This is a genomic window from Vibrio harveyi (assembly GCF_030060435.1).
Lineage (GTDB): Bacteria > Pseudomonadota > Gammaproteobacteria > Enterobacterales > Vibrionaceae > Vibrio > Vibrio harveyi.
Window position 1 is genome coordinate 346,029 of record NZ_CP125875.1, and the last position, 57,671, is coordinate 403,699.

The window sequence follows — 57,671 nt, forward strand, 5'->3', positions numbered from 1 at the left end:
CACAACTAATAAAATGGGTGCTGGCAAGCCTAAGCCGATCAAACACATCATTTCGACGCGGCTATACTCAAACAGTTTCTTCTCGATAGGAACCGGAGCAACAAACTTACCTTTGGCAGTTTTGAAGGTGTCTTTTTTACGACCTTGAATGGTGAGGTAACCATCCGCATCTATTGAACCGATGTCACCAGTATGAAGCCATCCTTCTGAGTCAAACGACTCTTGTGTCGCGATGTCATTTTTGTAGTAGCCAGAGAACAGCCCTTTGCCGCGAACCATGATCTCATCATCGTCAGCGATCTTAAGTTCAATACCTGGTCCGGCATTGCCCACAGAGCCAATCTTATCGGCGCGGAATGGGTAGTTTAGTGTGCTGTAGGCGAAAGACTCTGTCATCCCCCAAGCTTCAGTGATGTTTAGACCAACACTGCGGTACCACTCAAGCAGTGCTGGCGACACTGGGGCAGAACCACAACCAAGGACGCGGGCTTGATCTAAGCCGAGACCATCCGCCAATTTCTTCTTAATCAGTGAATTAACGAATGGGATCTTCAGCAGAATATTGAGCTTTTTCTGAGGAAGTTTGTCTTGAATACGTTGCTGGAACAGCGTCCACAATCGCGGTACAGAGATGAAGAGTGTCGGGCGATGCATTTTGACATCTTCAATGAAAGTATCGAGTGACTCAGGGAAAGCCGTCGTTACGCCACCCATAATCGATGAACCGAAGATGTAAACTCGTTCTGTGATATGAGCGAGTGGTAAATAAGAGAACAATCGATCGTTTTCTTGGATGCCAATGTGATTGATCAGTTGTTGAACGGACCAACTGAACGCGCCGTATGTCAGCATTGCCCCTTTCGGCAGCCCTGACGTACCTGAGGTGTACACGAGAGACATAAGCTTGTCATCATGGTGTTGTGGACGCTCTGCGCTTGGCTCTACGTCGGCAATAATCTCAGTAAACTGATATTGGCATTTCGGCGCAGTATCGTAAGGAAGTGCAATGCTAATTAAATCTGGCATTGAATCGATCACTTGTTGCGTTGCCGCTGGATCATCTAACTTACCGCCAATCAGTGCTTTACTTTCGCTGTGGGTAACACAGTACTCAATGGTGTCAGCGCCAGCTGTCGGGAAAATTGGCACACTCACGTAGTCGCCAAGCATCATGGCTAAATCGCAGATAAACCATTCGGCACAGTTCTTCGAAACCAATGCGACTTTTTCACCGGGTTGAACACCCAAGTTGCGCAGAGCGGTAACCAGTTTAAGCGCCTTATCGGCGACCTCGGCATAAGTAAATTCAACAAACTGTCGATTAATGATTTGTTTTAAGTAAACCTCATTTGGGCGTTCCTCTGCCCATTTAAGGATCATTTCATTTGGCGGCGGGAGAGCGCAACCAGCGGTCTGTTCTAGGTTAGGCTGATTCATTGTAGATGACTCCATGTCTTCTCTCGTTTGTATTTATAGTTGTTAAAACATTGTTAACTTTAGCATGTTAAATCATTATACGGGAATGCATTTTGATGAAATCTGTGGGAAAGGTTACGTTAGAGAAGGCAAAGTTGCCCAAGTCGTCATTCTTTAAAACTGTTGCCGATAGCTTGCGGGTGAAAGTCCGGTTTTCTTTTTGAAGATGCGAGAAAAATACGAGACGTCACGGTAGCCGCATTGATACGCAATATAGGCAATTTTCATTGAGTCTTCTTCTGTAAGCATTTTCTTGGCAAGAGAGATGCGCTTTTCCGTGATGTAATCGCGAAAGCACATTCCAACTTTTCGGTGAAAGAGTTTAGAAAAGTAATTCGGGGAATAATGGCAAAGTGCTGCGGCTTCTTCCTCTCTTAGATCTTTGTGTACATTGTTCGCGATATAGTGGACAACATCGACAAAATTAGACTTACCGTTTTTAGTTAAAGCGCTCTCCGACGAAAGAAATTGTTCATCGAAATTTTCAGGAGAAAAGTATTTGAGTTTGATTTGAGATATCCACTCGTACGTCGAGTCCATTTCTACGTGATGATATTCAGCCACAATATGCTCTGGTGGCAAATTGCTTTCCTGCTGACCTTGATGGATCACGATAAGCTTTTTATCAAGGTTCTTGCAAAGAGTAAGGAGGCTTTTCTGAGGTCTATGGTGTTCTGATGATTGGCAGTAAAAGAAATAAGTGAATGCTCTGTCACTCAATACCGAGACGTCATCACCACTCTTAATCAGGGTGAAGGTACTCTCTAATACTGAGCGAAAGGTGTTGGGCAGGGATTGAGGAGCGTCTCCAATCCAGTAGGCCTTTATAAGTTCTGTCATGTTGCTTCCATTTATTTTGAACTTTGCCGAAGGTCGATCGTAAAAGGCTTCAACTAACCTCGATCCGTGAGGCTAAAAACTAAACCTTTCGTTTATTAAGCTTAGGCTTATATAGATATCCTGCAAGTGTGAAAGGTGTCACATATCGATGTAGTGAGTGTCTCACATTTGCTACAAATGCATTTTGTTGCCCTCTCTAGCAAGAAAGTGCTAGTGCTTGGCAAGAAAGTCCTAACTCCCCAATTTTTCGATGACTAAGGTTTAGACATGATTTAGGCGCACATGTAAGCCGAGTCATCAACGAGCGAGAATCATTAAAAAGGGGATATCTTATGGAAAACTTTCGCAACCTAATCAAGGACTTCATGGAAGATGAAGAAGGTCTAACTCTACTTGAGTACATCCTAGGTGCTGCACTTATTGTGACTGCATTTTTGACATCAGGCTTCTGGACTACGCTGTCTGGTAAGTTCACATCAGTGGCATCTCAAATCAACAATTCGTAATGACGCTAGAGATTGTCATTTGGTCATTACTTTTTGCGATAGGCGTGTCTGATGCGCAAAAGCATCGGATACCAAACAAAGCCGTTTTATTGCTGTTAATCGTTGTTGCTGCAAGCGCATTACTCAGTCCTAGTACTAATGGTCTAGATCATTTCTATGGCGGGTTGGTTGCGTTTGCAGTCTGCTTTGTTCTTTATCTGTTTAAAGTAATGGCTGGAGGAGATGTTAAGTTACTCGCCGTATTAGGGGCTTGGATAGGGTTGAGTAATTTAGGGGACGCATCTATCGGAATCATTCTTGCTGGAGGAGTGGTGAGCTTATTTTACTTAGCTCTCCATGTTTCATCCTCCTACGTGAAGTTTTCAGATCAAGTGAAGGGATATTGCTTATACAAAGTGACTCCCGGATTGAAATCGGCACAACCGCTGGTTATTCCTTTCGCACCTGTAATCGTTATTGGATTAGCGTATTTCTCCTACACACATTAAAACAACAAAAATTACAAAGACTGGCGTTAGATATTCAGTTGACTAGGCAACGTACAGAGGGGAATTGTAATGGGGTCTGTGTATTGGGAAAAACTTGTGCCGCAAATAACGCCGCCGAAAGTCCCATCAAATATTGAAGGGCTTGGCATACCAGTTTCGGTTGTCGAAAATTTAGTGTTAAAACACTTGTCTGCATATCCTAAAATCGATTTAGTCGAGTTGACTCAACGGTTGGGAGTGGTCTCCACGATTGTAGATTTAGCGCTAGCACAACTGAGAAAGCGCAGTTGGGTTGAGGTCTATCAACCGACCAGTGACAAGCTCAGCAACACCTACACAAACGTTCGATACAGCCTGACAGAGCTTGGTCTGGCGGAAGCCGATATTGCGTTTAGAAAAGATGCCTATGTTGGTCCGATACCCGTTTCCTTGGAAGAATATTGGGAGGTGGTAGAAGGGCAAGATCTTCGCAAGCATCCCATTACTCGTGTCGATGTTGAGCGCGCACTTTCAGATGTTTTTGGCTCTGAGCGTCTAATCCCCATTCTAGGTCCTGCCATCAATTCAGGTCGAGCAATGTTGTTATATGGGCATGCTGGTACGGGCAAAAGTTTTGTCGCTGCGAGAGTTCTCAATGCAATGAGTACATCCGTGTTCATCCCTTATGCAGTTTATGCAGACGGCAACATCATTAAAGTCTTCTCTGAGCAACACCATCGCCGACTGGATAACTCTCATTCCAAAGTGTTTGTAAAGCTTGAAACCCATTACGACAAGCGTTGGGTTTTATGTGAGCGACCAAATATTCAAGTTGGTGGCGAGCTCACCATGGACATGCTGGAAGTTAACCATAGTGAGCATAATCGGGTCTGGAATGCCCCTCTGCAGATGATGGCTAACAACGGAATTCTCGTCATTGATGATTTAGGTCGCCAAGCGATGCCAGTTGACGCGTTGTTAAACCGTTGGATTGTTCCGATGGAATATTTATTCGACCACCTAGCACTTCCCAATGGTCAACAAGTCACTGTTCCTTTCATGCTGACATTAGCCTTCTCTTCTAACTTTGCACCGAGCCAGTTGGCCGATCCAGCCTTCTTGCGTCGACTCGGTTACAAAATAGAGTTTAAGCCTTTGAGCCCTGAAGACTACAAAGCTCTGTGGTTGTCTTTATCTGGCGACCTCAAGATGGCACTTGGTCCTGATTTTTTTGACACATTACATCAATTACACCGCGACAATCATGTTCCTTTCTTCCCTTGTTTACCGAAAGATTTGTTGGGAATCAGTCGCGATATTTTAGTGTTTGAAGATAAAAAGAAGCTTGTCTCTCCAGACACGTTAACCCGAGCTTGGGCGCTGTATTTTACAGTGGATGAATAGGGAGATTTAGTTATGAGTAAGACTCAAGTTGTCATGTTATTGCTGCTCTCCATTGTGTTTGGTCTTGCCGCTGTTTTGATTGCAAAACAATGGATTGATGGTCAAAACCAACCAACAGTAGAACTCGAAGAAGTCGAAAGACATCCGGTACTGGTGGCTGCGATGGAACTAGAGCCTGGCACTGTTTTAGAAGCAAAGCATCTAACCACCAAATTGATGGAAGTGGATTGGATTAAAGAAGAAACATTAAAAGTACCGGAGCAAGCGGTTGGTCGCATTGTTGCAAACACCATCTATTCAGGAGAAATGGTGAATCCAAATCGACTTGCTCAGCCGGGAGAAGGGGCGACGCTCGCTGCATTAATCCCAGAGAACAAACGTGCGATTACTATTCGAGTTAATGACGTTATTGGGGTTGCCGGCTTCCTTTTGCCTGGGAATAAAGTCGATATTCTCAATACCATCAGTTCTGGTAAAGGCAAAAACGCCTCCACCAAAACAGTCTTAAAAAACATCAAAGTTCTAGCCGTAGACCAAACCGCGAAAACCAATGATAACAAACCTGTAATCGTGCGTGCTGTGACGTTAGAAGTGACACCGAAAGAGGCGGAAAAGCTGCTATCCGAAAACAGCAAAGGCACGATTCAGCTTGCTTTACGCAACCCTCATGAAGTCGATAAACCACCCGTTGCACGAAAATACACACCGCGACCTAGTGTGACCATTATTAAGGGATCTCAGGCATCCAATGTCCGAGTCAGTAATTAGGTGATTTATGAAAAGAATAATATTACTCATTAGCCAGTTACTTTTTGTCAGCTTGTCTGTGAATGCAGCACCGGCGCAGTCAGGGAAAGTGGTGAGTGTTGCTCATCACCAGTCAACCCAGTTAATTATTTCTGGTAAGGCGAAAAAGGTGACATTAGGGGACCCTGAGGTATTAGACATTATTGTTTTGCGTTCCAACGAGCTATTTTTAGTCGGTAAAAAGCTTGGCACCACGAACGTTTCAGTTTGGGATAGCAGAGGACGTTTAATTGAGCAGTTTAATGTCGAAGTGACCCATGATCTCAACACGCTGAAATCGAAACTCTACCAATTCCTCCCAGACGAAAGTATTGAAGTCCACAGTGCGCAGGAAAAAGTGGTACTAAGGGGCTTAGTCAGCAATCAGCAAAATATGGATATCGCCGTCAAGATTGCAGAAACGTTTGCAGCAGGTGATGCCGCGGATGAAAAAGAAGATGAGGATGATACAAGAGATGACAGTATGGTGATCAATCTCTTGAGCATTGGTGGCGCACAGCAAGTGACGCTTGAAGTGACGGTAGCTGAAGTTCAACGCACACTGGTTCGTCGTTTTGACTCAAACTTTCATTTCTTTCAAAAGAGTGGCGACTTTACATGGGGAGCAACCACTGCTGGTGGCGGTATCGATAATATCGGTCCGATTTTGAACGTGCCAACAGTGGAAGATTTTGGTTTCCTTGGTTCATTCATCGATAGCAATACACTGTTTACGTTTGCATTAGACGTTGCCAGACAAAATGGTGTTGCAAAAGTCCTTGCCGAGCCAAGCCTTACTGCTTTGAGTGGAACACAAGCCGAGTTTGTTGCTGGTGGTGAATTTCCTATCCCAGTACCAAATGAAGATGGCATCACGATTGACTACAAAGAGTACGGTGTTCAACTCGATTTCGTGCCGTACATCCTTAGCGATAAGCGCATTAACTTGAAGATGAATGTCAACGTCAGTGAAATCTCCAACTCTGGTGTATTGACCTTCAACCCGAATGAAGTCAATGCGACTTTCTTTATCCCGCCAATTACTAAACGAAGCGCAGGTACAACAATTGAGCTTGCTGATGGGCAAACCATTGGTATTGCAGGCTTATTGAGTGAAAACGCGCGTAATGTTGCTGATGGTATCCCTGGGGCGAGTGATCTTCCTGTTCTAGGTCGACTGTTCAAGAGTGAAGAGTTTACATCCGGTGAAACCGAGCTTGTTATTTTAGTGACACCAAGGCTCGCGACCCCAATTGACCGCCGTCGAATCACCTTACCGACGGATGGTTTTGTTAGCCCTAACGATGTGGAGTTTTATCTGTTGGGTAAAGGTGCCGAGTTGGATTTTGATCGATACCAACTCAATGAAATTAGAGAAGAAGAAACAAGTAATAGTTTTGATCAATACGGTTCGTCAGAAGGTGGCTCTGAGGGCAAATTTGGGCACAGCCTATAAGTGGAGGATAAGATGAAAAACATAATGATAATGACCATTTGTTTTACTTCATTCGGCTTGTTTGGCTGTGCGAATGACCCTGAGCTTGGTATCTCTGTTAGTCAGCTACGTGCAGAACAAACACTGAATCCGGAAGCATGGTACGAGAATCTTGGGTATCTGCCAGAAGGGAGCGGGCAACGCACACAGACCACTCTAGAGGTATACGATAACAATGGGGTAGCCAAAGATGATTAAGTGATTTTATCACTTAGGAGGGGCTATGCGACGGAAAATGCAAAGGGCAACAAGGCGAACCCAGAAAGGGATTACCTTGGTGTTGATCAGCATGGTATTGCTGATTTTATTGGGCGTGGCGGCATTTGGTATTGACCTTAACCACCAAGTCTTAAATAAAACGCGTTTACAAAACGCGGTAGATGCTGCTGCTCTCGCTGGTGCAGTCGCCGCAGATGAAAACGGGGATGTCGTTGCCGCGGCAGCGGTTGCTACTGCAACGTTGAATAATATCTCTGCGTCTGATGGGAACTCAGAACTGACGTTCGACAACAGCAATACGTCTGTGACGTTCTCACTTGATAGAGCAACGTTTGTTGATGCGGCGAGTTTTACTGCTCCTACAGGTGCGTACGATGTTTATGTTCGTGTTGCAGTTACAGATATTGGTTTAACTCAGTTTCTAAGCGGTTTGTTTGGAATAAATAAAAACATTTCAGCCAGTGCACTTGCTGGTCGAAGTGCTGGATTTGTCCAATCGTGTAACTTGACACCCATTGCCATGTGTGGGGAACCGACGGGCAGTGCAGAAGACGCATGGGGATATAAGCCAGCAAACTACGACCCTAATGTGGATACCGATCCTTCTCTGATACATGAGTTGAAAGTTGGAGACCAAAACAATACGGACATGGGACCGGGTAATTTTCAGTTATTGGATTTTGGTCAGGGGGGCGGTAACAGCGGTGCTGCACTTGTCAGAGATGCATTATCTGGAGCATATAACGGTTGTGCCGCAATTGGTGACACAGTGACAACTAAACCAGGTAATAGTGCAGGTCCTGTAGCTCAAGGATTAAATGTAAGGCTCAACGACTTTTCTGGTCCTATCAAAAATGATGGCACAGTATTACCTGATAAGTATGTGCGAGAACCTGACGTGTTAGCGCAAACAGATGAAACCTACGCAGGGAATTTGTATTACGCAAATTACCTGCAAGAGTTGAGTGCTTGCCAAAGTGGTGGTGCATCTTGTGATTCATCCAGTTATACAGGTAACTCGGGTTTAAATGGGCGTCGTATTTTAAGAATCCCAATCGTGAACTGTGAAGAGTCGACAGGTAAGACAGACTTTGATGTCTTAGGTTTTGGCTGCTTCTTTTTGCTACAGAGAGTGAGCAATTCTGGTCAATCTTCTGTATTTGGACAGTTTTTGTATGACTGCTTAATCAACAACGGCTCTACGGGCGTTGATCCGACAGATAAAGGTTTCTATCGCATTCAACTCTACAAAGATCCATTTAGTGGAGCGTCGTAATATGTTGAATATAAAAAACAAAGGCAAAGAGCAATCGGGTCTTGCCATCATCGAATTTATTATCGCCTTGCCAGTGCTGCTTATGTTAACGGTACTCGTGATTGATGTTTGCCGAGCATTTATCCAATACACCGAAGTGAACAAGGCGCTACAAAATGGGGCTCGGTATGCTGTCGTTGATACATACGGAACGTTGACGTTCGACTCGATTGCCGATGAGACAAGCATTAAAAATGTTGTCGTCTATGGTAGTCCTACAGCTGGCACGACTCCCATCATTGATCATATTGCTGTTGGTGACATCACCATCACCCAACCAACTCAGGCAAATAAAGAAGTCACGTTGTCGGCAACTTATAACTATGTGCCCATCTTTTCGACCATGCCGTTCTCTAGTCAAACGTTGCAATTTAGCATCGCCGCAACGACAACCATGAGGACAGGACCATGATTCGAAGACGATTGAGACAAAAAGGTGTAACGCAAGTTGAGTTCTCGGTTATTGCACTCGCTGTTATTTTGGTGCTGTTTTTAATCATGGAATTTGCCGTGTATTTCTTCTCGGTGCAAATGGTGAATGAAGTGACTCGAAGAGCGGCACGTTTGGCGACAGTTTGCTATATCGCTGATCGGGATGATATCCCTAATTTACCAGCGGTGTCGGATTTGTATCCGTCAGGTTTTACAGCGAGTAACTTGGAGATTGCTTACCTCGATGCTTCGGGCGCAAACGTCGATGTGTCTGGTTTTTTATCGACCCCTCCAGCGGATGATGCCACGCTCGGAGCGCAGCTTTCACAGATAAAATATGTTCGAGCACGAGCGGTTAATTATACTTTTCAGTTTTTTGTTTTGGCTGCTTTAATTAATGCTGTAGGAACAACACCTGCTTTTGAAACAATATTACCAGCTGAAAGTCTGGGGGTTTTAAGACCTGAGGGAATTGGAACTAATGACATAGAAGATTGCTGATGGAGTAGCAATATGCTGAAGCCAGTGAAAATGAATGAAGACACTTATAAAAACTTAAAGACTAACTTGATAGTTTGGGTTGTATATTCTACGTCCAATTTCAAAGTGCATTTAACGAATGAGTTGTCCCAATGTGTCAATGTTAATATTGAATGGATTGAACTCAGTTTATTTAACCTTGATTTGGTTAAGAATAAGCAAATTCCAGATCTTATTTACATTGAAACTGGCGAAAGTTGGGCTCAGAAGGTCGCTCATGTTTATTCTAGCGATAGTAATTTGCAGCACAACCATACTGCATTGATCGTCTTTGGTGATGAATCGGACACCGCCTCTTTAAAGATGGCGCTGCGATTAGGGGCGACAGATTACTTCTCACGCACGGTTGATTTAGGTGAGCTTTACCCGCTGCTCAAATCCACTGCAGAAGAAAAAGTCTATAACAAGAAAATGGGTGACCTAACCTTATTTATCAATACCAAAGGCGGTTCAGGTGCAACAACACTAGCGCTCAATACAGCGATCGAGCTATCCAGTTATGCGAAGAGTAACGTGTTGCTGGTTGATCTCGATATGCAGTTCAGTGACGCTGCTGATTACCTAAACTGCAAGCCAAAATATAATATCAATGATGTTATCGATTCCGTTAATGACTTGGACGAACTCTCATTAGAGGGGCTCGTCCATAAGCACCCTTCAGGGTTAAATTATTTATGCTTCGAGCAGGGTAATTTACAGAATAATCATAGATATGCCAGTGATGTGAGTAAATTACTACCGATTCTTAGACAGTTCTATTCACATATTATTGTTGATATGTCTCATGGTGTTGAGCATGTTTTTCAACAGATTGTCTCTCCGGCGACCCATATATTCTTGGTCATGCAACAGAACGTCACGTCGGTAAAACACGCAGTAAATTACATTAGAACCTTAGAACTGGACTATGGTTTAAATAATCATCAGGTCGAACTTATCGTTAATCGATTCGAAAAAAAATCGACCATTTCATTGAAAGATATTGAAAATGCTGTTGGTGGGCACTCAATACACTTAGTTCCAAATAATTTCGCTATCGCGATTGAGAGTGCAAATTTAGGTAACCCAATTGTTCAATCTAAGAAAAACAGTGCGATAAAAGCATCGTTAGCTGAAATCTCACATTTATTGGAAAGCCCAACCAAGGAAAATCAAAGTTGGATTAAGAAATTATTTTCTTAATAAGGGGGAGTCATGTTTTTCAAAAGAAAAAGCGTCGGAAGTGCGTTTGGTCAGGTCGATGCCGAAAAAGAGTCACAAACAAAAGATAAAGACGTTGAACGTGTCGAAAGTGAAGAATCGAGCGCAGAGAAAGCATCGATGTCTCCGGTTGAAGCTAAGCTAAAAGCGATTGAAGAGCAGAAAAAACTGCTGGAACAAGATCTTGCCATCAAACATTACTATCATAAAAAGTTACTCGATACTTTGGATCTAGGTCTACTTTCCCACCTGCAAGAAGACCGAGCAAAAGAAGAGCTTAGGGAAGCCGTAGTTCAATTAATTGCGGAAGACCAAACTCACCCCCTAAGCTCGGAAGCGCGTAACCGCGTGATTCACCAAATTGAGGATGAAGTATTTGGTCTTGGTCCACTTGAGCCGCTTTTAGATGACCCAACCATTTCCGATATTTTAGTCAATGGTCCGAAAAACATTTATGTTGAACGCTTCGGTAAGCTGGAGAAAACGCCGCACACCTTTTTAGATGAGCGCCACCTGCGCAATATTATTGACCGTATTGTAAGTCAAGTAGGTCGACGTATTGATGAAGCGTCACCTATGGTGGATGCACGCTTGAAGGATGGCTCTCGTTTCAATGCCATCATCCCTCCTTTAGCTATTGATGGACCTTCCGTTTCTATTCGTCGTTTTGCCGTAGAAAGGCTCAACATGGATAACTTGCTTGAACTGAACTCGCTATCGCCAGAAATGGGTAAGTTTCTCAATGCCGCTGTTGTTGGGGAAATGAACATCTTGATCTCTGGCGGTACAGGTTCAGGTAAGACGACGACATTGAACATTCTTTCTGGGTTTATCCCAAGTGATCAGCGTATCGTGACGATTGAGGATTCAGCGGAGCTTCAATTGCAACAACCACATATCATTCGCCTTGAGACGCGCCCTTCGAATATCGAAGGAAAAGGGGAAATCTCTCAGCGTGATCTCGTTAAAAACTCATTGCGTATGCGCCCTGATCGTATCGTTATTGGTGAGGTTCGTGGTGCTGAGGCGGTGGATATGCTTTCGGCGATGAATACGGGTCACGATGGTTCTCTTGCGACGATCCACGCTAACACCCCTCGTGATGCATTGAGTCGAATTGAAAACATGTTTTCCATGGCAGGGTGGAACGTATCAACGAAAAACTTAAGAGCGCAGATAGCTTCAGCAATCAACATCGTTGTCCAGATGGAGCGACAAGAAGATGGTAAGCGCCGTATGGTCAGTTTGCAGGAAATTAATGGTATGGAAGGAGAAGTGATCACCATGTCAGAAATCTTCACCTTCCGTCGAAAAGGGGTAGACAAAGAAGGCAACGTTCTTGGGGACTATGAAGCCACAGGGATTGTCCCTAGCTGTCACGATCATCTTGTTAAACGAGGCTTAGACGTACCATTCGAAATCTTTAACGAAAAAGCCCGTTAGGAGAGTGCGCTATGGAAAGCCAATTCCCACTTTTTCTTGTGCTGTTATTTTTGTCTGTTTTCTTTATTAGCCAAGCGTTAATACTTCCGTCTGCAGGTAAAAAAGTAAAACATAAACAACTAATTAAACGGATTCACGATAGCCACAAGCACATTGATGAAGAAAGTATCTCGTTACTTAGAGAGAACTCGCTGAAGCACCTTTCTCCGTTAGAGCGTTGGTTAGTGAATTTTAGTCTCTTCGATGGTTTGAAGAAAAAGCTCGAACTAGCGGGCATTTCGATGGGCTTTACACGCTTCTTATTTTTGTCTTTTCTTGCAGGTGTCGCCGTTGGTCTGGTTATCTTCTTGTTTGGTCAGGTCTGGTACATGTGTGTTGGCGTCACCATTGCGTGCTGGGTTGCTATCTACTTTTATCTTCAAAAAATGATTGCCGATAGGTTGATGAAATTTGAGGAACAACTGCCAGAGGCACTGGATATCATCAAACGTGTATTGCAGGCGGGTCAACCCATTACCCAAGCGTTTGGTGAGGTAGGGAGAGAAATGAGTGCACCGCTTGGACCTGAGTTCCTTAATACGTTCAACCTCTTAAACTATGGCTATGACTTGAGGCTAGCCATAATGCAAATGTCAGAGCGTACCCCCACTGTATCAATGTTGGCGTTCTCGAGTGCGGTGCTATTGCAAAAAGAAACCGGCGGTAATTTGGTTGAGAACATTGAGAAGCTTTCTCAAATCTTACGTGCTCGTTTCAAACTGGCGCGAAAAATCAAAACCATTTCTGCGGAATCTCGAATGTCTGCCTGGGTGCTTGTACTCGCGCCATTTGGGCTCTACGTCATCATTTCACTTGTACGTCCTGAATACATTGAATTGCTTCATACCACGCCTATGGGAGTCAAGATGGTCGTGGGGGGCATGGTGTCTTTGTTTGTTGGTACCTTGTGGATTCGAAAAATCGTCAACATTGAGGTGTAACTATGGATATAGAAAATATTCAAGGATGGTTGAGTGACCTCGCTGTAAATCAAGAGACTCTGTTATTTGCATTGATCTTGATTACGACGGTATTGGTGGTGATGACTGTTGGCTCGATTGTTATTGGTGTCAATTCGCCGATCAAGAGAAAACTTGCTGAGCTGTCTGGTGATAAGAGAGAGGCTACCCCCACAAACAGCAAAGTAGCAGACACGCTTGAGTCATTGGCTCCACTGACTTCTCCAACCAGCGAAAAAGAACGTCAAACAACACGTAATAAACTGATGCATGCGGGTTTTCACCAAAGTAATTCGCTGTCGATGTTCTACGCCATTAAGTCAGTGACCACCATCTTTGGAGTGATGGTCGCAGTGCTCGTTTACTTAACCATTCCAGAATCTAAATATCTCTACACCTTGATGGCATTGGCGGTGTTTGTCGGACTTGTCATTCCAGACTTTATTCTTCGCCGCATGATCAATAGTCGCCAAAAAGCCATTCGTGCTGGGGTGCCAGATATGTTGGATTTGCTGGTGGTGTGTACAGAGTCTGGTCTCGGCTTTAATGCCGCGTTACGCCGTGTTGCAGATGAGCTGGTCATTTCTCACCCTGAGTTGGCTGACGAGGTAGATACTGTATGTAACAAAATTCAGGCCGGTAAGCCAATGCCTGAAGCACTTCGTGAACTGGTTTATAGAACAGGGTTAGATGAGTTGATGGGGCTGGTGAGTATGCTCAGTCACGCATCAAGAATTGGGGGGAGCCTAGTCAACTCCTTACGCGAATACACCGAAGATTATAGGGATAAGCGCCAACAAGCAGCGGAAGAGGTAGCTGCCAAAATCCCAGTGAAAATGATGTTTCCAATGGTGCTGTTTATTTGGCCATGTTTTTTTATTGTGGCGATAGGTCCGGCGCTGATTTCACTGGCTGAAGCATTTAAATAAGAGCAGAAAAGGGATTTGTTATGTGGATTAAGAGATTTGCCATTATTTCGTTGTTATTGCTTACAGCATGTTCAACAACCGATACATCATCGGATTTTGACTCGGAACTCTACTCCGGTAAGCCAGTTGAATCGCTGACCAATGATGAGCCACCGAAAACAGAAGAAGAAGCGATTTCCCGCGGTGATATCGCTTTGAGTAATAAAAATGCGGACCTAGCGCTGTACGAGTACATTCGCTCTTTGTCCTTCCCCAATGCGCAACACAAAGACAAAACATTGTACACCGTTGGGCGTATCCACCTCGCACGTAATAACTTAGAGCTTGCGGATAAATCGTTCCGTGCTTCGCTTGCTGAAAACCCAGACAACGTAGGCTCGCTACAAGAGCTTGGCGCGATGTACACCAAACGTGGTGATCGAGAGGCAGGTAAAAGCTATTACTTAAGAGCGCTCAATGCTGATCAAATCCGTTTAGGTGGTGATCCAAACATCACCAAAGACAACATTTCTAAAGAGAGCATTGCCACCTACCGTTATGATGATAAATCACCCGTTGGTGCTTATTCCGGGCTGGGTGTCTTGTACGATATTCGAGGGGACCACGATTTAGCTCAGACTCTATTTCGAAAAGCGTTGGATGTTGATTCACGAAACGTCAATGCATTGGTGAGTTTAGGTTACTCCTATTACATGGAAAAAGAGTATTCAAAAGCGACACACTTTACGAAAGCCGCTTTGGGGCTGCAATCAAGTAATGAAAAAGCGATAAACAACCTAGGGTTAATTGCGATTGCAAAAGATCAACCACGACAGGCACTCAACATCTTTAGTCGTCATATGACTGAACCTGAAGCGTTAAATAACGTTGGTTATTTCCTAATCCTCAATGGTAAGCCGGATGAAGCCATCCCTTACTTACAACAAGCCATTGATAAAAACCCTGCTTATTATGATTTAGCCAATAAAAACTTAGAGCGTGCACTTTCTATGGTCAGAGAGCAAAAAGACACCTCTACGGCATTCCTTCAATAAAGCAATAGTTCGGTAAAGCCACGCCCTAGTAAGCGTGGCTTTTTTATGTCGACAGGCTTATCAAGCGAACAGTCGAGGAAAGCGATGGATAAACGCTCCTACGGCTTTCCAAAGCAATATAGTAAGGATTGTGGCAAGGTATCCATCAATCGCATAATGCCAAGCCAAATGAACGGAACCTATTTGAATTAACAGCGCAAATACGTAAGCCACGTAACCTGCCACTTTATTGATTTGATAGATGCTCAGAGCCAGCAATACTGCAATGGATACGTGCATACTCGGCATTGCTGAAATGCCTGAGCCAATGCCATTTGATTGTTCAATATAGTCATTCCATAGGTGATCTTGCGTGGCAAGCGCCCACAACTGACCCACTTGGATGTCTTGTAGATATTGGCTTTGTTCCTGTAGCGTCCGCATCAATGGCGAAAAGTAGGTGTTGTCCGTTAAAGGTTCAACGTAGCAGGGACCTGCTGAGGACAACAACGTGGCAAGCACGAAGCCAATCACCATCCATGACAACACAAATGTCAGAAAAAACTGCTGCCGAAGTAGCGGTTGCTTTTTGTAGATCAGAAAGAAGATCAACATTCCCCACATAAAGAAAAACCATGCGTTGTAAGCCGTGTTGATAACCAGCGACGCCCACGGACCCGGCAATATTGTGTGGGTGATAACCCAAGGATCGATGCCAAAGTGCAGGAAGCGATCAATATCGATAAATGCGCTGTCGAGGGAGAACGGGTGAAGTATCGGGATCAGTGACTTTAAGAACGTGTGGTTAGAAAACACAATGGTAAGAACCAATAACAGTGCGATGACAGACAGCGTTCTGGTAAGAGGAAAAAACATCCGTCTAAGTTTATTGAGAAATTGTTTAGCAGGATGAGGCTCTTTACGAAAAATGAGAGAGAAGTAGTAATAAGTGCACCATGCTAAGAAGGTGACATAGCTTGCTAGCCCAATGGTTTCGAAATAAGTGGTGAGTGAATAACGAATCGGTGAATCAAGATACAGAGAGCACGAAAAGATGAGGAATGTTGTTGAAGCACAATAGAAGTAGAGAATTTTGTCTTTGAGCAAGTTTGCTTTCAGTTCGCTAAGCCAAAGAGAAACTTTCTGTTGCCAGTTAAGTTGCAGGTCATAGTTATTGTTTTGCGCCATAGATGGTCCATCATCCTGATTTTTCCCACATTCTATAAGCGTAGTTGAGAAAACGAACACTCGTGTTTGAGTGCCCGTTGTTTATTGCTTGATTAAGTCTGTGCCACTCTCTACATCATGCCGGTCACAATGCCTGCTGCGACAAAGAATACGATCATCCAAAGTACAGATAGATTGAGCTTTTTATGTAGGTAGAAACCGGCAATGACTAATGCGATATCAATTGGAGCAATCACAGCACTAGTGAATACTGGTTGGTAAAGTGCCGCTAAGAGTAAACCAACTACTGAGGCATTCACGCCATTAATTGCGCCAGATACCGCAGGTTTGCCAGCTAGAGCTTGCCAGTTTTTCAGCACGCCAAGTAACAGCAAAAAGCCCGGAAGAAAGACACCCAGTGTTGCAACTAGCGCCCCTAGAATTGGTGTATCCGATAGCTCATAGCCAATGTAAGTTGCGAAGGTAAACATCGGTCCAGGTACAGCTTGCGCTGCTGCGTAGCCCGTTAGGAACGCATCTTGGCTGAGCTGATCGCCAACAATATTTTGCAGCAATGGAAGAACCACGTGACCACCACCAAACACTAAACTGCCGGCTTGGAAGAAGTCGCTAAATAACCCCAGCATCGGTAGAGCGTGAGCCACCAAAGGCAAGCCAACAAGAAGTACGGCAAACAGAGCGAGTGGAGCGATAGTTGGTTTGAACGGCTCTGCTGGTGTGGTCGATTCTTTCTTTAGGTATTGAGTACCAATCAAACCTGCCACTACTAAGACCAACATTTGTGTCATGATGCTAGGTGCAACTAATAGCGCTATTGCGGTTGCTACACACAATCCCGCTGTTAGTTTGCTTTGGCAGAAATTTTTGTACATTCCCCATGTCGCATCAGCGACCACCACAACAGCCAGTAACTTCAAGCCGTGTACGATGTTTTGGAACAGTGCCGTATCCGTGATTTGGCTGCTCACCATTGCAAGTGCCAACATGATGATCACCGAAGGCAGCGTGAATCCAAGAAACGCCATACAAGCGCCGCCCAGACCTCCGCGTTTGTAACCTAATGCAAAGCCAACTTGGCTTGACCCCGGTCCCGGTAAAAATTGGCTCAACGCCACGATTTGTGCGTATTCGCTATCATCAATCCACTTGAGTTTTTCTACGAATGTTTGGCGGAAGTAACCGATGTGTGCTGCAGGACCACCGAAACTGATCCAACCAAGCCAAAAAAAGGTTTTAAAAATGGTAAACATATTGAGCCTGTTAAATCTCCAATAACACTCCAGTTACTGTATGAAATGTACTAAGATGACTCAAATTAATAGTTTTAATTTCATCTATGAATGAAATGGGATTGGGTGATTTGTGAAAGATGATATTCAGTGGCGTAACATCGATTTGAATCTGTTGGTGACTTTCTCTTATCTGTATCGCTATCGCAGTGTGAGTTTGGCTGCCGAGAAGAGTTTTGTCAGTCAGTCCGCCATGAGCCACAGCTTATCGCGTTTACGTGTGCTGTTTGATGACCCTCTGTTTGAGCGTAAAGGACATAAAATGGATCCGACTGAGCACGCGCATCATATCGCGCCAACAGTGCATCATTTATTGGATTCCATTGCCAAAGACTTGCTGACGAAGTCCGAGTTTCAGCCAGAAAACTACACTGGCGTGTGTCGCATTGGTCTTACCGATTACGCTGAGTTCATCTTCGCCCCTCTGCTTTATGATGAAATTCGCAAGCGCGCGCCAGAAGCGCAAATCAGCTTTATCAATGTTAACCGTAGCAACTATGTCGCCATTACTGAACACGACAAGCTCGATGTCATTCTTGGTAGCATGCCCGTACTCGATGACAACTTTGATAGCCAATATCTCTACACTGAAAAGCATGTGTGCCTATGCGATAAGCAGGTTTTAAACGGTGAGACTGAATTATCGATTGAAGCATTTGCCAATATTGAACAAGCCTTGGTGAGCCCGGATGGCAGTTTAAGTACACAGGTAGACAAAAAACTCGCGGAACATGGTTTAAGCCGCAAGGTAACAGTAGCCTCACGTAACTTCTTGACGATCCGTAATCTGCTTAAACAACGTAATTTGATTGCCATTGTGCCGGAAAAAATGGCATCAGCAGAAGGCTTTTCAGATGACTTAGTGTCTGTGCTGCCGCCGATTGCGGTTGCCGATTTTGATATTGCTATGCTGTGGCACACCAGTCGTAACAATGAAGACAAAGGGATGTGGCTACGTCAGCTGGTGGCAGATATCGTTACTTCAACGCACTCTCGCTGAATCTAGCATCTCGAGGTTACTTGGGTATAAAAAAGGGCACCGATGGGTGCCCTTGGTCTGACGAATGTGGTCAGGTGCTATCAAGCGTTATGTGTAAGGCTTACATTGCTTGAGTTGCTGGCGCTGCTTCTTTTGCGCGCTCTTCTTGGTCGAGTGATTTTTCGTATTGGCTGTACTTCCACCAAGCAAAGCCAAGGAAAATCACAATGCCACCAACGTTGTAGAAAATAATCGTCATGATGTCTGCGCCAGTTGGGAAGGTTGACGCTAGGAAGCCCACAGTAAAGATAACGATAAGTACAGAAACCGCAGCGATACCTGTCATACGAGAGCCCATTTTGAAATCACGTTCTAGATGGTCCAGTTTTAGGCGTAGGTTTAGGTAAGCCAACATGATAAACAGTGGTGGCAACATTGAAGCCGCAGCTGTCATGTTGATGACCGTGTTCATCAGATCTTGCGCTGTGTTCGAGCCCAAAGTCGGGATGATCATCAGTGGAATAACGATAAGGAATTGGTACCAAGCAGCACGAGCAGGCACGCCGTTTTCGTTTAGCTCTACGGTTTTCTTACCAAAGATACCTTCTGGAATTTCAGAGAAGAAGATTTTCACTGGTGTCGCTGTCCACATTAGCAGAGAGCCGAACATTGCAGTAAACGACACTAAGCCTACAAAGCGGTTCATCAATATTTCAGGCAAGCCGAAGTGCGCCGCTAAACCTTCAAATACTTGTACAGAACCACCCGTGTATTTAAGTGTTTCGCTAGGTACGAACACGTTAATCAGCACTGAAGCGACACAATAAAGTACGCCGATGAAGATACCTGCAACGATGATCACTTTAACAAAAGATTTTGAGCCGCCTTTCACGTCGTTTACGTAAACCGCTACCGATTCAGCACCGCCTGCTGCCATAAAGATCCAAGTGGTAATGCCTAGGAATGCCCAGCTAAAGTCTGGCACCATGGCTTCTACTGTGATTGGGTCAGCAGGTTGAACGCCACCGACTAATGCAGCGCCAGCAAGCAGGATGTACGACATAGTCAGTAGCAGCATCAAAGAAGAAGTGACTGAGGTAATTGGACCCAACATCTTCGCGCCGTTAGTTGATACGTAAGTTGCGAACGCAAATAGAATCATACTCAGTGCTGTTGTGGTGAGTGGGGTCAGAATGTATTCATAGCCAAGGAACGCGTATGACGCATAAGCAATAACGCGTGGCAGCAATGACGTGAAGAAAAATAGGTTAACAAACCAGTAGGTGTAGGCAGAGATAAACGCCCAACGTCCGCCAAGTGAGCTTTTTACCCATGCATATACACCGGCTTCCGAGTCTTTGTTTAACGATACAAACTCTGCGATGATCAAACAGAAAGGAATAAAGTAAAAAATGGTTGCCAAGAAGAACATTGGCGCTGAAGCAAGACCGATCTCAATGTTGTTATTAATTACGTTGTTGAAGCTAAAGACCGCGGCAAAGGTAAGGGACAACAACCCGAATTTGCCTATCGTATTACGTTTGGATTCAGACATTTTCTATCTCCGATGAATCACGTTGGAATTGTAGGGAGGAAGGGCTTGCATTGCTGTGAGCGCAGCCCTTCTCTTGTTCTTTGCTTTTGTTATTTATTTAAGAAGTAGCCATCTTCGATAGTGACTTTCAGCACGACCTTTCTAACGCGGTTATCACCGTGGAAGCGGTAGGCTTTAGTGTTATCGAAAATTGCTACTTGGCCCTCACAAAGCTCACGAGTATCCCCTTGACCGGAAAGGAACTCGCGGTCCGTTTCATCTTGGTAAGCTTGCTCAGGTTGTAGGTTTTTCTTGTCTGCGAACTCCACCGTTTCGCGGCCTTCAAGGTAGTAATGCACGTCGAAGTAGCGGCGGTTGCCTTCAAACATTTCAGTTTGTTTTGTGCCGTCTTGAATCATGTAAACCAAGGAGTCTCCGATGGAATACATCACGCCATCCTTAAGGTTTACGGTGTTCTCAATTGCCTCGACACAGCGCTGCCATTTACGCCCATTGCGGTACACGACTTTGAATTGGTCTAAGTTGTCTAACACGATCATGGATTACGCCTCGTTTGCTGTTTGAGTATTGGATTGAGTGAAGAACGCATTGTCGAAATCATGGTTTGCCATGGCTTGTGCACTGCAATCGCCAACTTGAAGCGGTATCAGCGTTAAGCCATAACGGAATTCATCCATGTACACGCGGTATGAGTCGAGCACTTCGCTTCCCCACGAGTTTGAGCCCAGTCCCATCACTTGATGGTCAAGGTTGAGCGTGATGTAGCCGCTCTTTTCTAGCTCAATGGTGTGTTGCGCTTCGTGCAGGTTTTGGTTGGTGTAGAACCACGCGCTGAAGTTGATTTCTTGTTGTGGTTTCACCAACAACCCCGTCCCGTGACGATTCGTTAGTGATGCCCAACGAACGTGTTGGCGGTTGCCGTTGTTTTGTGGGAACGGGTAGTTCTCAAACATGTCGGCTACCGTGCTGTGGTAAACATCAATCAAGTTGGCTTGGCGGCTGTCTTGGTAGTTTTCTTCAGGACCGCGACCGTAGTAACTGACTTGGTCAAAGCTGCCGTTGATGCCCAAATCCAAACCAATCACAGGGATAACATGCGAGTAATCGCCGTAGCGCTCGCCACTCAGTTCCACATTTAAATGCCCTTGTGCGTTGATTTGGTAGCGGTAGGTACAGCGCATGCCAAAATCGAACACCGGCGGTGCAATGATGCTGGTGGTCGTGATCGAAACCGAATCATCGGTTGCTTCGACTTGCAGCGTGCGGAAGTGCTCTTGCATGATTTGCAAGTGTGCTGGGTGCCACAAACCTTCGTACTCTTGTTTGTGGTTATCAATCATTGGCTTGAAGAAGTTCAGTCTAGGCTCAGATTGAATCAGCTCTTCACCATTGACGAGCCAAGAGGTCAGCTTGCCGTTGACTTTAGAGAAAATCAGCGTGAAGTTGTGGCCTTCAATCACGTGTTCCAAGCGGCTTTCTGTCGTTACTAACGCTTGCGCATTGTGGTTAACAAACTCGGCTTCACTTGCTGTGTTTTCTTTTAGCTGGAACTGGTAGCTCGCGATGTCGTGGTTTGCTTCGCTGTACAGAGTTCGACTGTCTTTACGCACGGTGAAGTTAATAAAGGCTTCACGCTCGTCCAGTTCAGGCAAATTAATCGTGATTTCACGTGCGCTGTTCGCTGCAAGCTCTTCGACCTTAAACTGCACGCTGCGCAGCGTTTCACCTTCCGCTCGGATATCTGCAGTGATGGTGTAATCATTCAGGTTGGTGAACCACAATTTGTTTTCTATGGTAAAGCGGTCTTTTGTGCCTTCCACCGCGTGAATTTTCACTGGTGCGATAACTTGTTTGTATTCTTTTAAGCCTGGTCCCGGCGTTTGATCTGGGTAAATCAAACCATCCATACAGAAGTTGTAGTTGTTTGGATAATCGCCGTAGTCGCCGCCGTACTTGTAGAACTCTTGACCATTTTCATCGCGCGCTAATACGCCATGGTCACACCATTCCCAAACGTAGTGACCTTGAATGTGGTCATGCTTGTAGAACACGTTTTGGTATTCCGTCAGACCGCCAGGTCCGTTACCCATCGCGTGTGCGTATTCGCAGATGATGCGAGGTTTGTCGTGCGGGTGTTCACCAAAGTGGTTCATGAGCTGAGCACGTGAGTACATGGTTGAAATGACGTCAACCACTTCTGCATCGCGGTCCTCTTCGTAGTGCACTAAGCGAGTGTCATCAATCGCCTTAGTTGCGCTGTACATCGCGCGGATATTGCAGCCGTAACCAGACTCATTACCCAGTGACCACATGATGATCGAAGGATGGTTCTTTTGAGCATGAACATGACGCTCTGCGCGATCGACAAACACACTTTCCCATGCTGCATCGTTGGTGATGCGGCTGAGATCGCCAACGTTAGCGAAGCCGTGGGTTTCTACGTCGGTTTCTGCCATTACGAACAAGCCGTAAATGTCACACAGCTCGTAGAAGCGTGGGTCGTTAGGGTAGTGCGCGGTGCGAACTGAGTTGATGTTGTGTTGTTTCATCAAGATCAGGTCTTTTTCGATGCGATCCATGCCAACAGCGCGACCTTTTAGGTGGTCATTATCATGACGGTTTACACCGTGCAGCATCACGTATTGGTTGTTGATGTAGAACAGACCGTCACGCACTTTAATGTCTCGGAAGCCAACACGTTGCGGAATCACTTCGACAACATTGCCTTGTGCGTCTTTTAGCGTAATGAACAGTTGGTAAAGGTATGGATTTTCCGCTGTCCAATGGGTTGGGTTCACCACATCAACGGCAAAGCTTGCTTGGCTGTTGCCTTGGATAGTCAGTGAATCACATTGACCGATTGCAACCACAGTGCTTTTATCTTGAAGGGCATATTCCAGCGTGTAACCAGACGCAACCGTAGTCGATAGGTTTTCTAGTTCAACTTGGCAGCTTAAGGTGGCACTTTGGTAATCGTCGGCGAAATCAGTACGAACAGTCAGATCTTGGACGTGAACGTGCTCTTTTCCGACAAGGTACACATCGCGGAATATACCCGCCGTCCACCACATGTCTTGGTCTTCAATGTAAGTCGAATCTGCCCACTGCATCACACGTACAGACAGTAAATTTTCACCTTGTTGTACATAAGAAGAGGTGTCGAACTCTGCGGTCAATCGACTGCCTTTGCTAAAGCCAACGTAATGACCATTTACGTAAACTTCGAAGTAGGTTTCAACGCCATCAAATTTGATGATGGTTTGTTTGTCGTTCCAGTTTTCACCCAGAGTGAACGTGCGTTGGTAAGCACCTGTCGGGTTATCTGTCGGAACAAAAGGCACATCGATAGGGAATGGGAAGCCTTCATCTGTGTATTGAAGGTCGCCATGACCTTCCATTTGCCACATGTTTGGAACGGTAATTTGTCCCCATTCTTCCATTTTTTGCGAGTAAAACTCTTCTGGCACCAAGAGAGGATTGGTGAAGTAGTTGAATGTCCATTGACCACTTAGCAGTTTGAAACGGCTGCTCAGTTCTCGTTGGAATGTTTGTGCGTTTTTAATTGAATCGTAAGAGAAGAAGTAAGCACGTGGTGCCATACGATTCTCATGCAGGTGAAGGAAGTTTTCCCAATTGTTCACGTTTGTTCTCCCCTCGGCTTAGCTTGGTAGCAGGCAAAGGAGGAGTCCAATGCTTGAAGCTATCCAAAAGAAATGCAGCCGATGTCATTTGAAAAAGAGTGATGAATTATCTAGGAAAAGATATTAGTAAAAGTTTTACTAAAATAAATTAGTGAAAACGTTTAACTTTAACTTGGTCACGTTTTATTGGACGATCATTGAACAAGATGTGATCAGGATAAAGGAATGGCATCCCAAGCCGATTTCTTAGGTAAAGTGGATAAAAAATAGCTAGATTTAAAGAGGGGATAATAAAAAAGCACTGAATATTCAGTGCTTTATAAATTTGATAATGTGAAGGGAATTACTGAGTGGTGCCGCGGAGTTTTAATTTGCTCGGCACATGCACTTGTAGAGGCAGTGCGCGACCGTCGCGGTATTTTTCTACTAATAAATTTACCCCTTGAATACCCATCATCTCAGAATGAATGCGCACAGTTGAGAGTGGTGGGAAGGTAAATCGGGCGGTTGGAATGTCATTGACGCTGATTAGGGCAATGTCTTGTGGAATGTTCAAACCGAATTCATGAATCGCGCGTAAAACACCAATTGCAATTGAATCTGAAGCGATAAAGAGCGCTTTAGGAAAATCGCCTTTTGCTAACATGGCTTTTGCTAAATCGTAACCAGATAAGCTAGAGAAGTCGCCGCGATAAATATCGTCTTCTGACACCACGCCTTTCAAGCTGCCGTATTCTACAAATGCATTTTCACGAATGTCTGCAGTGTTTGGTTCATCTTGACCACCAATAAAACCAATCCGTTCGTAGCCTTGTTCAACAAAGAAGTCGACCACTTGTTTACTGATTCGCGCAAGATCGATATCAACACAGTCGTATGTGCTATCGCTGTCAGAGAAGTCGATGTAGCAAATGCTGTCAGTAAGACGTTTAGGCAATTTACGAATCACGGCGCTGTCAGTTTTACCGACCAGAAGGATACCGGTGATCTTTTGCGTTTCTACATCGATGATGCTGTCGTAGCAATTGGTTAGCGTAATGCCCAATTTGTCACACTGGGTTTCAATCCCGTGACGAATCGACAAGTAATAAGGGTCATTCACCTCGGCTTCTTGCTTGTAGTTATACAAGGCTAAGAAGTGGTGTTTTTGTCTTGCCTCTTTGGTGGATTTTTTGGAACTGCTGGTGCGGTATTCCAGCTTTTCTGCGATTTCTAAGATGCGGTGTTTGGTTTCTTCTTTTACGCTCAAAGTCGGATCATCATTTAACACGCGCGATACGGTCGCGAGTGAGACGCCAGCTTCAGTAGCGATATCTTTTAGTGTTGCCATGTGCACTTCCCGTAGGCAAAGCTCACTGTCCCAGTGAGAAAAGCAATAATCCCACCATTGTAAACAGCTACTTATGGATGCACAAACTTTTAGTAAAACTGTGCGATCGGGGAAGTGAAGTTATCTGTCGGAAGAATACGTTAAGCACTCGTTGCTCTATCGTATTTGATGGTATTAAGGTCTGAGAAAAAGCGAACAAAGGCACCATAACAGTGCCTTTTCTTTGGTTACTGGTTATTTATTCGCGTTGATGACTAAAGTTTGTAGTGGCTGCAGGGTTATAACTACTGGGTCGGTGTAGTGAGATGGAATTGTGTTGTTTTCACCGTAAGCCATTTTTAGCTTGAACTGCCCATTTGCGCCTGTAGGCAATTCAAAATCACGATTGAGATCCAAGTAATATTTTTGTGGTTTATCCGATGGGTTACGCAACGAAATTACGGCTTTGTTTTCATTCCATGACGCAAAACCATACACCGCTAAGTTAGTTGGATTGCCACCAATCCAATGTGAATCCACTAAAACATCGGCGTTCTCTCTTGCCCATTTAGCTGCTTTTGCAAGAGTGTCCCATTTAGTTGAATTGAGCATATCTGGCGTAATATACATTTCTTGTAGTTGTGTGCCAGTTGCAAAATATGACCATACTTGATCGGCAAAATCTTGATCGGATTGTACTTTCTCAAGTCCATAATAAGCGTTTTTGGCGCTGACAATACCGTGAAGCATTATCGAACTCATCGGGAATAATGGACCTTTACGGACAATCGAACGATATGTTTCAGCGTCTCGGTAAGTGACCCACTGTTGTGTTGGAGAGCCATCACCATAAAGGTTGATATCATCACCTTGGCGCCAAATTGAGTCAGCGAAGAATAACCATGATGGGCTTGCGTTGGTCCCGGTCGTTAGGTTGATAAATACCTTATCGTTGGCCTTGTGCATGTTCTCGATCAACTGAACTGACGCATCAAAATCGGAAGCAAATTGACTGCCTTTTAAGTGAGATGTTGCGTTGCCCATTCCATCAAGTTTAAACGACGAAATATGCTCGTTTTTAATCAGATTGGTGATTTTGTCATTGAAGTTTTTGAAGTACACCGGACCTGAGAGAGCAAACTTACCATCCACCGTTTCGAAACCATTTTCCTTTGCATGTGAAACGCGAATGTCACGTGGCTTGTTATAGCCTCCCCAAGGGGAAAGCCACAAACCCACACTAGTATTCATTGAATCGGCTAGCTCTTTTACGCTCCCAAACCCATCAGCAAATGCTGAGCCAAAATCCCAGTTTCCTGTTAAGTCATCCCAGCCGTCATCAAGTAAGAACCCATCAAGAACTACGCCGCGTTTTTCCACCAACTCATGATAAATCTCTTTCATTCGTCCTTTAATGTCACTTTCTGTATAAGGAGTGAAAAAGCCAATATCCATCCATGAATTGTAATGTAAATATGGTTTGTAGGGACGTGGTCGCATCGCTTCAATGAACTTGTTGAAGTCGCGTCTTAATTGACTGACTTCGCTAAACGTACCGATATAAGTTGTATATTTTAATGGGGCGTTTGTGCTTATTGGAGTGACAATATCAATATTGAGGTTGGTTTTCGTTTCGTAAGCATAGGTATTTACAATCGGTTTACGCGGCAGCATGAAGAACGTATCCGCGATAATTGGTGAGCTGTTAATGCTACCGTCAACATAAGGCGCTTGCGTTTGTTTTTTGGTTGGTAAGAAAGTGATTTTTTTGATCTTGCGATCGTTACCAACAGCTTTGATTTTGTAATCAACACTCACATATCGTTGTTTGATTACGTTCAAAGTGACATCCACTTCAAAATCATTGCGAACAAAAGTGAGATTGATGCTGTCACCATCTTTCTTGTACTTTTCCAACTTAAAATCTTTGGTATGAAGTGTTGTTTCATTCGGTAGAGTAATGAAGAAAAGTTCAGTTGGGGTGATTTGTTCATCCGTATTATTGTTGATCAATGACACGACACCTGAGTTATTATCAAATGTTATTGCCATTGCATCATTGGCTATTTCCATTGAGTACGCATTCCCTATGTAAGCTGCCGAGACTATAACCGCCAACCCACTAGCTTTCAAAGTCTTGTAGTTCATCGATTTTCCCTTACTGATTATTTATTGCTCTTACATTTGAAATCACCATCCCTGTTTTCGTTGAGCTTGCTGTCACAAATCTTCTGCTTTTCCAATTTGCGCAAATTGTCTTTCGGTTTAAAAAGAGTGAAATCCAAAAACTTTATTTTCTTAGTGACGAGGGGTGAACTATTGATGATTTCGTTTTAGCAAACGAAAGGGTGGTTATTGATAGTGATGTTCTTCTCGTTGTTATTCGCTTCTGATTTATCTCACATTTTTTGTATTTTATAGAATTTGGGTGGGTGGGGTTGTGCTGGAAAACAAACAAAAGCCCAAGTGGCTAGGACATCCACTCAGGCTTTGTTTATTGGGTGTTGTTCTGGCGTATTTAAGACTTCACCTTATTGCTGTCGTCTTTGTCGTGATGGACAAGCAAGTGATCAAACACATTTCGAATGAACGGCGCGCCCACTTTAGAGCCACCATTACCGTGCTCGATAACCACGGTCGCCACGTATTTGGGTTTATCGTATGGTGCAAACGCGGTAAACAATGCGTGGTCGAGTAGGTGGTTTGCGAGTTTTTTGGAGTTGTAGACTTCGTCTTTGCGCAGGCCAAATACCTGCGCAGTCCCTGACTTACCGCCACTGCTGTACTCTGCGCCTCTAAATGCACGGCGACCAGAACCATGAGCCCCATTATTTACCAAACGCATGGCGTTGATTGGAATATCCCAGAACTTCTCTGGTACTCCTTCGATAGAAGGCAGCACTTTTGGTTTAACATCGACTTGGTTTTCGAAGTCTTCCCCATGTTCAATCACGGCTTTGAGAAGGTGTGGCGCTTTCATTTCGCCATGATTAATGAGGAATGATGTTGCTTTGGCTATCTGCATTGGTGTTGCTGTCCAATAACCTTGCCCAATACCGATAGGCACCGTATCACCTTGATACCAAGGGGTGCGATGACGTGCGATTTTCCATTCTCGTGTCGGCATGTTTGCGCTGCTTTCTTCGTAAATATCGATGCCCGTTGGCAAGCCAAAGCCAAATTTATTCATCCATTTCGAAATGCGGTCAATCCCAAGGTCAAATGCGGTCTGATAAAAGAAGGAATCAACTGATTCCTCAATTGCCTTGGTGACATCCACGTTGCCGTGACCCCAACGTTTCCAATCTCGCCATGCTTTTGAATTTGGTTTAGAGCCAGGAATACGCCAGATACCGTGATCGTTGCGCACGGTACTTGGTGTGATGACGTGTTCTTCAAGCCCAGCGACAGCCATAAAAGGTTTTACCGTAGAAGCAGGAGGGTAAACGCCAAGCGTTGTACGGTTCACAAGTGGGTGTGCTGGATCATTGAGTAAGGCACGGTAGGCTTTGCTAGAGATGCCGTTAACAAAAGGGTTTGGGTCATAACTCGGACTTGATGCCATAGCTAATACGCTATTGTCGCGTGGATCGAGCACGACTGCGCTGCCTTGGCGATGGTTGAGTTGTTTGTAGACATACTCTTGTAGCTCAATATCCAGATTCAATACGATGTCTTTTCCGGGAACTGGCGGCACATATTTGATCGTACGAATCACGCGACCGCGACTGTTTACCTCTACTTCCTCGTAGCCTTTGGTGCCGTGGAGGATGTCTTCGTAATAACGTTCAACACCTAACTTGCCGATGTTTTGCGTTGCCTGATAATTCTGTGCTTTGCCTTCTTCATCCAATCGACGCAAGTCTCGATCGTTGATGTGAGAAACGTAACCCAAAACATGGGTCAGTTCTTCGCCGTAAGGGTAGTAACGTTTGAGATCTGCGGTAACAAAGACGCCGTTAAACTCGTGCTGATGAACAGAAAAGCGCGCCACTTGCTTGTCATTCAGTTCGTTCATGATCGTGACAGAACGAAAGCGGCGAGTGTGCTTGTAACGCTTTTTAAAGGATTCAACTTGATCTGGGGTGATATCAATATAGTGACGCAGTTTTTCAATTAATGCATCTGGATCGCCCGCCTGTTCTGGGATCATATCTAAGTTATAAACAGGACGGTTCTCAGCCAACAAAACGCCATTTCGGTCATATATAAGACCACGGGTAGGGGCTATTGGCAGGATCTTGATTCGGTTGTCGTTCGAGCGAGTTTGGTAATCTTTGAAGTGATTAACCTGCAAGTTATAAAGGTTAGCAACCAGTCCTCCCAACAAAATAACCATGCCGATAAAAGCAACGATGGCGCGGTTTTTAAACAATCTTACTTCCTGATTGTGGTCTCGGAATTCGTTTCGCTTGCGTAGCATGGATGCCCTTTAGGTTTGGTCTTTGTGCTCAATGTGCCCCAATAAAAGAAAAGACATGGATTTTAGTCTTGTTACAAATGGTTACATTTGGGGCGGGGCTACTGTAACGAGCTTTGCTCCTTGTTTTGTAAGAGCAATGTCAGGGATCTAAAGCGAAGCCTGATCTTTCTTGCGTTGCGCGTCACCTTTTAATGTTGCTGTGAAGATGTAAACGTTTATACATCTTGTCTAGTATTTTTTCGTTTTGATTCCTTAAATGAATAAATTTTCTTTAATCTTATTAAGTTTTATGTGTTGTGTAATTTTGTGGAAACGTTTACACAAGTTTGAATTTGATCACGGATCTAGATCGGTTTTGGTTGGTAGACTTTTAACCAGTTAAGCGATCTGCGAATTTGCTTGGTTAATAGGCTCAAATCGTTACCAAGCATGAGCAGCAACAATGGGGAAGCAAAAGTGAAAGTTCTTATCACAGGCGGTATGGGGTACATCGGTAGCCACACATGCGTACAGATGATTGAAGTAGGTATGGAGCCAATCATTGTCGATAACTTGTGTAACGCCAAAGTAGAAGTGCTTAGTCGTATTGAAGCGCTGACAGGTAAACAACCCGTCTTCCATCAAGGTGATATTCGTGATGAAGCCTTTTTAGACTCGGTTTTTGCTGAGCATGATATCCAAGCCGTGATTCACTTCGCTGGTCTAAAAGCCGTTGGAGAATCCGTTGCGAAGCCGTTGGAGTACTACGATAACAACGTGAATGGTTCGCTCGTTTTGGCACGCAGTATGCGCAAAGCTGGGGTGAAAAGCATTGTCTTCAGTTCATCCGCGACGGTGTACGGCGACCCTGACATCGTACCTATTACTGAAGACTCGCCAACGGGCGCAACCACCAACCCATACGGTCGTAGCAAGTACATGGTGGAAGAGTGCTTAAGTGATCTGTTCAACGCAGAAAACGATTGGAGCATTACTTTACTGCGCTATTTCAACCCAGTGGGTGCACATCCATCCGGCACCATGGGTGAGGACCCTCAAGGTATTCCAAACAACCTAATGCCGTTCATTGCACAAGTCGCAGTCGGTCGCCGTGAAAAACTGTCGGTATTCGGCAATGACTACCCAACACCAGACGGCACGGGCGTTCGTGATTACATCCACGTGATGGACTTAGCGGACGGTCATATCGCAGCGCTGAAATCGGTCGGTGATAAAGCCGGTTTGCACATTTACAACTTAGGTACGGGAAAAGGCTCTAGCGTGCTTGATATGGTGGAAGCGTTCGCGTTGGCTTGCGGTAAGCCAGTGCCTTACGAGCTGTGTCCTCGCCGTCCTGGTGACATTGCAGAATGTTGGGCAAGTACCGAAAAAGCAGAGCGAGATCTTGGCTGGAAAGCGACTCGCAGCGTTACTGAAATGACGGCGGACACGTGGAAATGGCAGTCAAATAACCCGCAAGGCTATTCCCCTGCGTAATTGATGCTGCAGCGTTGTCGCCTGCACTTTCCAATTCCAATCACATAGAAAACCTATGCTCATGGATATTGGAAAGCTTACCGCCTAGCAGCAACTCCAATTTCATTGGGGAATGCAGATGAAAGAAATTTTAAAAGTTGAGTAAGTAAGATGTCGAATGTTGAATTTAACCCAGTGGATCACCCACATCGTCGCTACAACCCACTAACGGGTCAGTGGATTTTAGTGTCACCGCATCGTGCAAAACGCCCTTGGAGTGGTGCCGATGAGAAACCGTCTATCGATCAACTGCCTAGTTACGATGAGCAGTGTTTCCTATGTCCTACGAACGAGCGCATTTCTGGAGATGTAAACCCAGATTACCAAGGCACCTACGTGTTTAAGAATGACTTTGCTGCGTTGATGGTGGATTCTCCAGATGCACCTGAGTCAGACAGCCCTTTGTTCAAGACTCAAGGCGTACGCGGGTTGAGCCGAGTGATTTGCTTCTCTCCCGATCACAGCAAAACGCTACCGGAACTACCAGTCGACAAAATTCGTGGCGTGATTGACACCTGGAATGAGCAAATCGAAGAGCTTGGCAAAGACTACGTGTGGGTGCAAGCATTTGAGAACAAAGGCGAAGCGATGGGATGTTCTCAACCTCATCCGCACGGTCAAATCTGGGCGAATAGCTTCTTACCAAATGAAATTGAGCGTAAAGAGCACAACTTAAAAGCGTACTACCAAGAACATGGCAGTAACTTGCTGGTGGATTACGTGCAAGCTGAACTCAAAGATGGCTCACGTACTGTGGTTGAGACTGAGCACTGGATTGCTGTTGTCCCTTACTGGGCTGCGTGGCCATTCGAAACCATGCTACTTCCTAAAACGCACATTCGTCGAATGAGTGAGCTAACCGATGAGCAACGTGATGACCTTGCGGTTGCAATCAAAAAACTGACAAGCCGTTACGACAACCTATTCCAATGCTCTTTCCCTTACTCAATGGGTTGGCATTACGCGCCATTCTTTGAAGAAGGTACTGATATCGATCATTGGCAACTGCATGCCTTGTTCTACCCGCCGCTACTGCGTAGCGCAACAGTGCGTAAGTTCATGGTGGGTTATGAAATGTTGGCAGAAAACCAACGCGACTTAACCGCAGAGCAAGCAGCACAGCGCCTACGTGACCTAAGCGATGTGCATTACAAAGAACAGTAACTAGGGTCTGTTGATCTTTCGCGGTTAAATTTTGTTCGAAAGGTCAACAGACCTTAAAGATAAATACGAAAGATGTCATTCCGTACAGCGAGGAACGAGCGTGATACGGAATCTACCATCAGAGTGCGCTGAACGTAGATTCCGGATGCTCGCTAGGGCTCGCCCGGAATGACAAATGTTAGACAATCAAATATGTCGTTTCTGATTGCGAGATATGAAAGCTGTCGAGAATTCACACAAAAATTTTATGCTGAGATTTTACTATGTCTGATTTAATCCAAAACGTTAAAACCTCTTTTGAACAAGTGCTGGGTTACGCTCCAAGCCACATTATTCAAGCACCTGGTCGTGTCAACCTGATTGGTGAACACACTGATTACAACGATGGTTTTGTATTGCCATGTGCGATCAACTACCAAACGGTTGTGGCAGCAGCAAAACGTGAAGACAACCTAGTGCGCGTGGTATCTGTGGACTACGGCAACGCAGTTGATGAGTTCGATATCACTCAAGAGATTACTTTCCAACAAGACAAAATGTGGGCCAACTACATTCGCGGTGTGGTGAAGTATCTTCTCGCACGCGGTTACCAATTTTCTGGTGCGGATATCTCAGTGAGCGGCAATGTGCCTCAAGGTGCGGGCTTGAGCTCATCGGCAGCATTGGAAGTGGTGATTGGTCAAACGTTTAAAGTGCTGTTCAATTTAGAAATCAGCCAAGCGGAAATTGCACTGAACGGTCAGCAAGCAGAGAACGAATTTGTCGGCTGTAACTGCGGCATCATGGACCAAATGATTTCGGCAGAAGGTCGTGAAAATCACGCGATGTTATTGGACTGCCGTAGCCTAGAAACCGAAGCAGTATCGATGCCAGAAGACATGGCAGTGGTGATCATCAACTCGAACAAAAAACGTGGCTTGGTAGATAGCGAATACAACACTCGTCGTGAGCAATGTGAAGAAGCGGCGCGCATCTTCGGCGTAAAAGCACTCCGTGATGTGAGCATTGAGCAGTTTAACCAGAAAGTGTCTGATCTGGATGAAATGGTGGCAAAACGTGCTCGCCACGTGATCACAGAAAACGATCGCACGGTCGAAGCCGCACAAGCTCTTCGCGCACACGACATGAAGCGCATGGGTGAGTTGATGGCAGAGTCTCATGCTTCAATGCGTGATGATTTCGAAATCACAGTAAAAGAAATCGATACTTTGGTTGAGATGGTGAAAGAGGTCATCGGTGAGCAAGGCGGTGTGCGCATGACTGGCGGCGGCTTTGGCGGTTGTATGGTCGCTCTTGTACCGCCTGCATTAGTGGATGACGTGAAAGCAACCGTTGAAGCTAAATACCAAGCAGCAACGGGGTTGAAAGAATCTATCTACGTGTGCCAAGCGAAAAATGGCGCTAGCTTAGTCGAAGTGCTTTAAGCGCACCGCAGCTTTAGTAGGAGCGAGAGATGACCGAGCTATTAACCATCACGATGACACAGCAGGCTGCTTTTGATGGCGTGCCTGCCAAAGTGGTCGAACTGAAAAATAACACAGGCATGAGCGTTTCCTTTATGGATATTGGCGCGACATGGCTGAGTTGTCGTTTACCTTTGGCGAATGGGGAGTTGCGCGAAGTGCTTCTCGGAGTGGGGACGATGGGGAGTTTCATGCATCAACAGTGTTACATGGGTGTCACTGTTGGTCGCTACGCAAACCGCATCGCCAATGGGCTTTTTGAGGTTAATGGCGAAGCATTTCAAGTCTCCACTAACCAAGCGGGAAACTGCTTACACGGTGGTGAGGAAGGGTTTGATAAGCGCCGCTGGAACATTGAGTCTCAGTCCGAACAGCAAGTGACGTTTTCTTTGTTGTCTGAAGATGGTGATCAAGGTTTCCCGGGGAACCTCGAAGTCCATGTGACGTATACCCTGACTGATGACAACCAAGTGAGCATTGCGTATTTCGCAAAGACAGACAAAGCAACACCAGTGAACTTAACCAACCACGCTTACTTTAATTTGCTTGGTGCGGAAGCCGATTTGGATTGCCGTTCTCACCGTTTAACCATCGCAGCAGATCAATATCTACCAACTAATGACGTCGGTATTCCTTTGGGCGCATTGCAAGATGTGAAAGGAACAGGCTTTGATTTTAGAAATGAAAAGCCAGTATCGGAGCATTTCTTACAAGATGAGCAGCAGATTGCAGCGAAAGGTTATGATCACAGCTATCTATTTGATGCTCATCGCGACGTTTCAAAACCCGTTGCGTGGGTGGTTTCTCCGGATGGAAAAGTGCATATGTCTGTCGTGACCAATAAGCCTGCCATGCAATTGTATACGGGTAACTGGTTAGCGGGTGCACCAAACCGTCGCGGTGGGGAATACCAAGACTACGCGGGCTTGGCGTTAGAAACTCAGTTTTTGCCAGATTCACCGAACCATGCTGAGTGGGGGCAACCAAGTTGTATTCTTGAACCTGAGCAAGCGTATCGATTCAGTACCACGTTTCAGTTTGCTTTTTAGTTAAGGTATTGATTTTTAGCCTTTTGGATTGCCATGAGCTTTTTGCCTACAGTAGGTCAAAAGCTTGATTGAACTAAAAACAAAAAAGCTCTGGTACTTCTGTAGCAGAGTTTTTTTATTTCGTATTTTAGATTGGGTGCAGAGTTAGAGGCGGTCAACCGAGTTGCGACGAACTAAGGTTGGGCTGAAGATGATCGTGTCTTCTTCCACTTGTTCATCTCGTGATAATGCCAACGCTAGTCGAGCAGCGCGTTCTGCCATCATTTCAATTGGGTAACGAATTGTCGTCAAACTTGGATTGACGAAGCGAGCAATTAAACCATCGTCAAAACCGACCATAGAGACTTTCTCTGGTACGCTGATTCCGTTTTGATCTAATACGGCAAGTGCCCCGGCTGCCATGTAATCGTTGTAAGCCACGACACCGGTGATTTCGAGTGATTTAGTCAGTAAGTTGGTCATTGCTATTTCACCACCATCACTGTTTGGTTCACCATATTCAACGTAACTTTTCGACAGTTCAATCTTGTGGTCTTTCAGCGCCGCTTGGTAACCTTGCAAGCGCTCATCGGTATCTTCAATGTCATGTGAAGAAGCGATACAAGCTATCTTGGTATGCCCATGACGAAGTAAATATTCTGTTGCGAGGTACGCACCTTTACGGTTATCGAGAGAGATACAACGCTCTGCTAACTCAGGAATGTGGCGGTTGATCAATACCATCCCTTTTACTTCTTTGGCATAGCCAATCAATTCTTCATCTGATAAGCCTTTAGAGTGGATCACAATCGCCTCACAGCGGCTATTAATCAGCAGCTCTAACGCTTGTCGTTCATCTTCTGGATTGTGATAACCATTGCCAATTAGAATGTGTTTACCATTTTCTCTTGCGACGTTATCAACCGATTTGACCATGGTGCCAAAGAAGGGGTCTGAGACATCACTCACCAGCACGCCCATCGTATTGGTACTTTGACTGACGAGTGCTCGTGCTGCCGCGTTAGGGCGATAGCCAAGTTTGCTCATCGCTTTAGTCACTGCATCGATAGAAGTTTGGCTTGCCTTGGGTGATTTGTTGATCACACGAGAAACGGTAGCGACTGATACACCCGCTTCTTTCGCGACATCCTTGATTGTTGCCATGAGGAACCTTTCGTTGGCTAAAAACGTTAACCGGAGTATTAAACACCCATTGTGTAATAAGTGCAATTTTAACAGGTGGTTGCTTTCTAAAGTGCGATCTTTACCTCTTGTAATTATTAATCTTACTGATAGTGTAAACGTTATCTTTTTAGTAAAATTTACTTGGATTTTAATTAATGGAAACGATCGCTTACTCAGACTTTGCAAAGTTAGAAATTCGCACTGGAAAAATTATTGAGGTGGCGCGCCACGAGAATGCAGACAAGCTATACATTGTGCAGATCGATGTCGGTGAGAAAACCCTGCAAACGGTAACGAGCCTTGTACCGTACTACACAGAAGAAGAGTTAATGGGTAAACAGGTGGTAGTGCTGTGTAATCTAGCAAAAGCTAAGATGCGTGGTGAAACCTCTGAGTGTATGCTGCTGTGCGCTGAAACTGACGATGAGTCGGAAAGCGTATTACTGACACCGGAACGCGCAATGTCATCAGGCGTGCGAATTGTTTAAGCTGTAAGTTAAATTTATTTATATAACAAATGCTTATGGTTCGTGTCTCATTTTATAAATGAGTGAGTTGATTCATATTCACCTTTATTTATAATTTTCTTGATTTAAAACTGTTTAACAGTATGAAAATATAGGAAATTATAATGAAAAAGGTTTTGCCTTTATTGGCTTTAGGTGCAGTGGTTGCTTCAGCGTCGGTTCAAGCAAATAGTGGTTGGTATATTGGTGCGGATATTCATAACACTGAGATCGATACAGAGTTGAACATTGATTCATCGTCTTCAACAGGCTTTGGTATCGCTGTTGGTAAAGAGATGGCGCTCTCTCAGCAGTTTGTATTAGCTTTTGAGGGTGAGTTTATTCACTTTGGCAGCTTTAAAGAGAACGGATACTTCATCGATCAGTTTGGCACTGCGCACAATGCGAGCATTGAAGTTGAGGGTTACGCTGCGAATCTTAATGCGAAACCTAAATACTACTTCACAGGCACAGGTTTCTACTTAGGCGCTGTGGCTGGCTTGGGCGTGATGGGTGTTGACCTGAAGTTGGATGTTCCAACTGCATCTTCTAGCTCAATATCAACAGATGGTAGCGATATTGGTTTCAACTACGGTGCTGAAGCAGGTTATGAATTTGCTTCTGGTCTGATTGTTTCTGGTGGTTACCGTGCGTCTTCGGTCACGATTGATGTTGAAAATGGCGGCGATTTAGATTTTGATTTTGATGGCTTTTACGTAGGTCTAGACTACAAATTCTAATCAGATATTTGTCGAATATGAATAATGGAAGGGAGCCACTAGGCTCCCTTTTTGATCAGGTTATCTATTAATTCATAATGATGATCTTGCACACCCGCAAGGTTGCCATACTTGGGCTGGTGGCGGTCATTCTCTTTGGCGTGTTGCCAACCTATAGTATGGCGAACAAAGTGTTCAGCAAACGCGTGAGAGACTTCCAAGCATCCTGCTAAAACAGTATCTACATAACTTTGCATGATTGGGCTGAGCGTGCAGGGTGGAAGGGGATCGCTTTTCACGTAAACCCAAATCTCATGATCTGGATTAAAGCTGATGTCAGTTTCGATTTGTTCAGGACGAATTTGAATACGATGATAGCCACGTTCGCGGCGGTCAAATTCAGTCAGCGCTTGGTGGTCTACTTCGAGCAGCACACCGTTCACTTGCCCTTCGCCTTCATTCACAACCAGCGGTGACAAGATATAGCTGTCGTCGACTTTGCCCCAATAGCGCACTAACCCATGGGCAATAACGGGAATTGCTTCACCCGTTTGCCCTGTAAGCTCACGTGAGGCCGAATTGATTAAGCTGCCGTAGCCAAATATATACATCGTGATTGTTCCCTTTTACTTCGACGAATTCCGTTCTATCCGTTATACCTAAATATGATATCTAAGTCATTCTTACTGAGCCCAGCATTTTTACGTTCTTGGGAGGAAATGCCTCCACGGCATCAGGCGCAATGTTTTTACCTCTAAAGGATAGTCCGATCTTATAACATGTATTTTTTATGCATGTTTGTGTTAAGATCGCTGACGTTAAGTTTTTCGACAGTACGAATTGGTACGTAAGGGCATCACAATGCTGAATATCACCGATAAAAAAGTGGAAGAAAAAATCCCCGCATGGCTGCGACTTGGGTTTAGACCGTTTTTCCTGTTTGGTTCTATTTACGCCATCATCGCGATTGCGTTGTGGGTATGGATGTTTCAAGCAGGGCAGCCTAGCGCGTTGAGTGTTCCGGCTTTGTGGTGGCATGTACATGAAATGCTGTTTGGTTTCTCTATGGCGATTGTGGTGGGGTTCGTTCTGACTGCGGTACAAAACTGGACGGGGATTAATGGGACGAAGCACTACACCTTGCTAGCCTTGTTTTTGTTATGGCTTGCTCCTCGAGTTCTACTTTGGACGCCTGCACCACTTTGGTTAACCAGCAGTGTTGAAGCGCTGTTTTTACTATTTGTAGCGTATGAGGTCGGCATAAGAGTTTATCGTGCTAAAGGGTGGCGTAACCTATTTTTTGTTCCGTTATTCTTACTTGCAATCTTTGCGAACTTTGCCAGTTATGCCACGGTGAAAGGTATGCCTCCATTTACCTCTTCTGCTGTGTGGCAAGCAATGCTGTGGTGGTTCACTTTACTGCTTTCTGTCATGGGGGGGCGAGTAATCCCTTTCTTTACTGCACGTCGTTTCAACTTTGAAAAAGCTCAACCGCTGATGTGGCTAGATTGGCTCGCCAACCTACCTTTGGTCATGTTGTTTGTACTGAGTTTCTTCCCTGTGACGTTTGCTCAACTTGGGAAGCCGCTGATGTTGTTTGCTGGTATCGCCCAATTGGTTCGATTCTTACGCTGGAAACCTTGGTTGACTCTGAGCGAGCCACTTGTTTGGTCTTTACATGCGGCTTATTTGTGTCTGCCTTTAAGTCTTATCCTACGTGGCTGCTGGGATAACGCGTTTGCCAACCACAACTTGATTCATTTGTTTGCGATTGGTGCGCTAGGTGGCTTAATCCTAGCAATGATTACTCGTGTCACCATGGGGCACACTGGACGTATGATTTACAAAGGTCCGAACATGAGTATCGCGTTTGCGGCGGTGATTGCTGCGGCGTTAGCGAGAAGCTTAGGTGTGATATTTGCTCCTTCACAGATGTTCTTTTGGATTGATATCAGCGCAGCATTATGGATTCTTGCATTTGGTATGTTTGTGTGGCGTTTTGGTGTGATGTTGATAACTCCGCGTGTGGATGGTCATCCGGGATAATCGAAGAAAAATGAGAGTGAAGAAGGGCTTGGCGAGATGCTAAGCCTTTTTTGTTTGATGTTGCTTCAGCAAATAACCCATTAATAGTAAGGAAATTATTAAGAATGTGAAAAACGTTGAATTCTAATCTGAGTTTTGCTCGTGCCAGAAAAGGCGGAGTTCGATACTCTGTATCTGTTATTGCTCGTATGAATATGAGTGATTAACTAGCCAATTGACGTTTTAGACCCATAGGTGTCTTTCGTGTAATTACATGGCCGCTTAGTTCTATACCTCCGTGGAACTAAGCGGCGTTTTTCGTTTTGTGGCTAGGTAAAATTAGATATTCCCTTGGCTGAAGTCTTTCTGGAAATAAAGAACTTTCTGTAGATAGCGTCTCGCTTCCCCTTTTGGGTGTTGAGTGGTTAATGCATCATAAACTTGAGTTGGGTTGAGGCTGTTAAGTTCATTCATTGCACGCTTACGGTCGCTATCAAACGTCGAAAGCACACCACCAGTGCCGCCGTTGTAGGCGGAAATCATACTAAAGTGCTTCGAGGTTGGATGTTTCACGTCTCGTAGATAGCGGTTTTTCAATATATAGAAATATGCTGCTCCAGTATCAATGTTATTGGCAGGATCGAATAAGTATTCTTTGGTAGGAATACCTGGTTTGTTTTTTACTAAATTAAACACATCCGCCCCCGCTGTTTTTGGGATCACTTGCATCAAGCCGTAAGCGCCAGCATGAGAAACCGCATAAGGGTTAAAACTACTTTCGGTTTTGATCACGGCGAAAATCAGATCTTCTGATAAACCATATCGTTTTGCAGCGTCACGTATCAAGCCAGCGTACTGGTATTCGCGTTGTTCTAGATGATCTTTCACCATGTTGATTTCGACATAGTAAGCACTGCCGTGTTTGATGGCTTTCTTTTGCAGTTTGTTGTCGAGTAGGTAGTCTGCGTAACGATTGGCGCGCCATTCCCATTCAATCGGTTTTCCATCGTGATCGAGAACTTGCCCCAATAAAAAAGGCTTACCACGTAATACCGCTTCCTTGTCACTAAACAACTCAGCATGTGCTGGATCGGCAGGCATGAGTAGTGTCTGTACAATCGCTTTTTGTAGCTTTTCCGTTGGCTGGTATTGGGAAATTGTCGAAACGTAGATTTTCCCCGCTTCGAAGTCGATATGAGCGCGGGTGTTATAACCATCAAGGTATTTCACGTAGCGGTGTTTTCCCGCTTCGACGAACTCATCTTCACCCCAGCGATCTTTGGCTTTTTGCGCAATGTAAGCCAGTAACTGTTGGATATTATCTTGGTTAGATGCACTTGGCGGCTTTACATAGGGAGGTACGTAGTCATCACATGCGCAAGGTGGTGTTTCTTCAGGAGCAACGGAGCAACCACTGAGGAGAAGTAAGCTCAGGAATAGCGATTTCTTCATCGGATACCGATTTAATTAGAGGTGAGGGCAATTGCCGACTGAAGAAAATAATAAGTAAGAGTGTTAATTGTCTGAAATTAAAACTTTTTGTGCTTTCGATAGAAGGTGTTGATATTAGAATTTAGCTCCAAAAAAAAGCCTGCGGGGTGCAGGCTTTGTATTAGGAGAGTCCAATTTAACTTACTTGTGAGAGGCTAACGACCTTTTGTTGCAGCTTCTCTTTTAGATATTCTGCCAGTGCGATTTTCTCCTCTTCGTTCATGTATAAACCAAGTTTTGTACGACGCCATAAGATGTCTTCATCGGTTAGCGCCATCTCGTGATTCATCAAGTAATCAATTTCACGTTGATATACGCCATTTGCTTGCTCTGAGAAGCAGTGACCAAGATCTTCTACGCTGTTAGTGCCTTCCATCAGATCCCAAGTTTGTGTACCAAACTGAGTCACGTAGCGCAGCAACATTGTTTCTGATGCCCACGAGTATTTCGCATGAATCATCTTCGCAAGTTGCTCACGGCTGCAACTGAAGTTACCACCAGGAAGGGTTTGGTTTGCCGTCCAGTCTTTACCCATTTCAGGTAGGTAAGGTGCAAGTTTCTTCATTGCCGCTTCGCCAAGCTTACGGTATGTCGTGAGCTTGCCGCCGAACACTGAAAGTAAAGGTGCGTGGTCGTATTCAGCATCCAACTCTAGTGTGTAGTCACGTGTGATCGCTTGCGGTGAGTCAGACTCATCATCACACAGTGGGCGTACACCACTGTAAGTCCATACCACATCTTCGCGGCTTAGCTGGTGGGCAAAGTGTTGGTTAACGATATCGATCAAGTAATCGACTTCATCTTCGGAGATCGCGACTTCACGCGGATCGCCTTTGTATTCCACATCTGTGGTACCAATGATCGAGAACTTATCTAAGTAAGGGATCATAAATACGATGCGGTTATCTTTGTTTTGTAGGATGTAGGCTTGCGGCTCGTTGTGGATACGAGGAACAACGATGTGCGAGCCTTTGATCAAACGAATGTTGCGAGGGGAGGTTTGCTCTAATCCTTCATCAAAGAACTGTTTCACCCATGGACCAGCAGCGTTAACCAGAGCTTTCGCTTTACGTTCGAAACGTTGGTCTGTGGTGACGTCATGAATAGTGACATGCCAAATGCCGCCTTCACGGTGTGCTTTTTCTACGCGGCAGTAGTTGCGAACTTCTGCGTTATTCTCTTTTGCAGCCAGAACGTTAAGTAAGACTAAGCGCGCATCGTCTACCCAACAATCTGAGTATTCGAAACCGGTTTTCATTTCAGGTTTCAAAAGACCTGATTTTGCTAGGTTGACAGTTTTGCTGCCTGGCAGTGTGGTTCGTTTACCCAAGTTATCGTAAAGGAACAAACCACAGCGGATCATCCAAGCTGGGCGTAAAAATGGGCGATGAGGTAAACGGAAGCGCATTGGTAGAGCCACATGTGGTGCTTTACGTAAGATCACTTCACGTTCAGCGAGCGCTTCCGAAACTAAACGAAACTCATAGTGTTCAAGGTAACGTAATCCGCCGTGGATCAGTTTTGAACTTGCAGAAGAGGTTGCCGATGCGAAGTCATTAGCTTCGTACAAACCGACGCTTAAACCACGACCAGCAGCATCTGCAGCAATACCAGCCCCGTTAATGCCGCCACCGATCACGATCAGGTCTAAAGTAGGGGATGCGTTAGTCGTGGAAGCATTTTGTTGGATACTCATAAATTTGACCTCTTGGTGAGCGAACGAGCATTTTAGAACATGAGTTTATCCTAGCTTAGGTTTCGTTTGCGGTCATTATTTATTTTCGTTTATGAGCGTTTTGTGTGATTTGGGCACAAAAAAACCTCTGCCTAATTAAGACAGAGGTCATTTATTCGTATAGAAAGAGAGATAATTTGCTATTCGTTCTCAGATCTTTCTATTTGTGTATCAACCACTTCAAGGGGAACCGAGGCATCTTTTAGAATCGCAAGAATCTCTTCTGGTGGTTGTTTGTTGGTGAATACCATGTTCAATTGCGCGATATTGCCCAGTTTCACCATAGCATTGCGACCAAATTTCGAATGGTCAACCGCAAGGAACACACTGCGGCTGTTATCAATAATTGCCTGTTTAACGCGAACTTCATGATAATCAAAGTCCAGTAGTGAGCCATCAAAATCGATACCACTGATGCCTAAAATGCCGAAATCGAGGCGGAATTGTTTGACGAAATCGAGCGTCGCTTCACCGACAATACCGCCGTCACGGTTGCGAACTTCACCGCCCGCCAAAATAACTTTGATTTCTGGGTTTGGTAAAAGAATGGTGGCAACATTAATGTTATTGGTCACCACGCGAAGTTGTTTGTGGTTTTTATTGAGCGCTCGAGCGACGGCTTCTGGCGTGGTACCGATATCAATAAACAAGGTTGCGCCATCTGGAATGTGTTTTACTAGTTCTTCCGCAATGACATCTTTTTCATTGAAGTTAAGCGCTTTACGCGTGTTATATGACGTGTTCTCTGAACTGAGAGGAATGGTAGCACCACCGTGGTAGCGTCGAATCTTGTTTTCATCAGCAAGGTCGTTTAAGTCGCGACGGATGGTTTGAGGACTGACATTAAATTTTTCTACCAGCTCATCCGTGCTGACGTAGCCTTGTTTTTTCACCAACTCAACAATCTGTTGGTGTCTTGGTATTTGCTTCACTTAGCACTCCCTTGTGCACTGGTAATCGCCAATGCTTCAAATTCGAATATAGAAACTCGCTCTATTGTGCTCGAATTAGCGCATTGTGAGAAGTCGTGGGAATAGGGAATCCGCGATCGAACGCAAAAAAAGAGCGCCAAGTCGGCGCTCTTTACGATTAATCAGGGGGAAACTAATCGTTTATCAGAAATTAATCGTCTTCGTCGTGAAGCTCAGACCAAGTTTGAGCACACTTGACTGCGCGCTTCCAACCTTTGTAACGACGGTTACGTTTTTCTTCATCATCGTGTGGTTCGAATGTGCGATCGAGCACTGCTTTGTCTTGCAGCTCATCAATGCTATTCCAGAACCCAACCGCTAGACCAGCTAGGTATGCTGCACCCAAAGCGGTCACTTCAGTTACTTGAGGACGGTGAACTTCGGTATTAAGAACATCAGACTGGAACTGCATTAAGAAGTTGTTCGCCACTGCGCCACCATCTACACGAAGGTTCGCGAGCTTGATGCCCGAGTCTGCTTGCATTGCATCCAGCACATCACGAGTTTGGTAAGCGATACCTTCCAAAGTTGCACGGATAATGTGGTTAGAGTTTACGCCACGAGTTAGACCGACAATCGTACCGCGAGCGTAAGCATCCCAATATGGTGCGCCCAGACCAGTAAACGCAGGAACCACGTAAACACCATTTGAAGTATCAACTTTGGTCGCAAAGTATTCTGAATCTTCGGCACCAGCCAGAATCTTCATTTCATCACGTAGCCATTGAATTGAAGCGCCACCCATGAATACCGCACCCTCAAGGGCGTAAGCTGGCTCACCTTTTGGACCGCATGCTAGCGTGGTCAACAGACCATTTTTCGATGTTACCTTCTCTTGACCCGTATTCATCAACAAGAAACAACCTGTGCCGTAGGTGTTCTTCGCTTGACCAGCTTCAACACACATCTGACCGTAAAGAGCGGCTTGTTGGTCACCTGCAATGCCTGCAATTGGGATACGAGTGCCACCTTTACCACCAATGTTGGTTTGACCGTAGATTTCTGATGAGCGTTTTACTTCAGGCATCATGGATGCAGGGATGCCCATCTCATCCAGCATTTTTTGATCCCAGCATAGGTCATTAATGTTGAACAGCATGGTACGAGAAGCGTTGGTGTAGTCGGTTACGTGAACGCGACCTTGTGTCATCTTCCAAACCAACCAGGTATCAACAGTACCGAATAGCAGCTTGCCTGCTTCAGCATCTTCACGTGCGCCTTCAACGTTATCTAGAATCCACTTCACTTTTGTACCCGAGAAGTAAGGGTCTAGAACCAGACCTGTATTGTCGCGAACGTAATCTTCTAGTCCGCGCGCTTTTAATTCTTCACAAATATCGGCAGTGCGGCGGCATTGCCATACGATCGCGTTGTAAACCGGTTTGCCTGTTTCTTTGTTCCATACAATCGTCGTTTCACGTTGGTTGGTAATACCGATACCTGCAAGTTGGTCGCTACGGATGCCGGTTTTCGCAAGTGCTTCAACCAAGGTAGAGCTTTGAGTTGCCCAGATTTCCATTGGGTCATGTTCAACCCAACCAGCCTCTGGATAAATCTGAGTAAATTCTCGCTGAGCGACGCTTACGATATTCGCGTCATGATCCAGAATGACAGCACGAGAGCTTGTCGTGCCTTGGTCTAGGGCAACAATGTATTTTTGCTCAGTCATGGTAAGAATCCTTTTGTTTCGTTATTTATATTTTAGTAAATGTTCGAATTGGTAGGGGTTAAGCTTGCGCTTGTTCTGCTTCTTCTTCGGTTTCGCACTGGTTAGGGATAGTACAGCCGTGACCTTGCTTTGGCAGATATGCAGCAATCGCTTTCGGGTACAACCAACCACCGAAGCAAGCACCTGCGATAGGAGCAAGAATTGGAACAATAAAGTATGGAATTTCACGCGCGCCAGTCAGGGCATAATCCCAACCTGCGAAGTAGGCAAACAGCTTAGGACCAAAGTCACGTGCAGGGTTCATCGCAAAGCCTGTTAGTGGACCTAGAGAACCGCCGATTACCGCAATTAGGATACCGATCAGTAGAGGGTTCATCGCGCCGCGAGGTGCGCCATTGTTCTCATCACCAAGAGCAAGAATGGCAAACATCAGCACTGCAGTAATCACGAATTCCACAGCAAAAGCGCCAAAGAAAGAGAGAGAAGCATGTGGGTAAGTCGAGAAAATGCCCGCTGTGGCTAATGCGTCTTGGCTGCTACGAACGAAGTTGTGTGCGATTTCGTAATCCGTAAAGAGGTTGCTGTACAAGCTGTAGACCAAAGCAGCAGAGCAAAATGCACCTAGCATTTGCGCAATGATATAAGGCACAACTTTCGCCTTATCAAATCCATGGAACATCGCCAGTGCGATAGTTACGGCAGGGTTGATGTGTGCACCGGATACGCCCGCAGTACAGTAAATAGCGATGGCGACGCCAAAGCCCCATACAATACTGATTTCCCATTGACCAAATTGAGCCCCGGTCAAAACGAGTGCAGCAACACAGCCTACGCCAAAAAAGATAAGTAATCCTGTACCGATAAACTCGGCCAAACATTCTCCGAGCAGTGAGGGGTGTTTGTTCGTTGTCATGTTAAGAGTCCTTTAATATTTATGCTTATCTAGCACGGTTCTATTGTGCATATATAAACGTTTGCGAAAACAAACGAGCGCTAAAAATGAGCGTTTGAGCATAAATTTGTTAATCAAACTCTTCGTTTTTGTTAATTGACGCATCTTTTGCTCAAAAAGGAAACTCGATAAAACGAATTATGGTCTTCAATTTTGCTTTGATAGACTAAAACTACCGATGTGAAAATCAATGCACAAACTGGTAAGAGGAGTTTTGTGAACCTGCTTCGCGAATGGTGGGAAAATACTCAGATTATTGGTCGAAAACTAACCCTAAAGAGCTAGCTAACACTAATGATGATAAGGGATTGCTGATATTCATTCGCTCGTTGCTAAGAGCTACGCCATCTCAAAGAAAGAAGACCGTTTCCCGTAGCACATATGCCATCTTTTGCTTGGAGACGACCTCTAAATGTACGTTGGAAGCGGTGGGCTTATGTTGACCCTAATTGTTAACGCGATGACATTGTTGCAACACGCCACAATTGAGGCGTTTGATGGCTTAAATCACGTGCTTCGTCTCTTCAACTTCCACCTTTTATCCATTTTTGTGGTCATTTGAGCACTTGATTCACTTAATATTGTGCTGATTTTGTTCGTTTACGCACTTCGTGTTCTATGTGGACAGTAACGAAATCTGCAGAAAGTGGAAGCGCAGTCTAATTAAAAGCCTCTAATTTTCTGTATTTACTGAAATTTAATTCTTATGCAACATTTGTCACAGAAATAAAAATCGAATTTCATAAAATGCATTCACTTTCGAACGAAACTCCTTTTTGCTCGTTCGCGATTTTATACTCCCTACCATCGCTCACATTATTAATGAGGTTCCTATGTTTGGAATATTCAAACCTAAGGCGCACATCGATCGTTTATCGTCCGATAAGATCGATGGCACTTATTCCCGCTTACGTTGGCAACTCTTTATCGGCATCTTTGTTGGTTACGCTGGCTACTACCTGGTTCGTAAAAACTTTAGCTTGGCGATGCCTTATCTTATTGAACAAGGTTTTAGTCGTGGTGACTTAGGTGTTGCCTTAGCTGCGGTATCTATTGCTTACGGTTTATCAAAATTCTTAATGGGCAGTGTTTCTGACCGCTCAAACCCTCGTTACTTTTTAAGTGGCGGTCTATTAATGTCAGCGCTTGTGATGTTCTGCTTCGGCTTTATGCCTTGGGCTACTGGCAGCATTACAGCGATGTTTATTCTATTGTTCCTAAACGGTTGGTTCCAAGGTATGGGATGGCCTGCCTGTGGTCGAACCATGGTTCACTGGTGGTCGCGCAAAGAGCGTGGCGAGATAGTGTCGGTTTGGAACGTGGCACATAACGTGGGTGGTGGTTTAATTGGTCCGCTGTTCATCCTTGGTCTTTGGGCATTCAACGACGATTGGCGCACCGCTTTCTATGTACCTGCATTTTTTGCCACGCTCGTAGCTGCCTTTATTTGGTTCACCGTAAGAGATACACCGCAGTCTTGTGGTCTTCCGCCAATTGAAGAGTATAAAGATGATTACCCTGATGATTACGACAAGTCACACGAAAAAGAAATGACGGCGAAGGAAATTTTCTTCAAGTATGTCTTTTCTAATAAGTTGTTGTGGTCAATTGCGATTGCGAACGCGTTTGTTTACCTGATCCGCTACGGTGTGCTGGACTGGGCGCCGGTATACCTTAAAGAAGCGAAGGACTTCTCGGTTGATAAATCTTCTTGGGCTTACTTCCTATACGAGTGGGCTGGTATCCCAGGTACGCTATTGTGTGGTTGGATTTCAGACAAGCTGTTTAAAGGTCGTCGTGCTCCTGCCGGTATTCTATTTATGGCGTTAGTAACCGTAGCGGTGTTGGTTTACTGGTTCAACCCAGCAGGTAACCCAGCAGTAGATATGATGGCGCTGGTTGCAATCGGCTTCTTGATTTACGGTCCGGTAATGTTGATTGGTTTGTATGCGCTAGAGCTTGCTCCTAAGAAAGCGGCAGGTACGGCTGCAGGTCTAACTGGCTTATTTGGTTACTTGGGTGGTGCGGTAGCGGCAAACGCGATTCTTGGCTATACAGTAGACCACTTCGGCTGGGATGGCGGCTTTATCATCCTAATCGGTTCATGTATCACCTCTATCGTTTGTCTAACTTACGCATTTCTTGGCGAGCGTGCTCACCATGAACAAAAAGCGCGTGAGAAAGAAGCATTGGCGTCATAAAACATTAAAGGGGCGGTGGAATACTGCCCCTTCAATAAGCTAAGGAAAGAACAATGAAAACAACGTCAGTTTGCATGACGGTTCTCGCTCTGAGCATCTCAGCTGGAGCTATTGCACAACCGCTTGTTATCGCGCACCGTGGCGCATCGGGTTATCTACCAGAACATACTTTAGAAGCAAAAGCGTTGGCGTACGCGATGAAACCAGACTACATCGAACAAGATGTGGTGATGACCAAAGACGATCAACTCGTTGTATTGCATGATCATTACCTCGATCGCGTGACCGATGTAGCTGAGCGATTCCCGGATCGTGCCCGTAAAGATGGTCGTTACTATGCGATTGATTTCACGTTGGCAGAAATCAAATCATTGCGAGTCACTGAAGGCTTTAACATTGATGATAAAGGTAACAAGGTTGCTGGCTATCCGACACGATTCCCAATGTGGAAATCAGACTTCACCGTACCTACTTTTGCTGAAGAGATTGAGCTGATCCAAGGCTTAAACAAAACGCTGGGTTATGACATCGGTATTTACCCGGAAATCAAAGCGCCGTGGTTCCATCGTCATGAAGGCAAAGACATCTCAAAAGCGGTGCTTAAAGTTTTAAAACAGTACGGTTACGATTCGCAAGACGACAAAGTATACCTTCAGTGTTTTGATGCGAATGAGCTTCAGCGCATCAACAGTGAACTCATGCCCGCAATGGACATGGATTTAAAGCTCGTTCAGCTTATGGCTTACACCGATTGGAACGAGACCATGGAGTACAAAGGCGAAAAAGCAACACCATACAGTTATGACTGGATGTTTGAAGCCAATGGTATGAAGAAGGTCGCGGAATACGCGGAAGGGATCGGTCCTTGGAAACCAATGTTGGTGGATGACAAATCAACCAAGGATAACATCATCATCAAACCTTTGATGAAAGCGGCAAAAGACGCGGGTTTGCAAGTGCATCCTTATACTTTCCGTGCGGATCCAGGGCGTATTCCTGCTTACACCGACAGCTTCGATGGCATGATGGACATCTTCTACAATCAGGTGAAAGTGGATGGTTTGTTTACTGACTTCCCTGATAAAGCAGTGAACTTTCTGAACAAGTAAAATTCTAAAAAGCTGAGTATTTGAAGTTCTCAGTATTACGTCACACGCCATGTCGTAACAATGTGCCCTCTCTCAGGCAATAAAAAATCCCCCAACAGTTTCCTGTTGGGGGATTTTTCGTAGGGCTAATTCACTGCAATACCTAAATGACTTCAAGATGCTCAGTTCAGAGTCTGGTCACTGATAAAATGACGAAGTGAAATAGCTCGCTATTTTCAAGTTATTTGACGTGGGAATCGTGATAGTGACACGCTCCCAAAGGGCGAGTTGTCTTGGCTTTCATGCTTTGTTAACGAGCTTTGATTTAGATTGACTAGATCTTCAACTCGTTGCTGCGCCTGCAAGCCAAGTCAGCCTCGCTGAATCAAGCATCTCGAGGTTATTTGGGTATTCTTATTAGTTGTTTTTATGCAGTTCGCTGTTCAGTTCAACCGCGCTCTTGTTTGCAAGACACTCGATTTGACCTGTTACAGAGTTACGACGGAATAGTAGGTCAGAAACACCAGCAAGATCGCGTGCTTTTACTACTTCTACTTCTTGACCTGCAGAATCTAGCATGCGCACTTTAGAGCCAGCGGTTACGTATAGACCTGATTCGATAGTACAACGGTCACCCATTGGGAAACCAAGACCTGCGTTTGCGCCTAGTAGAGAGTTTTCACCGATAGAAACTACAACTTTACCGCCGCCAGATAGCGTACCCATGATAGATGCGCCACCGCCGATGTCAGAACCGTTACCAACCACTACGCCAGCAGAGATACGACCTTCAACCATGCTCACGCCAGTTGTACCCGCGTTAAAGTTGATGAAGCCTTCGTGCATTACCGTTGTGCCTTCGCCAACGTGTGCGCCAAGACGTACGCGAGAAGTGTCAGCGATACGGACACCAGTTGGTACCACGTAGTCCACCATTTTAGGGAACTTGTCTACGCAATCTACGCTTAGTGCACGACCCGCTAGGCGAGCTTCGATTTGACGCTCTGCTAGTTCAGGTAGGTCGATTGGACCTTCATTAGTCCATGCGATGTTGTGTAGTAGACCGAAGATACCGTCTAGTACCGTACCGTGTGGTTGAACTAGGCGGTTAGAGATAAGTTGAAGTTTTAGGAAACCTTCAGCAACGCTTTGTGGCTGCTCGTCAGTTGCAAGGATAACCAGTACAAGTGGTTGTGCTGATTCTGCTGCTTTTGCTGCGAAAGAAGCGTTTGCCGCATCGCCGTTTGCTTCAAATGCTGCTGCCAGTCCTGCGCTTTGTGCTGCAGAGATCTCGATAGCTTGGTTGCCTTGCTCGTAACCTGCTACTGCTGCTAGTGCGTTAACAAGCGCTTCGCTTGGGTTAAGAACTGGGTTTGGGAAAAACGCTTCGATGATTTTGCCGTCGCGATTTTTAGTTGCCGTACCAAAGGCTAGAGAGAAGAAAGCCATAGTTGATCTCCATGTGTTGAGTCTTGTGTCTCGTCTGTTCACTGACAAGAAATAATTAAGTTGTCAGTCATCATAAAGAGAGTGTTGGGGAGTTTAAAGAGGGGAAATGGAGAAAGTCTGTAGATGGATACCTTTTGTCTTTTTAGAGATATGTTTGTCTGATGAGAAATGTGTCGCAAAAGCCTTCTCAGACCGATTTGGGGTAAAGACAAAGTGAAGTTGGAAAAGGGGCATAGCAAAAAATAAGGGGAGGACCGAAGTCACTCCCCCTACACTGGGTTTGTTGGATTTAATCGCTTTGGATAGAAAGCGATTAAATCGGCTTAAAGGCTAAGTTCACCGACGGCTACGGCAAGTGCAACAGTTGCACCTACCATTGGATTGTTACCCATACCGATGAAGCCCATCATCGCTACGTGTGCAGGTACTGAAGAGCTGCCCGCGAATTGTGCATCGGCGTGCATGCGACCCATGGTATCGGTCATACCGTAAGAGGCAGGACCTGCCGCCACGTTATCTGGGTGTAGAGTACGACCAGTACCACCGCCTGATGCCACAGAGAAGTAAGGCATGCCTTCACGATTACGTTCTGCTTTGTAGATGCCTGCTACTGGGTGTTGGAAGCGAGTCGGGTTGGTTGAGTTACCAGTGATGCTCACATCCACTTGTTCTTTATGCATGATAGCCACGCCTTCACGTACATCGTCTGCACCGTAGCAAAGGATCTCACCACGTGGACCTTGGGAGAAACGGCGACGTTCTACTTCCACTAACTCACCAGTTTGGTAGTTGTATTGAGTGCGTACGTAAGTGAAACCATTGATGCGTGAGATTAGGTAAGCGGCGTCTTTACCTAAACCATTCAGGATCACTTTCAACGGATTTTTGCGTGATTTGTTCACGTTCAATGCGATTTTGATTGCGCCTTCTGCCGCTGCGAATGACTCGTGACCGGCAAGGAAAGCGAAACAGCCACTTTCTTCATTCAATAGACGAGCCGCCAATGCACCGTGACCGATACCCACTTGGCGTTGCTCTGCCACGCTGCCGGGTTTAGTGCACGCCTGAAGACCTTCACCGATTATGTTTGCTGCTTCTTCTGCTGTTTTTGCTCCGCGGAAAATCGCCAAAGCGGTGCCTAGTGTGTAGGCATCTGCCGCGCTTTCAAACGCGATAGGTTGAGTGTCCATCACTAGTGCTTTAGGGTCGATACCACGATCCATACAGTATTGGTAAGCCTCTTCCAGAGAAGAAAGTTGCATTTCGTCTAATGTGCGACGTACAGATTCAGTAATTGGAGTGTTCATAATCTCTTTCCTCTTGGTGGCAATTATTGTTGGCGTGGGTTAATGGTCGTTACTGCTTCGTCAAAACGACCGTAAGTGCCCGTTGCTTTGTCTGCTGCTTCTGCTGCAGATACGCCTTCGTTGATGGCTTTCATCATCTTGCCTAGGTTGAGATATTGGTAACCAATCACTTCTTTGTTTTCGTCTAGCGCGAGTTTGGTTACATAGCCTTCAGCTAACTCCATGTAACGCACGCCTTTTGCTTTGGTTGAGTAGCTTGTACCCACTTGGCTGCGTTGAGTTTGACCAAGATCTTCCAGTGCCGCGCCAATTTCCAAGCCGCCTTCAGAGAAAGCAGATTGAGTACGACCGTAAACAAATTGAAGGAAGATTTCGCGCATCGCGACGTTGATAGCATCACACACTAAGTCAGTGTTGAGTGCTTCAAGAATGGTTTTACCGGTTAGGATTTCTGCGGCCATCGCTGCAGATTGAGTCATGCCTGAACAGCCGATCGTTTCGATCAAAGCTTCTTCGATGATGCCGTTTTTGACGTTAAGGGTCAGTTTTGCTGCACCTTGTTGAGGAGCACAAGCACCAACGCCGTGGCTAAGACCGGAAATCGCGATAACGTCTTTTGGATTGATCATTGCGCCTTCAACAGGGATCGGTGCAGAAGCATGAAGATCGCCGCGTTGAATCGGGCACATTGATTGGATTTCGTGTGAGTATTGCATAATGTTTTCCCAGTGTACGATATCCAGCATATTGGTCAGACTCAACGGCGTTGACTGCTCTTATTCGCTCCATCAAATAGAAAAACTATGTTCAGGAGGCTTACGCGTTTGTCGCCTTGTTGAGTTAACAACTATTTTGGATATCTTTTTAATTTTTGAGAAAACAGGAGCGGGGTTGGAGAAGAGTTGAATTGCTCACTACAGAACTCTTACTTTTACACTAGAGGCAAAAGTACTTCCAACAGGGCTTACCTGTTCTCGTTTCTGTAGGAGTCATCAGCTTTAAAAGCGGTTTGAATCTTTCGATTCCGGTGGTACCCCATCACCGTGCCCATTTAGATTAGATCTAAGTCACACTAATCTGCAACATGAAATTTAGAGCAATTTGGGATATTAAATCGGTTCTTTATATTCTCAGAGATATATGGCGATTAATGCAACGCATAAAAAAACGCCGCATGGTGCGACGTTTTTTTGAAACAAATGAGAGGCTTATGCAGCGTCTTCTTGTTCGCTATCTTCTTCAACAGCTTCAAGCTTCTTTGCTTTTTTTGGCGCAGGCTTACGTTTTGCACCCAAAGCGTAAAGTACTTCTTCTTTGTTTTGCGCAAGGAACATTGCAAGATCTTCTTGCTTACCTTCGTCTTCTAGAAGTTCACTTTTACCTAGCAGTGAGAATAACTCGTCTGCCATATCCAGCATTTTGTCGTATGCGTCAGCTTCCGCTTTAGAGGTAAAAGTCATTTTCTCTTCTCCATTGCGTTCTACCACGTACTTGACGATTACAGCCATGGTTGGTCCTCTAACTTGATGAATTTATACTGGCTTTTTATACAGTTTTTGACCAATTAAGTCTAGCGACAAGCCTCAGAATGAGAGCCGGGTACAACTAACTGACCAGCATTTGAGCTATCTACCTTGGATTCTCTACCTTGAACTATCCACCTCGAACTAGTCATCTTTAAGGTGCGGGTTCTCTGGGCGTTCCCAATTTTGGCAGAATTCAATAAACGTGCGCAGAAGTGGGTTTTGATACTTCTCTTTGTGGATCAAAAGCCAGAAGCGGCGCTTCATATCCAAAGGCATGTTGAGCATCTTCACTCGACCATCGCGAATTGCAGGTTCTGCGGATAAGCGCGACAAACAACCTAAACCAAGCCCAGCAGATACCGAATTGATCAGCGCTTCAGTGGTGTTGAGCTGAAAAGCCTCATGCCAATGCTCTAAACGTGGAGCGATAACGCGCATAAAAAACTCTCGAGAACCAGAACCAGCTTCACGCAGAATCCACTCGGTGTCTTCGAGTTCATTTAGGCTGATAGGTCCTTCGTCATAGTTAGGGTAATCAGGTGGACAAATCACACACATTTCATCTTCGCTGAATTGCGTTGATTCTAGCTCTGGATGTATGGTCTTGCCCTCAATGAGCGCGATGTCGAGTTCGTAAGCGATCAACATGTCACAAATCTGGGCAGAGTTGGAGATGAACAAACTCTGTGATTGGTGATTCGTTTCATCACGAAAATCACTTAACAGGTAAGGCGCAACTTGGTTGCCGATGGTGTCACTGGCACCGATGCGAAGCAGCCCTGATAAGGTTTGGTCGCCATCGAACACACTCTCAATATCCCGAGCTCGGTTGAGGAGTTCATCCGCGAGGGGCAAAAGTTTTTGTCCTTCTTGGTTGAGAATTAAGCGGTTGTTCACCCGGTCAAATAGGTGATGTCCGATTTGTTTCTCTAACTCAGACAATGCCATACTTACCGCTGCTTTCGAAAGAAACAGGCTTTCTGAAGCCGCTGTCAGCGTTTTGTGCTGAGTGATCGTAGTAAAAACTTTCAGTTGTTTAAGAGAGATATGACTAGGCATGATATTCCGTTAAGTAAATCTGAACGTTAGTTTTAAATAATTAGATATATTGGAACGAAGTGCAAGAGTAATATACACCCCATAGAAAGTTAGCCTAGATTTTGAGGTCGTAATGATTCAAAGAACAAAAGCAAAAGTAATGGGAGCACCAACCCCAATGGCGGGTCTGGCTCTTGGTATTGCGAGCTTGGGTTGGAGTTGGGAAAACTTCGCCGAATTACATGGCTATGGACAGTGGATTAGCGCAGGTATTGCAAGTGTATTGCTAGCAATCTTGGCGGTTAAATTTCTTTTTCACAATCACTTGTTAAGACAAGATCTTGCGCACCCTGTGGTGGGTAGTGTCGTTCCAACTTTCGCAATGGGAACTATGGTGGTTTCAAACTCACTAGGGCATTTCTTCTCTGTTGCAGGTGACGTGCTTTGGTTAGTGGCGGTAGCTTTACATATCGTGTTCCTTGTGAGCTTTTTGTACCACCGCGCGAAAGATTTCGAACTACACCACATGGTGCCAAGCTGGTTCGTACCGCCAGTGGGTATTATCGTTGCAGACGTGTCTTTCTCTGGTAACCCAGTGCTTGCACCAATTGCACATGGTGCATTGATCTTCGGTATGGTGGCTTACGCTGTGATGCTGCCAATGATGATCTACCGTTTCATGTTCACTCATGAAATTCCAGATGCAGCAAAACCAACAATGGCAATCATGGCGGCACCAGCAAGCCTATCGTTGGCCGGTTACCTAACTGTAACAGCGACGCCTTCACCAGTGATTATTGCTCTATTGTTTGGTATCGCGGTATTGATGACAGCCATCATCTACTTAGCTTTCTTTAAACTGCTAAGACTGCCATTTAGCCCTGGCTATGCAGCGTTTACCTTCCCAATGGTGATTGGTGCGACAGCTCTGTTCAAAACAGCAAATTGGATGGAAGCAAATGGTCTAGCAGCGCACTATGTACAACAAGTTCGTGGTCTAGCAGGCATCGAATTAATTGTGGCAACGATTGTGGTGACTTACGTAGGTTTGCAATACATCAATAACTTGCTCATTCAACCACGCTTGATGACCACACATCACGCATAAAGCTGAAGTTTTACTCGTAAAGCAAAGTCTTTTGGTCTCTCTCGCCAAGAGGCTTTTTTTATATTGGTAGACTAGGTTATACGTCGACGAATAGATTCTATGTTGACGAGTAGATAAAAAAGCCACCCGAATAGGGTGGCAGGAAAGTTCGACACAATACTAATTCATCAAACTAGGGACTGGTTATCCCTTGTTGTAAAAGCGCGACATTTCATCCAACGATTGTTGGATGGCGTTCACTGGTACTTGGTGTTCGTTATCAACTTTCAATTGGTTATTGAGTTGCTGAGAGTGCCCACCAGGGTTTACCACTAACATAGTTTCTTTACCTACCAGCGCATAGTTGTAATAGCTTCCAGCGATGAACCAATCTCGCGGAACGCAATTGTCAAACAAGTCTCGTCCTACACTGTAAGATTGGGTTTCCCCTTTAACGTCGAATAGCTCGTTCATTAGGGTTGGCACGATATCAAAGTGCGTTGTGCGGTAATTAATTTGTTCCGGCTGATGATCTGGCAGATAAACGTACAGCGGCACGTGTACTTGAGTATCACTGTAGTTACCCGTATGACCCCAGTAGTTCATTTTATGATCGTTAAATTCCTCCCCATGATCGGAGGTAATCACGATAATGGTGTTCTCCAGATCAACGTTTTTCAGAACTTTTTCGATCAAACTATCAATGAAATATAACGAGTTCTTATAGCGGTTGTGGTAAAGCGAGGCGTCAAAATCGTTATCGAGCAGAATATGATCGACGCGCTCCCAGTAAGGTTTGAATTTGGCAAATTCAGGTTCTGGGAAACTGGTGCCGTGGGCAGAGTCATAAAACAAGAAGCTAAAGTATGGTTTGTCGCTATCCTGCTTTTGAAACTGAATAAACTCATCGGTGATCTGTTGATCTCGTTCGATTTGTGTTTCGCCAGTCTGCTTTAACGTAAGATCTTTCACCTTCTTAAAGACAGTGCGAGACAAAGGTGGGCTGGTTAATGGTGCGGAGCCAAAAATGCCCATTCGATAGCCTTGGTTTTGCAATGTATCCATGAATACAGGCGATTTCTGACTCGCATAAAAGCTGTTCCAATACGTTGCTGGTAAGCTGTAGAACAGGCTGAAAATGCCCGCTTGAGTAGAGTTACCACCGCTCATGTGTTGAGAGAAGTTGACCGTTTTTTCGGTGAACTTGCTGACATTTGGCATGATGTCAGGTGTTGCATCGCTGTAGCGCCACGCATCAACCAGTATGAAAAGGACATTAGGTTGTTTATCTTTACGTTCGACTTTAATAGGCACCAATGGGTAATTGAGTGAACTGCTTTCAATATTCTTGAGTTCTACTCGGTTTTGAGATGCGATGCTTTGGTCAACTAAACCGTGACGGTAGATAAATTGGCGTGCAGTGAGTGGGTAATACAGTGGCCAGTTATTTGAAAATTGGCTGACTTCATCATCGTAGAGCGCATTTTTATAAGCGTGGATCATCTGGCTACTTAGCAGCAAAGCAAACCAAATGCTGAGCAGGATAAACTTCCCCCGGCTCTGAACAAGTTTGTGACTAAGCCAAACGGTACATGCGAGACCAATGATAAGCAGTGCAATGTCGCTAACAAAGATCAGCCAGCTCATCCAAGAGATTTCAAATACGTCACGACCGCCTTCAAAGAACATGCGGATCAGTAGACCATTGATGTGCAGTTTGTATTGCTGGAAAACGAGGATATCGACTTTCAGCATGATCAAGATTGCGATTGCAATGGCGATCACAACGACTTTGAACATGCGTGCCGGCAGAAAGGACAGCAATAAACAACCTAACATCATTGGCATAGCAATCAATCCCAGCCAGCCTAGTTGTGTCGCGACTAAGTAGTACTTTTGCAGAAATGTGAGCGGTTCTGCTTGGCTATTTGACAGCAAAAATGGGTAACAAGCGATCGACAGATAAAGAGCAAAGCAGGCAAAAAAAGCCATCAGCCAAGCACTATTAGAAGAAAGTTTGCGTAACATACTTTGATATTCCAGTATTTCTCGCCCATTTAATTGAACTTAGAGTGGATATCCACCGAAGAGAGGAGCAATTTCGC

Annotated in this window: 48 protein-coding genes and 1 riboswitch (1 of these 49 only partly in view); of the genes, 25 read left to right on the forward strand and 23 right to left on the reverse strand. The window is 45.0% G+C overall.

Annotated elements, in window-relative coordinates:
- Positions 1–1,437: the 5' portion of an AMP-binding protein gene (locus QMY49_RS01635; protein ID WP_005449101.1), read on the reverse strand. It extends 255 nt beyond the left edge of the window; the window shows 1,437 of its 1,692 coding nt (coding positions 1–1,437); its start codon is at positions 1,435–1,437; its stop codon lies beyond the left edge, outside the window.
- Positions 1,438–1,590: 153 nt separating this feature from the next.
- The gene (locus tag QMY49_RS01640) at positions 1,591–2,316 is read right to left on the reverse strand and encodes a helix-turn-helix domain-containing protein (RefSeq protein WP_049535529.1); all 726 of its coding nucleotides are present in this window, start codon (positions 2,314–2,316) and stop codon (positions 1,591–1,593) included.
- Between the two features lie 332 nt (positions 2,317–2,648).
- Here QMY49_RS01640 and QMY49_RS01645 point away from each other — a divergent pair, with 332 nt between their 5' ends.
- The 14 genes from QMY49_RS01645 to QMY49_RS01710 all read left to right on the forward strand — a co-directional run bounded on the left by QMY49_RS01645 (position 2,649) and on the right by QMY49_RS01710 (position 15,084).
- Complete coding sequence (locus tag QMY49_RS01645) at positions 2,649–2,822, forward strand: Flp family type IVb pilin (protein ID WP_005449099.1); 174 nt, start codon at positions 2,649–2,651, stop codon at positions 2,820–2,822.
- Positions 2,822–3,310 carry an A24 family peptidase gene (locus tag QMY49_RS01650; RefSeq protein WP_009698707.1) on the forward strand — a complete coding sequence of 163 codons (489 nt, stop codon included), beginning with the start codon at positions 2,822–2,824 and terminating at the stop codon, positions 3,308–3,310. Before QMY49_RS01645 ends, QMY49_RS01650 begins: the two co-directional genes overlap by 1 nt.
- Before the next feature lie 69 nt (positions 3,311–3,379).
- Positions 3,380–4,693, forward strand: a complete 1,314-nt coding sequence (locus QMY49_RS01655; protein WP_005449096.1) for an ATP-binding protein — start codon at positions 3,380–3,382, stop codon at positions 4,691–4,693.
- Positions 4,694–4,705: 12 nt separating this feature from the next.
- Positions 4,706–5,461 carry a Flp pilus assembly protein CpaB gene (cpaB, locus tag QMY49_RS01660; RefSeq protein WP_005449090.1) on the forward strand — a complete coding sequence of 252 codons (756 nt, stop codon included), beginning with the start codon at positions 4,706–4,708 and terminating at the stop codon, positions 5,459–5,461.
- A 7-nt stretch (positions 5,462–5,468) separates the two neighbouring features.
- A complete protein-coding gene (locus QMY49_RS01665; protein WP_009698704.1) occupies positions 5,469–6,935 on the forward strand; it encodes a type II and III secretion system protein family protein in 1,467 nt (488 codons plus the stop codon).
- A gap of 12 nt (positions 6,936–6,947) precedes the next feature.
- Positions 6,948–7,172: a hypothetical protein gene (locus QMY49_RS01670; protein WP_005449087.1), complete on the forward strand. Its 225-nt coding sequence runs from the start codon at positions 6,948–6,950 to the stop codon at positions 7,170–7,172.
- Positions 7,173–7,197: 25 nt separating this feature from the next.
- Positions 7,198–8,469 carry a pilus assembly protein TadG-related protein gene (locus QMY49_RS01675; protein WP_033007479.1) on the forward strand — a complete coding sequence of 424 codons (1,272 nt, stop codon included), beginning with the start codon at positions 7,198–7,200 and terminating at the stop codon, positions 8,467–8,469.
- A 1-nt stretch (position 8,470) separates the two neighbouring features.
- The gene (locus QMY49_RS01680; RefSeq protein WP_005449085.1) at positions 8,471–8,920 is read left to right on the forward strand and encodes a TadE/TadG family type IV pilus assembly protein; all 450 of its coding nucleotides are present in this window, start codon (positions 8,471–8,473) and stop codon (positions 8,918–8,920) included.
- The gene (locus tag QMY49_RS01685; protein ID WP_005449084.1) at positions 8,917–9,441 is read left to right on the forward strand and encodes a TadE/TadG family type IV pilus assembly protein; all 525 of its coding nucleotides are present in this window, start codon (positions 8,917–8,919) and stop codon (positions 9,439–9,441) included. Before QMY49_RS01680 ends, QMY49_RS01685 begins: the two co-directional genes overlap by 4 nt.
- A 12-nt stretch (positions 9,442–9,453) precedes the next feature.
- Entirely contained in the window at positions 9,454–10,662 is a 1,209-nt protein-coding gene (locus QMY49_RS01690) for an AAA family ATPase (protein WP_005449082.1), read from the forward strand.
- A gap of 12 nt (positions 10,663–10,674) precedes the next feature.
- Positions 10,675–12,123: a TadA family conjugal transfer-associated ATPase gene (locus tag QMY49_RS01695; RefSeq protein WP_005449081.1), complete on the forward strand. Its 1,449-nt coding sequence runs from the start codon at positions 10,675–10,677 to the stop codon at positions 12,121–12,123.
- Between the two features lie 11 nt (positions 12,124–12,134).
- A complete protein-coding gene (locus QMY49_RS01700; protein ID WP_005449080.1) occupies positions 12,135–13,103 on the forward strand; it encodes a type II secretion system F family protein in 969 nt (322 codons plus the stop codon).
- Between the two features lie 2 nt (positions 13,104–13,105).
- Positions 13,106–14,050, forward strand: a complete 945-nt coding sequence (locus tag QMY49_RS01705) for a type II secretion system F family protein (RefSeq protein WP_009698700.1) — start codon at positions 13,106–13,108, stop codon at positions 14,048–14,050.
- 20 nt (positions 14,051–14,070) lie between these two features.
- Positions 14,071–15,084, forward strand: a complete 1,014-nt coding sequence (locus QMY49_RS01710; protein WP_049535541.1) for a tetratricopeptide repeat protein — start codon at positions 14,071–14,073, stop codon at positions 15,082–15,084.
- Between the two features lie 60 nt (positions 15,085–15,144).
- Here the strand turns inward: QMY49_RS01710 and QMY49_RS01715 are convergent, their stop codons facing one another.
- A complete protein-coding gene (locus tag QMY49_RS01715; protein ID WP_047512832.1) occupies positions 15,145–16,251 on the reverse strand; it encodes a phosphatase PAP2 family protein in 1,107 nt (368 codons plus the stop codon).
- Between the two features lie 110 nt (positions 16,252–16,361).
- Complete coding sequence (gene chrA / locus QMY49_RS01720; protein WP_038898352.1) at positions 16,362–17,501, reverse strand: chromate efflux transporter; 1,140 nt, start codon at positions 17,499–17,501, stop codon at positions 16,362–16,364.
- Positions 17,502–17,613: 112 nt separating this feature from the next.
- Here chrA and QMY49_RS01725 point away from each other — a divergent pair, with 112 nt between their 5' ends.
- A complete protein-coding gene (locus tag QMY49_RS01725) occupies positions 17,614–18,540 on the forward strand; it encodes a LysR family transcriptional regulator (RefSeq protein WP_017189181.1) in 927 nt (308 codons plus the stop codon).
- Positions 18,541–18,640: 100 nt separating this feature from the next.
- Here the strand turns inward: QMY49_RS01725 and QMY49_RS01730 are convergent, their stop codons facing one another.
- From QMY49_RS01730 to mrdA, 6 genes are all read right to left on the reverse strand, one after another.
- Entirely contained in the window at positions 18,641–20,074 is a 1,434-nt protein-coding gene (locus QMY49_RS01730) for an amino acid permease (RefSeq protein ID WP_005449069.1), read from the reverse strand.
- Between the two features lie 89 nt (positions 20,075–20,163).
- A complete protein-coding gene (locus QMY49_RS01735) occupies positions 20,164–20,613 on the reverse strand; it encodes a beta-galactosidase subunit beta (RefSeq protein WP_009698695.1) in 450 nt (149 codons plus the stop codon).
- A 3-nt stretch (positions 20,614–20,616) separates the two neighbouring features.
- Positions 20,617–23,715, reverse strand: a complete 3,099-nt coding sequence (gene ebgA, locus QMY49_RS01740) for a beta-galactosidase subunit alpha (protein WP_283312572.1) — start codon at positions 23,713–23,715, stop codon at positions 20,617–20,619.
- Positions 23,716–24,058: 343 nt separating this feature from the next.
- Entirely contained in the window at positions 24,059–25,045 is a 987-nt protein-coding gene (gene ebgR / locus QMY49_RS01745) for a transcriptional regulator EbgR (RefSeq protein ID WP_283312574.1), read from the reverse strand.
- Between the two features lie 234 nt (positions 25,046–25,279).
- Positions 25,280–27,172, reverse strand: a complete 1,893-nt coding sequence (locus QMY49_RS01750; RefSeq protein ID WP_017817716.1) for an alpha-amylase family protein — start codon at positions 27,170–27,172, stop codon at positions 25,280–25,282.
- A gap of 370 nt (positions 27,173–27,542) precedes the next feature.
- The gene (gene mrdA / locus QMY49_RS01755; protein WP_050939421.1) at positions 27,543–29,447 is read right to left on the reverse strand and encodes a penicillin-binding protein 2; all 1,905 of its coding nucleotides are present in this window, start codon (positions 29,445–29,447) and stop codon (positions 27,543–27,545) included.
- A gap of 456 nt (positions 29,448–29,903) precedes the next feature.
- Here mrdA and galE point away from each other — a divergent pair, with 456 nt between their 5' ends.
- The 4 genes from galE to galM all read left to right on the forward strand — a co-directional run bounded on the left by galE (position 29,904) and on the right by galM (position 34,638).
- A complete protein-coding gene (galE, locus tag QMY49_RS01760; protein ID WP_009701721.1) occupies positions 29,904–30,923 on the forward strand; it encodes a UDP-glucose 4-epimerase GalE in 1,020 nt (339 codons plus the stop codon).
- Between the two features lie 150 nt (positions 30,924–31,073).
- Positions 31,074–32,126 (forward strand): UDP-glucose--hexose-1-phosphate uridylyltransferase, encoded by a 1,053-nt coding sequence (locus tag QMY49_RS01765; RefSeq protein ID WP_283312577.1) that lies wholly within the window; start codon positions 31,074–31,076, stop codon positions 32,124–32,126.
- Between the two features lie 263 nt (positions 32,127–32,389).
- Entirely contained in the window at positions 32,390–33,550 is a 1,161-nt protein-coding gene (gene galK / locus QMY49_RS01770; protein WP_283312579.1) for a galactokinase, read from the forward strand.
- Positions 33,551–33,579: 29 nt separating this feature from the next.
- Positions 33,580–34,638, forward strand: coding sequence for a galactose-1-epimerase (gene galM, locus QMY49_RS01775; RefSeq protein ID WP_283312581.1), 1,059 nt, complete (start codon positions 33,580–33,582; stop codon positions 34,636–34,638).
- Positions 34,639–34,782: 144 nt separating this feature from the next.
- Here the strand turns inward: galM and QMY49_RS01780 are convergent, their stop codons facing one another.
- Complete coding sequence (locus QMY49_RS01780) at positions 34,783–35,781, reverse strand: substrate-binding domain-containing protein (protein WP_009698687.1); 999 nt, start codon at positions 35,779–35,781, stop codon at positions 34,783–34,785.
- Between the two features lie 176 nt (positions 35,782–35,957).
- On the opposite strand from QMY49_RS01780, the gene QMY49_RS01785 reads away from it, so the two are divergent.
- Positions 35,958–36,290, forward strand: coding sequence for a tRNA-binding protein (locus tag QMY49_RS01785; RefSeq protein WP_005450880.1), 333 nt, complete (start codon positions 35,958–35,960; stop codon positions 36,288–36,290).
- Between the two features lie 143 nt (positions 36,291–36,433).
- Positions 36,434–37,048, forward strand: a complete 615-nt coding sequence (locus tag QMY49_RS01790; protein ID WP_005450882.1) for an outer membrane beta-barrel protein — start codon at positions 36,434–36,436, stop codon at positions 37,046–37,048.
- A gap of 38 nt (positions 37,049–37,086) precedes the next feature.
- Here QMY49_RS01790 and QMY49_RS01795 read toward each other — a convergent pair whose 3' ends face one another.
- Positions 37,087–37,638: a gamma-glutamylcyclotransferase family protein gene (locus tag QMY49_RS01795; protein ID WP_005450884.1), complete on the reverse strand. Its 552-nt coding sequence runs from the start codon at positions 37,636–37,638 to the stop codon at positions 37,087–37,089.
- Positions 37,639–37,888: 250 nt separating this feature from the next.
- Between QMY49_RS01795 and QMY49_RS01800 the strand changes: the two genes are divergently transcribed.
- Complete coding sequence (locus QMY49_RS01800) at positions 37,889–39,073, forward strand: NnrS family protein (RefSeq protein WP_283312584.1); 1,185 nt, start codon at positions 37,889–37,891, stop codon at positions 39,071–39,073.
- Positions 39,074–39,391: 318 nt separating this feature from the next.
- On the opposite strand, the gene mltC is transcribed toward QMY49_RS01800, so the two are convergent.
- The 5 genes from mltC to QMY49_RS01825 form a co-directional block, all read right to left on the reverse strand.
- Positions 39,392–40,504 carry a membrane-bound lytic murein transglycosylase MltC gene (gene mltC / locus QMY49_RS01805; RefSeq protein ID WP_283312585.1) on the reverse strand — a complete coding sequence of 371 codons (1,113 nt, stop codon included), beginning with the start codon at positions 40,502–40,504 and terminating at the stop codon, positions 39,392–39,394.
- A gap of 175 nt (positions 40,505–40,679) precedes the next feature.
- The gene (gene glpD, locus QMY49_RS01810; protein ID WP_283312587.1) at positions 40,680–42,239 is read right to left on the reverse strand and encodes a glycerol-3-phosphate dehydrogenase; all 1,560 of its coding nucleotides are present in this window, start codon (positions 42,237–42,239) and stop codon (positions 40,680–40,682) included.
- Between the two features lie 179 nt (positions 42,240–42,418).
- Positions 42,419–43,210, reverse strand: coding sequence for a DeoR/GlpR family transcriptional regulator (locus QMY49_RS01815; RefSeq protein WP_005450892.1), 792 nt, complete (start codon positions 43,208–43,210; stop codon positions 42,419–42,421).
- Positions 43,211–43,400: 190 nt separating this feature from the next.
- The gene (gene glpK / locus QMY49_RS01820; RefSeq protein WP_005450894.1) at positions 43,401–44,918 is read right to left on the reverse strand and encodes a glycerol kinase GlpK; all 1,518 of its coding nucleotides are present in this window, start codon (positions 44,916–44,918) and stop codon (positions 43,401–43,403) included.
- A 58-nt stretch (positions 44,919–44,976) separates the two neighbouring features.
- Positions 44,977–45,831, reverse strand: coding sequence for an MIP/aquaporin family protein (locus QMY49_RS01825; RefSeq protein ID WP_005450895.1), 855 nt, complete (start codon positions 45,829–45,831; stop codon positions 44,977–44,979).
- 872 nt (positions 45,832–46,703) lie between these two features.
- Here QMY49_RS01825 and glpT point away from each other — a divergent pair.
- Together glpT and glpQ are read left to right on the forward strand one after the other, a co-directional pair.
- Positions 46,704–48,071 (forward strand): glycerol-3-phosphate transporter, encoded by a 1,368-nt coding sequence (gene glpT, locus QMY49_RS01830; protein ID WP_005450898.1) that lies wholly within the window; start codon positions 46,704–46,706, stop codon positions 48,069–48,071.
- A gap of 53 nt (positions 48,072–48,124) precedes the next feature.
- Positions 48,125–49,180 (forward strand): glycerophosphodiester phosphodiesterase, encoded by a 1,056-nt coding sequence (gene glpQ, locus QMY49_RS01835; protein ID WP_005450899.1) that lies wholly within the window; start codon positions 48,125–48,127, stop codon positions 49,178–49,180.
- Positions 49,181–49,576: 396 nt separating this feature from the next.
- On the opposite strand, the gene dapD is transcribed toward glpQ, so the two are convergent.
- From dapD to QMY49_RS01860, 5 genes are all read right to left on the reverse strand, one after another.
- Positions 49,577–50,608: a 2,3,4,5-tetrahydropyridine-2,6-dicarboxylate N-succinyltransferase gene (gene dapD / locus QMY49_RS01840; protein WP_283312589.1), complete on the reverse strand. Its 1,032-nt coding sequence runs from the start codon at positions 50,606–50,608 to the stop codon at positions 49,577–49,579.
- 323 nt (positions 50,609–50,931) lie between these two features.
- On the reverse strand, positions 50,932–51,915 hold the full coding sequence (locus QMY49_RS01845) for a GGGtGRT protein (RefSeq protein WP_009698677.1): 984 nt from the start codon (positions 51,913–51,915) through the stop codon (positions 50,932–50,934).
- A gap of 23 nt (positions 51,916–51,938) precedes the next feature.
- Positions 51,939–52,631, reverse strand: a complete 693-nt coding sequence (locus QMY49_RS01850) for an iron-sulfur cluster assembly scaffold protein (RefSeq protein WP_005386501.1) — start codon at positions 52,629–52,631, stop codon at positions 51,939–51,941.
- A gap of 260 nt (positions 52,632–52,891) precedes the next feature.
- A riboswitch (Fluoride riboswitch) is annotated at positions 52,892–52,967 on the reverse strand.
- A 156-nt stretch (positions 52,968–53,123) separates the two neighbouring features.
- Complete coding sequence (locus tag QMY49_RS01855) at positions 53,124–53,423, reverse strand: YebG family protein (RefSeq protein ID WP_005380208.1); 300 nt, start codon at positions 53,421–53,423, stop codon at positions 53,124–53,126.
- 159 nt (positions 53,424–53,582) lie between these two features.
- Positions 53,583–54,500, reverse strand: a complete 918-nt coding sequence (locus QMY49_RS01860) for a LysR substrate-binding domain-containing protein (protein ID WP_005450906.1) — start codon at positions 54,498–54,500, stop codon at positions 53,583–53,585.
- 112 nt (positions 54,501–54,612) lie between these two features.
- Here QMY49_RS01860 and QMY49_RS01865 point away from each other — a divergent pair, with 112 nt between their 5' ends.
- A complete protein-coding gene (locus QMY49_RS01865; protein WP_005450908.1) occupies positions 54,613–55,587 on the forward strand; it encodes a TDT family transporter in 975 nt (324 codons plus the stop codon).
- A 183-nt stretch (positions 55,588–55,770) separates the two neighbouring features.
- Here QMY49_RS01865 and QMY49_RS01870 read toward each other — a convergent pair whose 3' ends face one another.
- Entirely contained in the window at positions 55,771–57,594 is a 1,824-nt protein-coding gene (locus tag QMY49_RS01870) for a DUF3413 domain-containing protein (protein WP_283312592.1), read from the reverse strand.
- Between the last annotated feature and the right edge of the window lie 77 nt (positions 57,595–57,671).

Coding starts and splice junctions, on each gene's coding strand:
- QMY49_RS01685 (WP_005449084.1), top strand. CDS start 8,917: ATGATTCGAAGACGATTGAGACAAAAAGGTGTAACGCAAGTTGAGTTC.
- QMY49_RS01650 (WP_009698707.1), top strand. CDS start 2,822: ATGACGCTAGAGATTGTCATTTGGTCATTACTTTTTGCGATAGGCGTG.
- glpQ (WP_005450899.1), top strand. CDS start 48,125: ATGAAAACAACGTCAGTTTGCATGACGGTTCTCGCTCTGAGCATCTCA.
- QMY49_RS01670 (WP_005449087.1), top strand. CDS start 6,948: ATGAAAAACATAATGATAATGACCATTTGTTTTACTTCATTCGGCTTG.
- QMY49_RS01730 (WP_005449069.1), bottom strand. CDS start 20,074: ATGTCTGAATCCAAACGTAATACGATAGGCAAATTCGGGTTGTTGTCC.
- QMY49_RS01825 (WP_005450895.1), bottom strand. CDS start 45,831: ATGACAACGAACAAACACCCCTCACTGCTCGGAGAATGTTTGGCCGAG.
- glpT (WP_005450898.1), top strand. CDS start 46,704: ATGTTTGGAATATTCAAACCTAAGGCGCACATCGATCGTTTATCGTCC.
- chrA (WP_038898352.1), bottom strand. CDS start 17,501: ATGTTTACCATTTTTAAAACCTTTTTTTGGCTTGGTTGGATCAGTTTC.
- glpK (WP_005450894.1), bottom strand. CDS start 44,918: ATGACTGAGCAAAAATACATTGTTGCCCTAGACCAAGGCACGACAAGC.
- QMY49_RS01675 (WP_033007479.1), top strand. CDS start 7,198: ATGCGACGGAAAATGCAAAGGGCAACAAGGCGAACCCAGAAAGGGATT.
- dapD (WP_283312589.1), bottom strand. CDS start 50,608: ATGGCTTTCTTCTCTCTAGCCTTTGGTACGGCAACTAAAAATCGCGAC.
- QMY49_RS01665 (WP_009698704.1), top strand. CDS start 5,469: ATGAAAAGAATAATATTACTCATTAGCCAGTTACTTTTTGTCAGCTTG.
- QMY49_RS01715 (WP_047512832.1), bottom strand. CDS start 16,251: ATGGCGCAAAACAATAACTATGACCTGCAACTTAACTGGCAACAGAAA.
- galM (WP_283312581.1), top strand. CDS start 33,580: ATGACCGAGCTATTAACCATCACGATGACACAGCAGGCTGCTTTTGAT.
- QMY49_RS01695 (WP_005449081.1), top strand. CDS start 10,675: ATGTTTTTCAAAAGAAAAAGCGTCGGAAGTGCGTTTGGTCAGGTCGAT.
- QMY49_RS01870 (WP_283312592.1), bottom strand. CDS start 57,594: ATGTTACGCAAACTTTCTTCTAATAGTGCTTGGCTGATGGCTTTTTTT.
- QMY49_RS01780 (WP_009698687.1), bottom strand. CDS start 35,781: ATGGCAACAATCAAGGATGTCGCGAAAGAAGCGGGTGTATCAGTCGCT.
- QMY49_RS01850 (WP_005386501.1), bottom strand. CDS start 52,631: ATGCAATACTCACACGAAATCCAATCAATGTGCCCGATTCAACGCGGC.
- cpaB (WP_005449090.1), top strand. CDS start 4,706: ATGAGTAAGACTCAAGTTGTCATGTTATTGCTGCTCTCCATTGTGTTT.
- QMY49_RS01860 (WP_005450906.1), bottom strand. CDS start 54,500: ATGCCTAGTCATATCTCTCTTAAACAACTGAAAGTTTTTACTACGATC.
- galK (WP_283312579.1), top strand. CDS start 32,390: ATGTCTGATTTAATCCAAAACGTTAAAACCTCTTTTGAACAAGTGCTG.
- QMY49_RS01795 (WP_005450884.1), bottom strand. CDS start 37,638: ATGTATATATTTGGCTACGGCAGCTTAATCAATTCGGCCTCACGTGAG.
- QMY49_RS01735 (WP_009698695.1), bottom strand. CDS start 20,613: ATGATCGTGTTAGACAACTTAGACCAATTCAAAGTCGTGTACCGCAAT.
- QMY49_RS01655 (WP_005449096.1), top strand. CDS start 3,380: ATGGGGTCTGTGTATTGGGAAAAACTTGTGCCGCAAATAACGCCGCCG.
- ebgR (WP_283312574.1), bottom strand. CDS start 25,045: ATGGCAACACTAAAAGATATCGCTACTGAAGCTGGCGTCTCACTCGCG.
- QMY49_RS01705 (WP_009698700.1), top strand. CDS start 13,106: ATGGATATAGAAAATATTCAAGGATGGTTGAGTGACCTCGCTGTAAAT.
- mrdA (WP_050939421.1), bottom strand. CDS start 29,447: ATGCTACGCAAGCGAAACGAATTCCGAGACCACAATCAGGAAGTAAGA.
- QMY49_RS01845 (WP_009698677.1), bottom strand. CDS start 51,915: ATGAACACTCCAATTACTGAATCTGTACGTCGCACATTAGACGAAATG.
- QMY49_RS01790 (WP_005450882.1), top strand. CDS start 36,434: ATGAAAAAGGTTTTGCCTTTATTGGCTTTAGGTGCAGTGGTTGCTTCA.
- QMY49_RS01645 (WP_005449099.1), top strand. CDS start 2,649: ATGGAAAACTTTCGCAACCTAATCAAGGACTTCATGGAAGATGAAGAA.
- QMY49_RS01800 (WP_283312584.1), top strand. CDS start 37,889: ATGCTGAATATCACCGATAAAAAAGTGGAAGAAAAAATCCCCGCATGG.
- QMY49_RS01640 (WP_049535529.1), bottom strand. CDS start 2,316: ATGACAGAACTTATAAAGGCCTACTGGATTGGAGACGCTCCTCAATCC.
- glpD (WP_283312587.1), bottom strand. CDS start 42,239: ATGAGTATCCAACAAAATGCTTCCACGACTAACGCATCCCCTACTTTA.
- mltC (WP_283312585.1), bottom strand. CDS start 40,504: ATGAAGAAATCGCTATTCCTGAGCTTACTTCTCCTCAGTGGTTGCTCC.
- QMY49_RS01865 (WP_005450908.1), top strand. CDS start 54,613: ATGATTCAAAGAACAAAAGCAAAAGTAATGGGAGCACCAACCCCAATG.
- QMY49_RS01700 (WP_005449080.1), top strand. CDS start 12,135: ATGGAAAGCCAATTCCCACTTTTTCTTGTGCTGTTATTTTTGTCTGTT.
- QMY49_RS01680 (WP_005449085.1), top strand. CDS start 8,471: ATGTTGAATATAAAAAACAAAGGCAAAGAGCAATCGGGTCTTGCCATC.
- QMY49_RS01765 (WP_283312577.1), top strand. CDS start 31,074: ATGTCGAATGTTGAATTTAACCCAGTGGATCACCCACATCGTCGCTAC.
- QMY49_RS01690 (WP_005449082.1), top strand. CDS start 9,454: ATGCTGAAGCCAGTGAAAATGAATGAAGACACTTATAAAAACTTAAAG.
- QMY49_RS01785 (WP_005450880.1), top strand. CDS start 35,958: ATGGAAACGATCGCTTACTCAGACTTTGCAAAGTTAGAAATTCGCACT.
- QMY49_RS01855 (WP_005380208.1), bottom strand. CDS start 53,423: ATGGCTGTAATCGTCAAGTACGTGGTAGAACGCAATGGAGAAGAGAAA.
- QMY49_RS01710 (WP_049535541.1), top strand. CDS start 14,071: ATGTGGATTAAGAGATTTGCCATTATTTCGTTGTTATTGCTTACAGCA.
- QMY49_RS01750 (WP_017817716.1), bottom strand. CDS start 27,172: ATGAACTACAAGACTTTGAAAGCTAGTGGGTTGGCGGTTATAGTCTCG.